The sequence below is a fragment of the Sinomicrobium weinanense genome (assembly GCF_018863395.1).
In the GTDB taxonomy this organism is placed as follows: domain Bacteria; phylum Bacteroidota; class Bacteroidia; order Flavobacteriales; family Flavobacteriaceae; genus Sinomicrobium; species Sinomicrobium weinanense.
In genome coordinates this window covers 99,069-156,554 of sequence record NZ_JAHKRR010000010.1, presented here as the reverse complement: position 1 = coordinate 156,554, position 57,486 = coordinate 99,069, and the positions used below count along the sequence as shown (strand labels likewise).

34 protein-coding genes (1 of these 34 cut by a window edge) are annotated in these 57,486 nt (G+C 44.3%); 22 read left to right on the top strand and 12 right to left on the bottom strand.

Translation table 11 applies throughout. The annotated features are described in order from the left end of the window. Nucleotides 1–586 precede the first annotated feature (586 nt). From KN811_RS19425 to KN811_RS19400, 6 genes are all read left to right on the top strand, one after another. Nucleotides 587–1,516 carry a hydroxypyruvate isomerase family protein gene (locus KN811_RS19425; protein ID WP_187967124.1) on the top strand — a complete coding sequence of 310 codons (930 nt, stop codon included), beginning with the start codon at nt 587–589 and terminating at the stop codon, nt 1,514–1,516. A gap of 619 nt (nt 1,517–2,135) precedes the next feature. After that, nucleotides 2,136–5,252 (top strand): SusC/RagA family TonB-linked outer membrane protein, encoded by a 3,117-nt coding sequence (locus KN811_RS19420; RefSeq protein WP_187967123.1) that lies wholly within the window; start codon nt 2,136–2,138, stop codon nt 5,250–5,252. Nucleotides 5,253–5,262: 10 nt separating this feature from the next. Next, entirely contained in the window at nt 5,263–6,771 is a 1,509-nt protein-coding gene (locus KN811_RS19415; RefSeq protein ID WP_187967122.1) for a RagB/SusD family nutrient uptake outer membrane protein, read from the top strand. A 100-nt stretch (nt 6,772–6,871) separates the two neighbouring features. Further along, the gene (locus KN811_RS19410) at nt 6,872–8,863 is read left to right on the top strand and encodes a glycoside hydrolase family 97 protein (protein WP_187967121.1); all 1,992 of its coding nucleotides are present in this window, start codon (nt 6,872–6,874) and stop codon (nt 8,861–8,863) included. Between the two features lie 147 nt (nt 8,864–9,010). Next, nucleotides 9,011–10,147, top strand: a complete 1,137-nt coding sequence (locus KN811_RS19405) for a glycoside hydrolase family 88/105 protein (RefSeq protein ID WP_187967120.1) — start codon at nt 9,011–9,013, stop codon at nt 10,145–10,147. Between the two features lie 67 nt (nt 10,148–10,214). Then, on the top strand, nt 10,215–11,399 hold the full coding sequence (locus KN811_RS19400; protein WP_216334962.1) for a PQQ-dependent sugar dehydrogenase: 1,185 nt from the start codon (nt 10,215–10,217) through the stop codon (nt 11,397–11,399). A gap of 64 nt (nt 11,400–11,463) precedes the next feature. Here KN811_RS19400 and KN811_RS19395 read toward each other — a convergent pair whose 3' ends face one another. After that, nucleotides 11,464–14,463, bottom strand: coding sequence for an endopygalactorunase (locus KN811_RS19395; protein WP_187967119.1), 3,000 nt, complete (start codon nt 14,461–14,463; stop codon nt 11,464–11,466). Nucleotides 14,464–14,482: 19 nt separating this feature from the next. Continuing rightward, nucleotides 14,483–16,090, bottom strand: a complete 1,608-nt coding sequence (locus KN811_RS19390; protein ID WP_187967118.1) for a glycoside hydrolase family 28 protein — start codon at nt 16,088–16,090, stop codon at nt 14,483–14,485. Between the two features lie 1,029 nt (nt 16,091–17,119). Between KN811_RS19390 and KN811_RS19385 the strand changes: the two genes are divergently transcribed. Continuing rightward, on the top strand, nt 17,120–19,177 hold the full coding sequence (locus KN811_RS19385) for a Kelch repeat-containing protein (protein ID WP_187967117.1): 2,058 nt from the start codon (nt 17,120–17,122) through the stop codon (nt 19,175–19,177). 56 nt (nt 19,178–19,233) lie between these two features. On the opposite strand, the gene KN811_RS19380 is transcribed toward KN811_RS19385, so the two are convergent. The 4 genes from KN811_RS19380 to KN811_RS19365 all read right to left on the bottom strand — a co-directional run bounded on the left by KN811_RS19380 (nt 19,234) and on the right by KN811_RS19365 (nt 26,813). Continuing rightward, nucleotides 19,234–21,126, bottom strand: coding sequence for a GxGYxYP domain-containing protein (locus KN811_RS19380; protein WP_216334960.1), 1,893 nt, complete (start codon nt 21,124–21,126; stop codon nt 19,234–19,236). A 72-nt stretch (nt 21,127–21,198) separates the two neighbouring features. After that, nucleotides 21,199–22,845 (bottom strand): RagB/SusD family nutrient uptake outer membrane protein, encoded by a 1,647-nt coding sequence (locus tag KN811_RS19375; RefSeq protein ID WP_187967115.1) that lies wholly within the window; start codon nt 22,843–22,845, stop codon nt 21,199–21,201. A gap of 11 nt (nt 22,846–22,856) precedes the next feature. Beyond that, complete coding sequence (locus KN811_RS19370; protein ID WP_216334958.1) at nt 22,857–25,859, bottom strand: SusC/RagA family TonB-linked outer membrane protein; 3,003 nt, start codon at nt 25,857–25,859, stop codon at nt 22,857–22,859. Nucleotides 25,860–25,877: 18 nt separating this feature from the next. Further along, nucleotides 25,878–26,813 carry a LamG domain-containing protein gene (locus KN811_RS19365; protein WP_223129432.1) on the bottom strand — a complete coding sequence of 312 codons (936 nt, stop codon included), beginning with the start codon at nt 26,811–26,813 and terminating at the stop codon, nt 25,878–25,880. Nucleotides 26,814–28,124: 1,311 nt separating this feature from the next. On the opposite strand from KN811_RS19365, the gene KN811_RS19360 reads away from it, so the two are divergent. Further along, on the top strand, nt 28,125–28,460 hold the full coding sequence (locus KN811_RS19360; protein ID WP_345725304.1) for a hypothetical protein: 336 nt from the start codon (nt 28,125–28,127) through the stop codon (nt 28,458–28,460). A 73-nt stretch (nt 28,461–28,533) separates the two neighbouring features. On the opposite strand, the gene KN811_RS19355 is transcribed toward KN811_RS19360, so the two are convergent. From KN811_RS19355 to KN811_RS19340, 4 genes are all read right to left on the bottom strand, one after another. Continuing rightward, entirely contained in the window at nt 28,534–29,892 is a 1,359-nt protein-coding gene (locus KN811_RS19355; RefSeq protein ID WP_187967449.1) for a glycoside hydrolase family 88/105 protein, read from the bottom strand. 151 nt (nt 29,893–30,043) lie between these two features. Continuing rightward, nucleotides 30,044–30,802: a DUF6250 domain-containing protein gene (locus KN811_RS19350; protein WP_187967448.1), complete on the bottom strand. Its 759-nt coding sequence runs from the start codon at nt 30,800–30,802 to the stop codon at nt 30,044–30,046. Beyond that, nucleotides 30,778–33,456, bottom strand: coding sequence for an exo-rhamnogalacturonan lyase family protein (locus tag KN811_RS19345; RefSeq protein ID WP_187967447.1), 2,679 nt, complete (start codon nt 33,454–33,456; stop codon nt 30,778–30,780). Before KN811_RS19345 ends, KN811_RS19350 begins: the two co-directional genes overlap by 25 nt. Before the next feature lie 226 nt (nt 33,457–33,682). Next, on the bottom strand, nt 33,683–34,738 hold the full coding sequence (locus KN811_RS19340) for a GntR family transcriptional regulator (protein WP_187967446.1): 1,056 nt from the start codon (nt 34,736–34,738) through the stop codon (nt 33,683–33,685). 635 nt (nt 34,739–35,373) lie between these two features. On the opposite strand from KN811_RS19340, the gene KN811_RS19335 reads away from it, so the two are divergent. Both KN811_RS19335 and KN811_RS19330 read left to right on the top strand, forming a co-directional pair. Continuing rightward, complete coding sequence (locus KN811_RS19335) at nt 35,374–36,846, top strand: tagaturonate reductase (RefSeq protein ID WP_187967445.1); 1,473 nt, start codon at nt 35,374–35,376, stop codon at nt 36,844–36,846. 76 nt (nt 36,847–36,922) lie between these two features. Further along, nucleotides 36,923–38,539, top strand: a complete 1,617-nt coding sequence (locus KN811_RS19330; RefSeq protein WP_216334955.1) for a UxaA family hydrolase — start codon at nt 36,923–36,925, stop codon at nt 38,537–38,539. A 77-nt stretch (nt 38,540–38,616) separates the two neighbouring features. Here KN811_RS19330 and KN811_RS19325 read toward each other — a convergent pair whose 3' ends face one another. Further along, a complete protein-coding gene (locus tag KN811_RS19325) occupies nt 38,617–39,642 on the bottom strand; it encodes a LacI family DNA-binding transcriptional regulator (RefSeq protein ID WP_187966354.1) in 1,026 nt (341 codons plus the stop codon). A gap of 221 nt (nt 39,643–39,863) precedes the next feature. Between KN811_RS19325 and KN811_RS21970 the strand changes: the two genes are divergently transcribed. The 12 genes from KN811_RS21970 to KN811_RS19270 all read left to right on the top strand — a co-directional run bounded on the left by KN811_RS21970 (nt 39,864) and on the right by KN811_RS19270 (nt 51,895). Further along, a complete protein-coding gene (locus tag KN811_RS21970; RefSeq protein WP_282097931.1) occupies nt 39,864–40,301 on the top strand; it encodes a pectinesterase family protein in 438 nt (145 codons plus the stop codon). Beyond that, nucleotides 40,253–40,846, top strand: coding sequence for a pectinesterase family protein (locus tag KN811_RS21965; protein ID WP_345725293.1), 594 nt, complete (start codon nt 40,253–40,255; stop codon nt 40,844–40,846). The genes KN811_RS21970 and KN811_RS21965 overlap by 49 nt, the downstream gene beginning before the upstream one ends. 34 nt (nt 40,847–40,880) lie before the next feature. Beyond that, nucleotides 40,881–42,569 carry a glycoside hydrolase family 28 protein gene (locus tag KN811_RS19315; protein ID WP_187966355.1) on the top strand — a complete coding sequence of 563 codons (1,689 nt, stop codon included), beginning with the start codon at nt 40,881–40,883 and terminating at the stop codon, nt 42,567–42,569. Between the two features lie 121 nt (nt 42,570–42,690). Continuing rightward, on the top strand, nt 42,691–43,461 hold the full coding sequence (locus KN811_RS19310) for a rhamnogalacturonan acetylesterase (protein ID WP_187966356.1): 771 nt from the start codon (nt 42,691–42,693) through the stop codon (nt 43,459–43,461). A gap of 595 nt (nt 43,462–44,056) precedes the next feature. Further along, a complete protein-coding gene (locus tag KN811_RS19305; protein WP_187966357.1) occupies nt 44,057–45,019 on the top strand; it encodes a DUF3829 domain-containing protein in 963 nt (320 codons plus the stop codon). A gap of 18 nt (nt 45,020–45,037) precedes the next feature. Next, the gene (locus KN811_RS19300; RefSeq protein ID WP_187966358.1) at nt 45,038–45,604 is read left to right on the top strand and encodes a hypothetical protein; all 567 of its coding nucleotides are present in this window, start codon (nt 45,038–45,040) and stop codon (nt 45,602–45,604) included. Then, on the top strand, nt 45,605–46,099 hold the full coding sequence (locus tag KN811_RS19295; RefSeq protein WP_187966359.1) for a hypothetical protein: 495 nt from the start codon (nt 45,605–45,607) through the stop codon (nt 46,097–46,099). Nucleotides 46,100–46,126: 27 nt separating this feature from the next. Then, on the top strand, nt 46,127–47,359 hold the full coding sequence (locus KN811_RS19290) for an ankyrin repeat domain-containing protein (protein ID WP_187966360.1): 1,233 nt from the start codon (nt 46,127–46,129) through the stop codon (nt 47,357–47,359). Nucleotides 47,360–47,378: 19 nt separating this feature from the next. Then, nucleotides 47,379–48,734, top strand: a complete 1,356-nt coding sequence (locus tag KN811_RS19285) for an ankyrin repeat domain-containing protein (protein WP_187966361.1) — start codon at nt 47,379–47,381, stop codon at nt 48,732–48,734. Nucleotides 48,735–48,751: 17 nt separating this feature from the next. Then, nucleotides 48,752–50,410, top strand: a complete 1,659-nt coding sequence (locus tag KN811_RS19280; RefSeq protein ID WP_187966362.1) for a WG repeat-containing protein — start codon at nt 48,752–48,754, stop codon at nt 50,408–50,410. Nucleotides 50,411–50,425: 15 nt separating this feature from the next. Further along, nucleotides 50,426–51,319 (top strand): DUF7738 domain-containing protein, encoded by an 894-nt coding sequence (locus KN811_RS19275; RefSeq protein ID WP_187966363.1) that lies wholly within the window; start codon nt 50,426–50,428, stop codon nt 51,317–51,319. Nucleotides 51,320–51,397: 78 nt separating this feature from the next. Further along, nucleotides 51,398–51,895, top strand: a complete 498-nt coding sequence (locus KN811_RS19270; protein ID WP_187966364.1) for a hypothetical protein — start codon at nt 51,398–51,400, stop codon at nt 51,893–51,895. A gap of 38 nt (nt 51,896–51,933) precedes the next feature. Here the strand turns inward: KN811_RS19270 and KN811_RS19265 are convergent, their stop codons facing one another. Further along, nucleotides 51,934–57,486: the 3' portion of a LamG-like jellyroll fold domain-containing protein gene (locus KN811_RS19265; protein WP_187966365.1), read on the bottom strand. It continues 1,776 nt past the right edge of the window; the window shows 5,553 of its 7,329 coding nt (coding positions 1,777–7,329); its start codon lies beyond the right edge, outside the window; its stop codon occupies nt 51,934–51,936.

The window sequence follows — 57,486 nt, the reverse complement described above, 5'->3', positions numbered from 1 at the left end:
TTGATGCCTGAATTCCAAATCGTCTGTCAGGATGTCAAAAGTCACCTTTGAAACATGGTCCACAAAAAATTTCACATCGTATAGGGTTTCTTTTTTCTCACCCGGCACCTGTTCTAAAACTTCTTGCACAAAAGCTTCGTTATCGGTAATGATCCTTCCGTATTTATAATTGGGGATCCATTTTGGGGTTAATTCGTTCCCTTCCCGATCATAAAACCTAAAAGATTGGTAATCAATATTTATAAATTTTGCACCTCTCTATGTTTCTATATTTGAGGTATGAAAGACAAAAACAAGAATATTACACCGTTAGAGGTTTTTCTTGTGGTAATGATCATTGTCCTGGGACTATTGATCATACATCTAAGTTATTAGAAAATTGTACTAACCAAAATACCGGATTTAAAGATTTGGAACATAGGATAAAACTGGCTACGAAAAGTTAGTGCCTGTCTGACGTTATAAGATCAAAAAATGTAGATGAGATCTTTGGGAGGCAGGGAGATCAAAAAAAAGAATAAGCATGGTTTTTTATCCTTTTGCAATTCCGGGTAAACCTAAAAAATTAGTGTAAAACAAGTATAAAATGGAAAGAAGAAAATTTATTAGAAATATAGGGCTAAGTGGTGCTTTGACAGGGTTTGGAGGTGTGGTATCAGTCAAGGGGTCCTCATTGTTTCGCAATCAGAACGATTCAATAAAAGGGACAACTTTTAATCTTAATTACGCTCCTCACTTCGGGATGTTTAAAAATCATGCGAAAGACCTTGAAGATCAGTTGCAGTTTATGTATGATCAGGGGTTTAGGTCGTTAGAGGATAATGGATTGATGAAAAGGCCAAAGGAAGACCAAAAGCGAATAGCACATAAAATGACTAAGTTAGGGATGGCCATGGGGGTATTTGTAATTGACGGCGGCGGGAATTGGAAAACGTCCCTTACTACAGGAAAAAAGGAATTCCGGGAAGCATTTGTAAATGAATGCAAAAAGGCAGTTGAAGTGGCCAGATTGGTTAATGCTAAATGGATGACCGTAGTCCCTGGTTTTTTTGAAAGGAAATTATCAATGGGGATTCAGACTGCCAATGTCATAGAAGCATTGCGAAGGGGCGCAGAAGTCTTGGAACCGCATGGTTTAACAATGGTGTTGGAACCTTTGAGTGATACTCCCGAACTTTTTCTCAGGCATGCCGACCAGACCTATATGATCTGCAAGGCTGTCAACAGCCCATCATGTAAAATATTATATGACATCTATCATATGCAAAAAAATGAAGGTCATTTGATTTCGAATATGGAAGCCTGCTGGAGTGAAATTGCCTATATACAAATCGGTGATAATCCGGGAAGAAAAGAGCCGGGCACAGGAGAAATCAATTATGAGAACATATTCAAATATATTCATGAAAAAGGGTATAAAGGGATTTTGGGAATGGAACATGGGAATATGCATCCCGGCAAGGACGGAGAGCTTGCACTTATCGAAGCATATAGGCAGGCGGACCCGCTTTTATAGTAATAAAAATAGATATAGTTTTATTTGTTGGGAACGATTTCCCAATATATTGCCCATCGTTTGCATGACAACTGGGTGCTATGAAAAACTTGCGCGTAAGATGAAGGATATATGGTTAACGGAGCCTTTTACCTTATAACGCCAAGTGAAATATCGACTTCCGGATCTTTGCATACCCATTTTTGAACTTTTATATCTTTTTTGATGATTAATTTTATTGAGTCAGAGTTGAATAGTTAGTTAGATGAACTTATTCGGGAGGCCTGAATATTTAAGTTTGGCAGAGACCTCCCGGTAAGTCATTTTTCCAGATCATCTAATAACAGTGCTTTTTACATAAGATTAGAGACCTCCCGATTCCTACCAAAAACAGCCCTTTATAGTTTTAAGATACATTAGAACAACGAAAACAGAAGGTTGTAACTATAGACGAAGTCATTTTATTGATGGGTAAAAATAACAGTTTTTTAATAATATTTCTGCTTTGTTGCAATATGATAAAAAAGCTTACCATGTAGTTAGAAATAGTTGACAAACATGCTCCCGGCCTATTTAAATTGCATTGCTTTCTTCTTTACGCGAAGAATGAAATTTTTTTAACCAATTAAAACCATACATTATGAAAAAAAAAGTGTGCAATCCTTCGAGGATGATTCCCGAATGTCTTTTATGTGGGCTTATACTGCTGCTTTTTTCTTTTTCCACAGCCTCGGCCCAGGGGATCAGCGGTAAGGTTATCGGGGAAGATGGCCAGCCAATACCCGGGGTTAATGTGATTGTCGAAGGGACTACAACAGGTACGATTACTGATTTTGACGGTAACTATGAAATAAGCCCGGGGACAAGTGACCCAGTGCTTACATTTTCCTATATTGGCTATGAAACCAAACGGGTTCCAGTAGGAGAGCAGAAGATTATAAACATAACATTGGTCTCGGATGTTGAGGCGCTCAAGGAAGTAGTGGTTATAGGGTACGGAACACAGACCCGGACCAATATGACCTCAGCCATCTCTACAATTAATCCGGAAGAGGTTATGGCCAGGCAAACCCCAAGCACGATTTCCTTGCTTCAGGGACGTTCCCCGGGGCTCCAGATCGTGCAGAATTCGTCATTACCGGGAGCAGAAAGTAATCAGATACGTATCCGCGGTCAGGGGACGTTCAGTTCAGCCGGGAGTAATCCCCTGATATTGATTGACGGAGTGGAAGGGAGATTGGAGCTCCTGAACCCAAATATGATAGAGGACATTTCCGTTCTTAAGGATGCTGCCTCAGCCGCAGTTTATGGTTCAAGGGCCGCCAACGGTGTGATCCTGGTCACCACCAAAAAGGGGAAAGGAGGCCGGTTGAACGTTGAATATTCCTATAATTATTCCGTTCAAAAACCTTCCATTAAAATAAAGCGTATCAGTGACCCGGTAGAATACATGGAATTGGTAAACAAAGCCATTGATTATTCCGGACAACAACCTCAGTGGCGTTATACCGATGAAGAGATTAACATGTACCGAAATGGTGAGATCCCCACTGCAGACTGGACAGAATGGCTGATACGCGATTCGCCCATACATAAGCATTTTCTCAACTTTAGCGGGGGCAAAGAAGGAACGACCTTTAATGCCGGTCTGGGTATATTGGACGAAGAAGGGTTGTTACTTGCAACAGATTACAAGCGTTATGATGCACAGGTAAACTTTAAAACCAATCTTGGCGGACGTGTAACTTTCGGGAGCAATATTTCCCTGGCCAAGGATAAAAGGCACGATACCGCATTTCAGACCGGTAGCAGGCCTTCGCAACTGCTTACCTCCAACGGTTCCGAAGACCAAATGCTGGCAGCTTATGCAGCCCCTCCTTTAAGTACCCCCGAATTGCCCGACGGCAGTGGAAGGTTCACCGGCCTTGTCCTGGAGAATAAAGGAGGGAACAAAAACCCTATTGCCATAGCCAAAGGTGGTGGCGGTAAGGAATGGGTCAGTACCTACCTGATGTTCAGCCCTTATATAAATGTGGAGATAATAGAAGGCCTGTCGGCGGAAATAAAAGGTGCCTTTCGTTTTGAAGAAGAAATGGGCAAGGCCTTTGTAGCAGTGGCAGAGACCTATGAATTTTTTGCTCCGCATAATTTCAGCGGTATAACAGCTTCCACCAATTCGCTGTTTCAGCGTAATACCCGGGAAAACCAATACACGTTGTTCGGGACAATAAATTATGAAAAGACCTTTAAAGAGGTTCATAACCTGACCGCCATGGTCGGGTACCAGCAGGAAAATTATCGCAATGACAGGTTGGAAGCATATCGAACCAATTTATCTTCCAAGGAATTATGGGAAATAGACGCCGGTCCTCCCGCAGTTCAAAACAATGGTGGTACCGCTTTTGAATGGGCATTGCAATCCTTTTTTGGAAGAGTCAATTACAATTACATGGACAAATATTTGTTTGAAGCCAGTTTTCGTAATGACGCTTCTTCCCGATTTCCCGAGGCAAACCGCTGGGCTTTCTTCCCTTCGGTATCTGTAGGGTGGCGTATGGCCGAAGAAGCCTTTTTTTCCAATGTGAACTGGGTGAGTGAATTGAAGCTGAGAGGTTCCTGGGGACAGCTCGGAAACCAGAACATAGGTAATTACCCTTATCAGAGTACATTATCTACAACAGAATACAATTTTGACGGTACCCTGGTGCAGGGGATAACACTACGGGACCTGATCAATTCCAATATCAAATGGGAAACCACTACCGTTACGGATATCGGGATAGACTTTTCCCTTTTTAATTCTGCATTGCACGGCTCGGTGGACTGGTATAAGAAGACCACAAAGGATATTTTAAGGGACCTGCAAGTGCCCTCTCATATCGGTGTGGGAGCCCCGGTCATCAATGATGGTATCCTGGAAAATACAGGATGGGAATTTACATTGGGATACAGGAACAGCATTGGAGATTTTAACTATAGTATCAATGCAAACCTGGAGACCTATAAAAACGAGTTGATAAAATTTGGCGCCAGGGAAATAAGCGGGGTCAATCTCCGGGAAGAAGGATTGCCATATAATCAGTACTACGTACTCATAAATGACGGGGTTTATCAAAATCAGGCAGAGATAGACAACGGACCTGTTCCGGACTATTCGGGAAGCACTCCTCCAAAACCCGGGGCATTGAAATACAGGGATATCAGCGGGCCGGATGGCGTGCCGGACGGCCGGATAGATTTGCAGTACGACCGTGTCCCGGTAGATGGTGTATTCCCCAAAATTAACTACGGGTTGAATTTTGATTTCAATTACAAATCTTTTGACCTGAGTGTTTTTGTACAAGGGGTACACGGAAGAAAGACCTATGTCAGGGAATGGGGGGTATCCCCGTTCCGGCAGGCTTCTGCACCTCCTGTATGGTGGAGAGGGGCCTGGGACGGTGAAGGAACGTCCAATACGATCCCTCATATCTATATAGACGGATGGTCCCCTAACAGTCCGAACTCGACTTTCTGGCTGGGGAACTCTTCTTACTGGAGGATTAAGAACCTGCAATTGGGATATACCCTTCCTGTAGATATGGCCGGTAAATTACTGATGAAAAATTTCCGGGTGTATGTATCTGCCGATAATTTGTACACACACACCAAGTTCTTCCAGGGATTGGACCCGGAGCGGGCCTCTTCCGGTTCATCAAGGGGAGCGATCTATCCGCAGGCAACGATATATTCATTTGGAGTTAGAGCAACTTTTTAAAATTCACGAGATGAAAGTAAATATAAAATTACTGATATATCCTGTTATTGCAACAGCCCTGTTTTCCGCATGCGATGACTTTCTGGATAAAGAACCTTTGTCACAGCCCAGTTCCGAGATCTTCTGGAAGACAGAGACCGATGTAAACGCCGCATTGGCCGCTACGTATTCCATATACCGTACCAATATAGCCGGGTCTGTAGCCGGATCCAATGGAGTTTCGATCAATATAGAATGTCTTTCAGACAATGCCATTTCCGAATCGGGTTTTTTCGGTATTCAGAATATTATGCATGGCGGGATCCATTCCGGTACCGGAGGTGCCGTTCAGGATTTCTGGCGATTGTGTTATGAAGGAATTGCCAACTGCAATTATTTTCTCGACAATATCGACCAGGCCAAAGATTTCCTGAGTGAAGAAAGCTATAACCAATATAAGGGAGAAGCCCTGTTCAACCGCTGTTATTTTTACAATGAATTGATACAATTATATGGAGATGTACCCTTGCTGTTGCACTCACAGAGTATTGACAGTATGGAGGTTTTTAAAAACAAACCCCGTGTTCCGAAACCTGAAGTAGTGGAACAATTGCTCAAGGATATTGACATAGCTATTTCAGGATTGCCCAATATTGCCTATACGGATGGTCATGCCGTAAAAGGAAGCGCTATCCTGTTAAAAGTACGCATTCTTATGAACAATGAACGATGGGCTGAAGCTGCTGAAGTAGCATGGAGCCTGATAGGTGATGCCGGTAACCCGTTTAGCCTGCACGATAATTATTCCGGTATTTTCTTTGATGAACAGGAAGATAACCCGGAGATCATGTTCTCCGTACAATACCAGTTGCCCAGTGACGGGCATCAACTGGATCAGTATATCGGCAGCAGGATGTCTTTTTACCCGACAACACAGTTAAGAGATGCCTATGAAATAAAAGACCCGGAGACCGGGGAGATGGACCCCCGTCTCGGTATGACCATTTTTCAGGAAGGAGATCCCTGGATAATGCATCCGTCAGGGAAATTTCCGGCATTTGAAAATGATGAAGGCCGTACCTCCGAAGGCAATGTAAACTTTACGGGAATGGCGTTTAAAAAATGGGTCAACCCGACCCTGATCCAGGCACGTGATAAAGTAAGTGACCAGGACATTGTAAAGATGCGCTATGCCGAATTGCTACTCTCCTATGCAGAAGCCATGTTCGAAAGCGGGCAGGGTACCGATCAGCGTGCTTTGGACGCTATCAATGCCGTGCGTCAGCGCCCGGGAGTTGAGATGCCTCCCCTGAGTGTCCTGACCAGGGAGAACATTCGAAATGAACGCAGGATAGAACTTGCATTTGAAGGGTTGAGGTTCAATGATCTGAAACGATGGCAGATAGCTCATGAGATCATTCCTGAAATCCCCGGAAACGGTGCGGATGTACAGCGCGTGTTTGATGGGTACTTGTGGCCGATTCCTCAATCCCAAATGGATATTATGGAAGGTATTTGGGAACAAAACCCCGGTTTCTGACAGCAGGTTTTTATCTGAAAAAGGCGATTCACTCAAATAAAATAATACGGCAGGACTCTCCGGAAAAATGGCTTGTCCTATCTTGTTAATCTCATCCGTAATGAACAAAAAGAGAATATTTGTAACTGTTTTTTTTCTGTACCCCGTTTTAATGCTGGCGGTATGCAATCTTTTATATGGAACAGAAATAACGGTACCCCCCGATCCCTTCCCTTTAAAGATCCCCGTTTTTAGTCCCGATGGAACTATTGAATTCCATGTGTTGTCCGACCAGGGACGATTGTCTTATTGGATCAGCATGCGGAATGATCCCGTTGTAGAAAAATCACCCCTCGGTATTACTTTGAACGGTACAGATCTCGGCAATGGTGTACTATTGGGGAAGGCCTTGACAGAGCAAGTGAACAGGACCTATCCGTGGCGGGGAAAACACGCCGTGGCAACAGACCTTTATACAGCAGTGCGGGTTCCGATTACCCATAATGCCAGTGGCACCGAGTATTTCCTTGAAGTGCGGGTTTATAATGATGGGGTGGCTTTCCGCTATGTAGTGCCGGGAGAAGGCATACGTAAGGTGTCCGGTGAAGGAACAGGGATTAAAATCCCTGCCGGGAGTACGGTCTGGTATCATGGTATTGTGGGGATGCATTATGAGGAAAAACATAAGGAAAAGGACATTTTACAAATAGAGGCAGGCGAGTGGGCGGGCCCTCCAATGACAGTAAAATTACCCGGAAAATCAGGATATATGGCCGTTACGGAATCGGGAGTTATAAAAAGTTCCGGTGATAACTTCCCGGGGATGGCGCTGGAAGCCGATGGCAAACGGGGTTTTCAAGTTCGTTTAGGGCATGAGCACCCCGAAAACTACCCTTATGTACTGCGATATGGAAAGGAAGACCACAAACGGTTGACAGCACCGCCGACCTTTACGGGAAGTATCGAAGGGCCCTGGAGGGTCATATTGATAGGCAGAGACCTGAATACACTATTCAATGCGGATATTGTCCATAATGTTGCCCCAAAACCCGACCCCGGGCTTTTTCCGAAAGGGTTCGATGAAGAATGGCTGGCCCCCGGACGGGCAGTTTGGGGCTACCTAACCGATGAACCCCGTACATTGGAAGGCATGAAAAACCTGTCCGGGCTGGCAGGAGAATTGGGATTTGAATACCATACGGTAGAAGGGCATTGGAGGCGGTGGTCCCTGCAGGAAGAAAAGGACTTTGTAGCGTATTCCAACAACTTAGGTGTTAAAGTGATCTATTGGGAGCATTCCAAAAACCTCAGGGACCCAAAAGCCCGTTCAGACTTTTTTAAACATCTGCATGAGGTAGGGGTCTCCGGGGCGAAGATCGATTTTCTGGACCACGAAGCCAAAGAGGTCATCGACCTCTATGCGGCCTGCCTGAAAGAAGCCGCACAATATAAATTAATACTTAACTTTCACGGTGCAAATAAACCTGCTGGGGAGGCGCGTACCTGGCCGAATGAAATGACCAGGGAAGGAGTTTTCGGAATGGAGTTTCGCGGACCCTGGGCAACACATAATACCACCATTCCGTTTACCCGGCTGCTGGCAGGCCATGTAGATTATACTCCTGTCGTCTTTGGCGAACGCAGGGCAGAAACTTCGGAAGCCCACCAGTTGGCCAGTGCAGCGATATTGCAGGCCCCTATGCTCAATTTTGCCGAACACCCGCAGAATTTACTGGCGCATAAAGCCGTGGAATATATCAGACAAATCCCTACAACATGGGATGAGACCATTGTACTCCCTGGTAGTGAGATCGGAAAGCTAGCCGCTTTTGCGCGTCGCAAGGGAGACCGATGGTTCATTGCCGTTATGAATGGGGAAAAGGGAAACACCATAAAAATGGACCTTTCTTTCCTGAAAAATGAAAAAGATTATGACATGATGATGATACGGGATAAAAAACCGGAGGAGGCCAGGGTGGTACTGGTCAGAAACAGGCAGCTGTTCGGAGGGGGAAAAGGGGTTGCGATTGACAGGGCAAAGGTAAACCGCAGGGAGTCCTTATGGATAGACCTGATTCCGGGAGGTGGTTTTGTCGCTGTTATTTCCGAATAGGACATCATGAAATTTTATTTGCCGATCACATATTTTAATCATAAGGAATAAATAAAATAAAACCGACACCTTTAAACATACGGGATAATAATTATTTTGAACATCAAAGGTCCCGTCTTACCGGGAAAAAACAATAAAAATAAGCAGATGAAATCAAAAAGTAATAAGAATCTATGGGCAATAACCGCTATTTCCGGGATGCTTTTGGCGAGTTGTGGAACACCCGATAAATATTTCCAGGATTTTCCCGAAGGGGCTGTTCCCGGGGAAGTGGGGAAGAAGGTAGCAGAACGTTTTATAGAAGTCCCTCATCAGAATTTCGGACGTCCCGGCATGCCCAAGCGCATTACCTATCCTGAAGTATGTACATGGTACGGAGCGCTTACCTACGCAGGGGAAAAGAGAGATAGGGATCTTACGGAACAGCTGGCGAAACGTTTTGAGCCTTTGTTCTCTTCAGAATCACATTTAGTACCCCTTCCGGATCATGTAGACCATACCGTATTCGGAGCGGTACCGCTTGAACTGTACATCCAGACCAGGGAAAATCGTTATCTGGCTATGGGACGGAATTTTGCAGACAAACAATGGGGGCCTCCGGAAGGCCCCAGGGTAAAACCCGAATCCCATAAATATTATGATAAGGGACTTACCTGGCAGACCCGAATGTGGATCGATGATATGTATATGATCACCGCTGTACAGTCACAGGCGTACAGGGCGACGGGAGATATAAAATACATGGAGCGTGCTGCCGGGGAAATGGTGGTATATCTCGATGCCCTGCAAAGACCCAACGGGTTATTCTATCACGCTCCGGATGTTCCTTTTTTCTGGGGGCGCGGCAATGGCTGGATGGCTGCGGGAATGAGCGAGCTACTTCGTTCGCTGCCCGAAGACAATCCCGATTATGACCGTATTATGAAAGGATATAGGACCATGATGGCGTCGTTGCTAAAATACCAGACCGAAAATGGGATGTGGAGACAATTGATCGATGACCCCGAATCCTGGCCCGAAACTTCCTCTACCGGGATGTTTACCTTTGCAATGATCACCGGGGTTAAGCAGGGATGGCTGGACGGGGACATTTATGGCCCGGCTGCACGTAAAGGGTGGATTGCCCTGACCGGTTATATCAACCCGAACGGAGATGTGAGTGAAGTCTGTCAAGGTACCAATAAAAAGAATGATCGCCAATATTATCTCGATCGTGAACGTATGGTAGGCGATATGCATGGCCAGGCCCCTGTATTGTGGTGTGCCACCGCTTTATTGCGTTGATGGGGAAAATACGGATTGGTCCCACTTTTAAAGATATTGTCCAAAAATCAAATAAATAAAATACAATATGAACCGAAACCATGTCTTGCAGGCTATTCTGGCATTAAGCATGTTTGCCGTTTCCTGTACGTTCAATAAAAATGGAGAATTACATAAAATAAAAGCCGTGGAAGGTACAAACCGGGTAGATATATCAGAGGCAAAAGCTGAGGTTTACCTGGGGTCCGTAAAACTTCCGGAACACTTTGAAATCGAGGTGTGGGCGGCAGATGTTCCCAATGCCCGGTCGCTGGCGCGGTCCGAAGACGGTATTGTCTTTGTTGGGAACAGGGGAAAGGGAAAGGTATATGCCATTATCGATGAAGATGCAGACGGAAAAGCGGATTACCGCTATACCCTGGCCGAAGGCTTAAGGCAACCCAACGGAGTGGCTTATAAGGATGGTGATCTCTATGTAGCGGAAATAAGCAGGATATTGAGATTTCCTGATATTAAGAACAGACTGGCCGATCCTCACTATGAAGTGGTTTTCGACGGTTATCCCGAAGAAGGGCATCATGGACATAAGTTCATTGCGTTTGGCCCGGACGGGTATCTCTATGTACCCGTGGGGGCCCCATGCAATATCTGTGACCCCGAGGAAGAGATCTTTGCAGCGATCAACAGGATAGACGTAAATGCAAAAGAAATAAAACCCGAAGTAGTGGCCCACGGGATAAGGAATACTGTAGGCTTTGACTGGCATCCGGACACGAAAAGGCTTTGGTTCACAGATAATAACCGGGACATGATGGGAGACGATATCCCGAGCTGCGAGTTGAATGAACTGACCGAAACAGGTCAGCATTTTGGTTATCCCTACTGGCATGCCGGAGATGTAAAGGACCCCGAATTTGGCGATAAAGACAGGGAAGCATCGGCTTATAGAAAACCGGCGGTTAATCTTGGAGCCCATGTCGCTCCTCTGGGGATGCGGTTTTACAATGGGGATATGTTTCCTGATATTTATAAGAAATCAATTTTTATCGCTGAACATGGCAGTTGGAACCGGACCAGAAAGGTCGGTTATAAAGTTTCCCTGGTGGAACCCGAAAAGAATAACAGCTTATCCGTATTTGCCGAAGGATGGCTGGACCAGGAAAGCCAGCAAATATGGGGCAGACCGGTGGATGTGCAGGAATTGCCCGACGGCAGTCTCCTGGTATCTGACGATTTTGCCGACTGTATTTACAGGATTACCTATGAAGATTAAGGGACTTGAAAATCATCCCTTTTGTGTATGGGTTTGCCAAAATATCACCGGCAAATGCCAAAATTTATTCCTGGTCCGGAATGGATATTGTCGTATCATTACCACCGGTGTAATGTGCCTGTGGTAATTTTACGGGTGAATTTCCCCAGGTATCTTCATAATATAAAATGTTTTCTAAGGTTATACCGGAGGAATTCCGTGATTGGATCACATGTCTGTTGTTTTTGGCCCGGACCATCTTCACATCCGATATCCGGGCATCTGCAACATCGTCCAGGAATAGGGCAAACCTGCCATCCTGCTTTTCGTAATTAAAACTGCTCTTTTTTATGGTAAGCCTTTCCGTGTGTCTGGCCCAGAGGCCGTAGGATGGCTGTATCCCGAGGTTGGAAATATTGTATTGCCCCACACCCAGTTCGGGCGGGATGTTTTTGATATCCGAAACCGGATTTCCTCCTTTTACGAGGAGGTGGATATCCGTGAATTCTATATTTTTGATATGGCCGGTATGTTTGCCGTCAGGCAGCTTAAAATCCAACCCTCCTTCAACAGTATCCGGGTCGGGGAGTTTATATCCTGCAACTATGGGGGTTGCCTTGTACTGTGACCCGTTATATGCCGGCCATCTGTCATTCCTGTTCCTGAATGAACTTCCACCATACACTTCACGAATGTCCACACCCCGCAGCACGATGTTCTCCACTTGTCCTATATTTACATTGGTGGCAAGTAATTCGTCATGCTGAATTCCGTTTTCATTAAACCTGTACCTGCCTACACGGGCCCCCAGTACACGTGCCCTGTTGGAGATGGATATGAAAAACGGTGCCCTGGTCCTGTACATTTTCGAGCGGGAATGTACCGTTCCGGTATGTCCGCAATTGAGATGTACGTCCTTAACATGCCCGCCATCGTTGGAGGAAATGGAAAATCCGGCTTTATTGGCCCCGAGTACATAAATATTATCCACATGGACATCTTTTATATCATCTGCGGTTTCCGAGCCTATCTGGAAAAGGTTACAATTGGTGTCCCCGATAATATTTCGCACCATAAATTGCGAAGAGGGTCTCGTAAAACCCAGAGAACAGTCAGAACCCAGCTTTACGATATCATCGGAACTTACCCTGGAGTAGATATTTTTGACCGTTACCCTGTTACATCCCATAAAATCATATATATCACGGGCATTTGCCCCGTTATTCTTGGCAAAATAGGTATTGTGTACATATATATTGTCTGTTCCCGTAGCCAGCAAAGCGAAATGCCCTGCCTGATCTATGTGTAACATGTTGTCTGTTCGGAACGATTTGGCGCCGTCTTTTCCGATATAATAAGGTTCATCTTTTTCTGCGTCATACCAGAGGTCTTCCGTTCGGTAAAGTCCGCCTATTTCCAGATTAGTACACAGCTTAAAGGTGAACATCTTATCGGCACGGTTGTCCGGGGACCTGTCCATGACCTTATCACTGGTCACCAGGTTGCCGTTTCCCGTAATTCTGCCTGTTCCAATAATCTTTACGTTGTCGAGCCTTTCTCCGAAAAACATGGTATTCCGGAAAAAGGTATGCCCTACATCCTGTTTGGTAAGCCAGTTTTCCGGGTTGATATACGGGCCTGTGTCAGTGGGGGACAGGCCCGAACGGTATTGTTTATCACTAAACCAGGTGTTTTCCGGGGCATCAGCACCTTTTATTGCTTTTATCGTTGCTCCTTTGTCCAGATAGAGCCATACATTGCTCTTCAGATGAACGGTACGTACATGGTAGGTTCCTTCACTGAACAAAAGTGTGCCTCCACCGATCCTGTTGAGATATGTAACGGCCTTGTTAATGGTTTCGGTATCATCCCGATCCCCGTTGCCCGAAGCCCCGAATTGCTTGATGTCCATTTTTCCGGAATAGAAGTAGACCGTGTTGGAAGATCCCCTGTTTTCTCCATTTTCAACGAATAATCTGAAGGCGTACAGTTTATTGGGTTTCAAGCCGGATACGGCAAAAGCGGAGTGTTGAACATCGGGCTTTATTTGGAACGGTGCCCAGGTTTTCCCTGTATCTACGGATTGCATGAGGGTGGTCCGGTCATGGCTGTTGCCAGGAGTCCATGTCAGGTTTACCGAAGTATATGCTTCCGGGGATTCCCGGTAAGGAGTGTTTTTGTTCAATACTTTCCGCAAGTCGGAAATGGTCTTAACGGCTTTGAGCTGTGTTATTTCCGGGCCGGTTCCGGGACTGGAAAGGATTTCAGGCAGGGAAGTAGTATAAGTTGCCCTGAATACATAACTCCCTGTTTTAGGTAAACTTACGTCCCTGATCACAATTTTGAGGTCCGTACCGTTGGATGGCCGGAGGTCCAGGTTCTCAATACTAAGGACAGATCCTTTGCTTTTCTCTTCCGTAATAGTGGCTTTCCCTACTTTTAAATAGGGGTAATCTGCTCCTACACGGCCGATGGATTGGCGTTCGAGGTCCCTTAATTTTATATCTCCCCGGCCAATTACATTAACAGTGGTATTGTCCATGCCGATCTTTATCCCCTCCGGAAAATATATTTTGACCGTCGCATTGGGACTTCTTTGCCCGACGCTGTAAAGCAGGGTCAAGTCTCTTGTAGTATTTACGGTTATTTCGTTTTGCTCAAGGCGCAACCTGCCACTGAGAGCTCTTTTTTCGACAGCGATATAATATGTTTTATCCGGGCCGGGTTTTCCTTCCGGGGTAACGACAAGCCGATCGCCTGTGGCAATATTTCCCCGGACCCTTGGCAGGCCATCCCCGCTAAGTACCTTATATTTCTGGAGAGAGCCGTCTTTAGACCGTATCTGCCTAAAGAGTTGTTCTGCTTCCATACCTGTTGATACCAGGCCTTTATCTTCAGGGGTATCTACAGTGAACGAATAGGTACTTCCACTGATAACTACAATGGTATCCTTTGTGATCCGGGCAATGTGGGTGGAATTGTCGGAAACATCTATTTCAGTGCCTGTTGTTGTTTGTGCGGTTACCCCCGGAGTGAAACAGGAAATTAAAATAGCAAAGACAACCGATAGCTTCCATTTGTTCATATCCTTTCCTGATTTGCGATTAGTTTATCGATACGGCCTTCGGATCTGCCCCGGAGGAGATTTTAACCATGTTTTCAATTCCCGGTGCTTTATTTGCCGAGAGGCGGATATTGCCGCTGTTTTTCCCTTCTATGCGTATAAAGGCATCGGCGCTGCCTTTGGTTTCTATTCTACGGATTAAGGCACCTTTTACCTCTTCCAGCCGAAGGATTTCCGGTGCTCCGGAAGTTTCCGGAATTTTCCAGTCGGTGAGCAGAATGTCTTTTCCGTCTTCGCAAACAAAGGCAGGGCGAAGATCATTGGAACCGAGAATAAATCGTATTTTATTCAGATTTAAACCTTTTACATGCCTGGCCCATATACCGTATGCGGGAACTCTTGGGCCAAATGTTTTTATCTCGGGATACTGATCAATGGCTTCGGGAACTATTTGTCTTGCATGTTCCTCTGTTCCTCCTCCCGCAAGGTCGATCTCAATATTTTCGAGGGTAAGATCGGTGATATCGTGGCCCGGGACCCCCGTAATAAGTATTCCGGATGGTGGGGTCAATTGGGCTTCTGCCGCCGCCTGTGCCGTGACATTGCGAATAACAACATTTTCCATGGTACCGGTCTGTTGCCGGGTATCTTCATTTTTACGGAACACACTGAGGCGTGATCCTAAGCGGAAAAGCATGGGAGTCCTTACGTTTACCATGGTAATGTCGGAGATTTCCACGTTTCGCAAATGGGCTCCGTCAACAGTGAGCAGTTTTATACCTCCGTTCCGGGTATCGTAAATATGGCAATCGGATATTTTGATGTTTTCAAAGGGAGCCATGGATTCCGTACCCATTTTAATCCCTGCCTGCCTGCTCTTTAGCCGCATACCCTTAACCACTACATTACGACATGCCATTTTGCTGGAAGTGGTCTTGAAAACGAGCGCATCATCACCGCTGTCTATGTCACAGTTCTTTATAAATACATCCTGGCAACCGTCTATGCCGATACCATCGTTGTGAGCTACTCCGTGACTGATTATGGTAACGTTCTCTATCCTGATGTTCTCGGATTGAAAATAATGCGATGTCCATGCCCCTGCATATTTCAGGGTGACATCTTTAACCTTTACACCGGCACACCGGACAATCCTGAGGAGGAAAGGACGACGGCCCCAGCGTTCGGATTCGGGGCGCTTGTCTGTTTTTATGTGTTCTTCCTTGAGTTTGCTTCCCTGTCCATTAATAATCCCTTCGCCTTCTATTCCTATGTTTTTTGCATCTGCAGCGACGAGCAGGGCAGAGCCTACATTGATCCCTAAGCCCTCCGTGAAAGGGTCGATATTTTTATAGTTCGCTATATGAGGGCTTCCCAGTAAAACCCCTCCTTTTTTCAAGTGAAAGGTAACGTTGTCCTTTAGTTCCAGGGTTCCCGATAAAAAAACACCTTCCGGGAGAACTACTACACCGCCACCTTGTTCATGGCAGTCGTCAATGGCCTTCTGAATGGAATCTGTATTGAGTTTTTCGCCATCTCCCACAGCCCCGTATGCAGTAATATCAAAAACAGCCTTGTCCGGTTGAGGTTGTGCATAACTAACAAAGGCGGAAAGAATAAAATAAAAGTAATACAGAGCTTTTTTCATAATCTAAATATTTGTGTTCAGACAATTGTTATGATCTACGGCTTTGTATTTTTATCCTGAGGAATTTATGAAATTTTCAGGAAATTAAGATACATCCGTCAAAACTGAAAATTAAAATTATTTGTGTCAAAGGCGTTGTGTGTATTTAACCATTGAATAAACGATTTTGGCAATTGAAGAAAATCATTCTGGGCATTGCCTTATTTGGTTTAAGGAATGACCCTGACAGAGAGGAAGCCATAGGTCCGAATCCGGTATGAATCTATATAGCCGGACAAAATCTGATTTTAAATGGGTTGTCTTGCTTTTTATTTTATGTATTCCTTATCGATGAGCAGTTAAATTACCCCTGAAATCCCTGATCAAAAGGTTAATCGGTGTCGCTTTTTCCGTAATTCAGACCTGATATTGCCTATTGATCGGGATAAAAAGAAGTAAACATAATCATAAAAAGTGTTAAATATTTGGTAATGTATTTAAATGACCAAGTCATTTATATTTATATATTTATCCGGACTAAGGTATTTTGTTTTGACCGGTAGCATTAGAATTATAGTATTTTTCTTTATTCTGATCCCTTTACTGTTAGAGGCACAGGGATTGCTTTTCAATTCAAATGATAAATTGATTGAGGAGCGGACCGCCTATAGTGTTTTTGAATATGAGAAACCGGTTTTTGAGGGAGATTTTGGTATTACATTCAGGCTTAAAATAAATAAGCGTAAGACCTTTGGGCATATTGTTACTTTGAAAGCTCAGGGAAGTTTAGACAGTTATTCCCTGACTTACGTGCACGGTAATGACCAACAATCCACACTGAAATTTAATCAGGTTGGTATCCGAAACCTGTTAACTATTCCGCTCACTGATCAAATATTCTACCCGGGGAAATGGATGACGGTGTCATTGCATTTTGATTCCGCGAAAAAGCAAACAGTCATAAAAATCAATGATCGGGAATACAGGAGCAGGTCCTATTTTTTTGACCGTAAAATACGGCCCGAATTATATTTTGGAAAACATGAAAGCGTGATTGATGTTCCTGATATGAGCATCGCCCAACTGGAAATTGTAAATGCTTCCAGATCTTATGTTTTTCAGTTTAAAGAGAATAACGGAGAAATTGTTCACAACCAAAAAGGGAATGAGTACGGAAAGGTAATCAACCCTAACTGGTTGATCCAGGAATCCTTTCATTGGAAACAGCGGTATTCCTTTTCTTCGGATCAGGTGATAGCCATTTCATTCAATGAACCGGGACAGGAATTTATAATGGTGAGCCAGGACTCTATATTTCGCTACAATTTTGAAAACGGCAGGACGCGGAAAAAAGGTTTTGAAAATAAATTGCCGGTGCCCATGCGATTGGGATGCAGTTTTGTAGACACCCTGTCTAACCGATTGTATGTGTATGAGGTAAATGATGTGGCCAACCATATGTCTACCGTGGCTTCCATGGACCTTGACAGTTTGGTCTGGAGTTCACATAGTACCGTTCAGTTGCCGCAGCAAAGGCATCATCATAATCTTTTTAATGATTTTAAAAATAAAAAGATACTGCTATTTGGCGGCTTCGGCAACCAAAGGTTAACAAACGAATTTAATTTGTTTGATATTGAATCCAATACCTGGGAAACACTATCCTTTGGCGGAGATACAATATCGCCCCGTTATTTCTCCGGAGGCCTTCAACTCAATAAAAATGAAATTGTTTTATTCGGAGGTATCGGAAATCGATCGGGAGATCAAAGTCTTGGAAAAATATATTATTACGATTGCTATAAAGTTAATCTGGAAACTAAAACGATCAATAAATCATGGGACCTCGATAAAAGGGGCAAGGACATGGTTTCGTGCAGAAATATGATCCTTTCTGAGGATGCGAAAAGGTTTTATACGCTTAATTACCCTGAATACATGCCATCTTCATTATTGCAGTTATATGCTTATGATCTGGAAAATGGTACTTCAACGGTTTTAGGCGATTCAATTCCTATTACTTCTGAACGAATAAGGACCAATGCTAATTTATATGCCAACACCATTACCGGTGAGATTTTTTGTGTGGTCCAGGAGTTTGAGTTAAGTGGTGCCAATGAGATAAAAATTTACGCTATTAATAGCCCTCCGGTATCCCGACAGATGATTTATAATTATAATGCAAAGAAAGCCCCTGTTTTTTGGTTTATACTGGTGGCAATCGTACTGATGGTCTCAGGACTTGTATTTATAATATTTGTTTGGAGGCGCAAAAGAAGAAATAACCGGGATATATGTTTTAAACAAGTTCAAAGGCTAAAGACCGATGCCGATAAAAATTATACGGAATCCAATGGCATTAATGCAGTGTGGCTGTTCGGGAACTTTAAGGTAAATTCGGATAAAGGCAAAGATATTTCCTATTTGTTTAGCCCCAATATCAAGCAACTTTTTATTTTGATCCTTATACATAGCGTCAGGGAGCATTCGGCAGGGGTATCTTCCGAGATCATTTATGACGTATTATGGCCCGATAAATCTGTAAAGCATGCCAAAAACCTTAAAAATGTCACATTAAATCAACTGAGAAAAATAATTTCGGAATTGAAAGGGGTAGAAATCATTTATGAACAGAAGAACTTTAAACTGATTTACGAACAGAACTTTCAATGTGACTATTTTGAATTTCTCGAAGCTGTAAAAGGGCTCGATATTTCCATGCCCGAGGAAGAAAATTTGTCCCAGATTATAAAGATCATTAAGCGTGGCAGATTTTTAAAATTTTTAGAGAATGAATATTTTGACAGGGAGAAAAAGGAGCTGGAACTCGAAATATTAAAAGTGATACCTTTAAAGATTAAGAGATCCTATCAATCGAAGAACTATTACAAAACCATCCGGTATTGCGAAGTTTTATTTTATGCGGACCCATTAAATGAACTGGCATTTTATCATAAAATACATTCTTATTGGCACTTAAACCTTAAAGAGGAGGCCAGAAAAAAATACAATGCTTTTATCGTGAAGTACAGGGAATTTCTGGACGATGATTTTCCCTATACTTTTAGCGAAGTTATCAGGGAAATCCCCGGGGATTTACTGTTATAAGGAAAGGGCCGGGGGAGGCCCTTCCCGTACAACTAACTCAGGTCAAAATTTCCGCACTAAAAATAAGTGTTGAGGAATTCTTTTGTCTGTTCCGAGCGGTAATGCATTCGAACCCTCCATATCAGCTCTTCCACATTAACCACTTTGGTGTTGCCCTTAAGTTTTCCGATACAAAGCTGAGCTGCTCCCGGGCCTTTGACATAATTACCGTTATTTTCGCCTACCTCATCCTGGGACTCACCAATATCGGCAAAGCTGCTCCAGGCATGGACAGCGACCAAATTAAACGGGTTTTCGCCAGAATCCGAATTGACCTTGTTGGCAATATAAGTTGGAGTACCTTCATTTTCGTTATTATGATCCCCAAAATTCCAGATCGAATATTTTACGGTGATTATGGGGATATCATATCCTCTGGCGTTGGTCATCCACATAATTTCTCCCTGTCCGCCTGCATAAGGGGTGTATTGCACCGCTATGACGCCTTCCAGCTGGTCATTGGCATCGATATAGGCCTGATAGGCTTCCCGGGCCGCTGCCGAACGGACATCTTTGGCTATCAGCCCCAAAACCTTTACTCGATGTTGACGCATATGGGCGGCAGTGGCCTCTGCTAAGTTTTGTAACTCCGAAGCCCTGCTGCTGTTCATCCCAAAGGTGTCCGCATAGTTGTATCCTCCGCCAAAAGTTTGTACTAAGGTGTTATTTTTACCCTGTCGGTCAAAAAATGCCTGGTTGATATCCGGTGCTATCATGGACAGATTGTCTATCGGAAGACCAAATGACATTTTGGTCCCATTAGCCAGGGGGTGGCTATAGTATTCGCTTCCTCCGAAATCGTTAAGCATCCATTGCACATTGTCGCCATCAGATAAATAGAACGATACATATTTGTCACTGCCATCTTCGAAGTCCATAAATTGAGGGTTTTGCACTTTGGCCAGTCCTGGCTGCCTTTCTTTGTACAAGATAGAGGTCAAACTGGTATTATAGGCCCAATCGTAAGGGACCATTATTTTACCATACTCAGATATTTTACCTACGAATACATCTTCATTGACTCCCTGTTCCCAGCCATAAACAGGGGCATTTGGAGCAAGCCACTCCAGTACTTCTTCAAAGAGCTGGCTGTTTTGTCCGGCGGAAGGGTTGCCATGCTCCTTGTTCAGGTTAATGACAAACAAGTTATTCCTGATGGCAAATTCCCTTAACTCCCCGGTTTGAACCGGCATTACTACCAGGGCCTTATTGTTGCATTTATCCTTAAATTCGTTCCAGGCATCCAAAGTAGTCTTCCGGGTAGCATCATAGGTCATAGTATATCCTGCTTCTTCATAATAATCCTTATCGCGAACATCCACGATGATGGAGTTATATACATGTGAAGCTACGGAGGCCACAATATTGCTTTCCGGGTTGTTTTCCACATCGGTAAGTACATATCCGTCAAAAAGCCCCTTGAGTTGGAGCTCCACACCATCGGTAGGGCCGTAATCATTTCTTGCCAGTTCCAGTCCGCTTTGCAGCCCCTGTTCGTAAATACCGAGTCGTTCCAAACCTGCTTTAGCCAGTTTATAGGATTCTTTTCCGCTGTGGTCGTGTAACCAAACCCCTATTTCACTCTTACCCTGTTCCACTGCACGATTAGCAAGGCCGGCAAGGGATTGGCACAGTAAGTGGTATTGTAGCCCCCGTATTTTTTCGGTCTCGCCTAACTCATTGATATTTCCGATGGGGATTATTTCTACACAACCCCAGTATTTTTTTGGTTTTACAGACATTTCAGGTAGCCAGTACTGTCCCTTGTCACTTACCGGATCATATTGTTCCAGGTATAACCCGGAAGTTGTTTCCTGGTCCGCATAGTCATTGGGGTTTGGGGAGTCGTAATTGTCACAGCCTTTTAGGGCCATTATAATTGCCAGCAGTGATATAAGTTTTGAGATCATTTTTATATGTTTTGATTTCATTGATTTTAAGTTTAATAGTTGCCATATATTAATGTTCAACCTGCGAATGTTTTAATAACCTTCATTTTGGGTGAGGCCATTAACTTTATTAATTTCATCCTGTGGAATTGGACGAACCAGGTGCATATGACTTATATTGTCGTACTTCTGCACAAAGATGTTATATGATCTGGCCCGTTCAATTAGCTTGCCGGTGCGTTTTAAATGAAACCACCTGTCGTGCTCTCCCAAAAGTTCCCTTGCCCGTTCATCCAGAATAAAGTCCAGATCAATAGAAGAGACTTCCATTTGATCTATAAATGAGGGGGTTGAGGCAGCCCTTTTTCTCAATGTGTTAATACGCTCAATGGCTGTAGCGGTATTACCTGCACCCAAATAGGCTTCGGCGCTGAGGAGGTAAGTACCGGATAGCCGGAATATCACATCTTCACGAGAGCCCGGGCCTCCCCATTCGATCCGGGTATCTTTAAATTTTTTTATGATAGGCATTCTATCCGATCCGGTATTGAGCACAGGTAAGGCAGTTGATTGCGGGTACCAGACATATTCATCCTCTTCCTCAAATGGATAATATTGAAGTGCTCCCATATCGTTGCCGGAGCTGTCGTTCCATCTCGGGAAGTATATTCCAAGTTCGCCCAGGTGATCGCTATCGGGATGATTTACGTAGAACTCCCTCTGAAAAGTAGCATCGTAACGTATATCGGCTAATGGATTGTCAAATAACTCGTGGACTTTGGGGTTTACCCAGTAAAACCTTGACATTGCCGAATAATCCTTTTGTACCTTGTCGAACAGATCAGGTTCCAGGGCCACAATATTAAATCCGAATTGTGCCTGCTGCGGGTTGCCTGACCCTGAAAAGTTCCGGTCCAAACCGTATTGAATCGCCCAGATCACTTCTGAATTGTTCTGATTGTTTTCGTCGTATACATCGGCATAGTTATCGAGAAGAGCATATGGGCTATCGGCTCCGTCTATGATTTTATCCAATGTTGCTGCAGCCATGGAAAAATCTCCAGGCTGGGCATAGGGTTTGTAGGCCCTTGTTAAATATACTTTTCCCAGGAGTTGAAGCGCTGCTCCTTTTTGGGCGATACCGGGCTGCGAAACATCCCAGGTAAGTAATTGTACGGTTGCTTCCAGTTCAGCTATAAGGAAGGTATAGATATCGCTTTCCAATGCCCTGTTGGTTGTGGTAATAATTTCGGATTGTTCTTCGGTATACAGGGGCACCGGCCCGAAAGTTTCTACCAGGTAATAATAGGCAAGCGCCCTTAAAAAGCGCCCTTGACCGGTAATTGAATTGAAGGTTTCTTCGGTCATTCCTTCGGTCTCGGGAGTTGTTCTGGTAAGTAAGATATTGGTTTCCTGAACTATTTTGTACAGGTTTCTCCAATAAGGACCGACCACACCGGCTGTGGAATTAAATGAAGCGTCGTAACCATTAAACATCCGTTCGTCCGGGCTTTCGGTTATGGCCAGGTATAGATCAGTCCCGTAGTACTGCAACTCTCCGGTATTAAATACGTTCCTGTATTTGGCATATATATCCGCCAGTAATTTCTCTTGTCCGTCTTTTGTATTATATAAATCGTCCGTAACGGCGGACGGATTGTCTATTTCCAGAAAATCTGAACATGCTGTCGTTACGGCCAGCAATGTCACAACAATTATATTTTTGATTGATCTTTTCATATCTCGGATGGTTAGAAGTTTAAATTAAGCCCCAGTGTAAAGATCATGGGATATAGTGATAATTGAGTATTTAAGTTCTCTCCGATAACCTCAGGGTCAGCGCCTTTGTAGTCCGTAAAAGTAAAGGGGTTTTGAACCATGCCATATATACGTGCTTTCTGAATGCCCAGGGCATTATTCAGTTTTTCATTGGTGGAATATCCCAGTACAATATTTTGGACCTTAACAAAGGTCCCGGACACCTTTCCCAGTACCTGCGTGTAATAGGACTGGGCTCCTATTTCCTGATAGTTGTTGCTGGCGTTTTCAGGATTCCAGTAATTAACATCCAGCTTGTTCCAGTGTTCATTATCCCAGGCAGTAAAAACATAGGTAAAGGGGTCGTCATACAAGCCGCCAACCCGGGCATAAATATCAAAACTGAAATCAAAGTTTTTGTATATCAAAGTATTAGATAGCCCTGCGGTCCAGTCCGGGTTTGGAGATCCCAATATCTGATAGTCCTGTTCGTCAAGATTAAAATCGCCATTGACGTCCTCAACTTTAATATGTCCAACACTCTGACCGTAATCTGCAGCCAGGCCTGTTTCAGATTCCTGCCAAATCCCCAAGTGTTTAAAATCGTAGATAACATTGATCGGTTCACCTATAAACCAGCGGTTTCCAAGATCATCTTGTTGATCTCCATACAGATCCTTGATTTTATTTCTATTCAATGAAAAATTCAAACTACTTTTCCATTGCAGGTTTTTGGAGTCTATATTGACGGTATTAAGACTGACCTCAATTCCTTTGTTGGTTGTGGTACCTATGTTCTCATAGACCGAATCGAAACCATTAACAGTACCCACAGCTCTACTGAAAATAAGGTCGTCAGTGGTCTTATAATACAGATCAACTGAACCGGTCAATCTATTATTAAAGAAACCAAAATCCAGCCCTGCATTGTGTTCAGAGGTCATTTCCCATCGTAGATCTTTGTTCCCTCTTACATTGCCGATACCAAAGCCATTGATCCCGTTGTCGCCATAGGTATACCTGGAGAGATCTAGCTTGGTCCAGGTGATATCATGGCCTAAGTTATTGTTTCCGGTGTTTCCGTAGCTTACCCGTAATTTTAGATCGGTAATAAAATCCACGTCCTTTAGAAACGGTTCGTTCTTTATTTGCCATCCTACTGCTATGGAGGGCATAAAACCCCAGCGATTGTCAGCACTCAATCGGGATGTGCCATCATAGCGACCGGATGCTGTTAGGATGTATTTATCCCACATAGTATAGTTAACCCTGAGCATATATGAGGTCAGGGCAGACTCCCAGTAATAACTCTGGACATCACTTATTTCATCGGCCGTCTGGATCGCATGCCAATCAGAATTGTACGGTAAGCCGTCTCCACGCATTGATGACCCTTTATGAGTGTCCTTTTGAAGGCTGAATAAACCTATTGCATCCAGTTGATGCCCGAAGGCAAACTTTTTCTTATAAGTAAGGATGTTATCCCAGACCCAATTGTTGTTTCTGTTTTCACTACGATAGGCTCCTGCGGGGTTAACACCTCCCTTTTGCTGGGTAAAGGTGCCTATCCATTCCCCGTTAACACGGGTGTCGAATTGATAGGCCAGTTGAGATTTGACCGACAAGCCTTCAAAGGGCTTAACTTCGATGAAAGCGGATAAATTGGCATAGATAGCCTCTGTCTCCCGAATATTGTTTTCATTCTGAATAAAAGGGTTGATTTTGCTAGAGGTGGGTTGAACATTAAAAGCATAGTCTCCATTTTCATCGTATGGACTGACAATAGGAGGAAGGAAGTAGGCGTTGATAAGGGTTTCTTCGGCACCGTGATTAGTGTTGTTCTTTGACAGATAGGTGGTCATTCCGGTTGAAACCTTGTCGGTCAGTCGATGCTCAAGGCCAATATTACCAGTAATACGTTCAAAGCCTTCTTTTCCAATCATCCCATTGTCCTTTACATAGCTCATACCGAACGAATATGATGTATTTTCAGAGCCTCCGGAAGAATACAGGCTGTGATTGGTAACCAGGCTGTTGTCGGAGATTTCCCGAAGCCAGTCATAATATTCCCCATTACGGATTCTGCGTTTTTCATCTTCGGTCAGAAAATCGGTGCGGTTCAGGGATGCATCGCCGTATTTTTTTCTCCATAATGCAATTCTGTAATCCACATATTCCAGGCCATTTCCCTTATTTCCGATCATATCCGGAATCCGGGTTGGGGTTTTAATCCCAACAGAACCGTTATATTCAATTGAGAACCCTTTCTTTTTGGTGGCGCCTTTGGTGGTAACAATAACCACCCCGTTGGCCCCCCGGGACCCATAGAGGGCGGTAGAAGCGGCATCTTTTAAGATGTCTATGGATTCTATGTCCGAAGCATTGATATGGGCAATCCCGCTATAAGAAGGAACCCCATCGATAACATACAACGGTTCATTCGAAGAGTTTATGGAATTTTGCCCTCGGATCTGAATAGACATCCCGGCTCCCGGACGGTTGGACGATTTGGTAACCAAAACCCCCGATACCCTGCCATTCAGAGATTCGGAAATGTTAACGTTATTGGCTTTGACCAATTTGTCGCCAGATATGGCGCCTATGGACCCGGTAACGTCTTTTTTCTCCACAGTACCATATCCGATTAAGACAATGTTGTCTAAAAGCTGTGCATCGTCTTCCAGGGTTACGGTGAGTGATTGGGAGGTAGTGATTGTATACCTTTTGGGTTTCATCCCCAAAAAACTTATAATTAACACTTTTCCCGGAGGGACCTCAATTACAAATTTACCGTCAAAATCAGTAACTACTCCGATAGATGAGTTTTCCACATAGACGTTGGCCTGGGGTATGGGCAAACCATCCTGGGCCAGTACGGTGCCGGTAACTTTAATATTGTTATCCGTTTCTTGAGACCAAATGGCATGCGGTCCCATATACCACAGTACGGTAAAAATGACTAAAAGCCTGTATATGTTATCATATGATGTTTTCATGTCTGGAGGAGATTTAATTTAGTTTTCGATTGGTTTCCATTTGTATTCCCCGACGATTTTGGCAATATGCTTCCCGGTTTTATCCGTAATGTTTTCATCATCTTCCGGAACCATCGTAAAATCCCAGGCACATTCCAGGTCAGCTTCATTACCTGAAACATCGGAATGCATCAGGGAATTGATTTGCTGAACCGACATAGCCGAATTCCAAAAACGAAACTTTTTGATATGGCCGGTCATACACCTGCTTTGATCGGTCGGTTCCTGAAAAGCCCACATGTTGTAATTTCTGGTATTGGGTTGGTAAAGCTGCAGTTCACCACCATCATTATAAATGTCATTGGTTTTACTAAAAAATAATTCTCCGTTGACATACATTCTCAATTGTCCTTCGCTAAGGCTCTGGTCATAGACCATAGCAATATGATTCCATTGTCCGTAAGTTTTCGGATACGGGTTGCCGAATTCAAGGACACGGGACTCCTGTGGCCCCATTCCTAAAGTAGCCCTGAGGTTATCACCCAAAAAATTGATCATCCAACCTTCCTGGGGTTGTCCGCTGTTATCGAAAGTGGCTATAAAATCACCTATACCACTTTCAAAAAAGTTTTCATCATATTTTAGCCAGGCCTCTACAGTAAAGGCATCATCTCCTCCAAAGACGGGGTTGGATCCAAACTCTATCCTGCCTTTTTGATCAATGCCGTAAACGATCAATTCTGCGGGTGTTCCGGGAGGTAGTGTAAGTTGTAATGAGTTTCTGAATTCGGCAATGGCTTTGTTTGCGGTATTGCAATAATTGTCAGCTTCGTATTGCAGGGTAAAATGTCCGGCAAGCCCTTGTGAAATGCCCAATTCCAATTCATCAACAGATTGCAGAAGGGCATCGGCATTTTCCTGTGGATACATACCATCTTCTTCACCTATGGCAGCCGTATCCAGGGTTGAAGTCATAATGTCCAGTTTTTGATAAAGACAATCGAGGTTAACTTCCCTTTTTTCAATTTTGTCATCTTCACTACAGGAGTAATAAATAAGCAGTAAGCAAAAAAACAATGGAAAGCAATTTGTTTTTCGACACATATTAGGTTGGTTTAAAATTAAAATCGCAGTAAATGTATTTTTGGGCAGTTAACTCGGGAATTAATTAGTGATTAATAATCGATTAATTTTCGATTAAATTTATTAACTGCCTTGTATAGGAGGGTGTTTTTTGGGATTTTGATAATGTTTGAAGAGTTTTTTTGGTAGAATCAAAAAATAGTCCTGAGGATAATCGGGATACCCGGATTTCTTCTTTCTAAAATGGAAATAGACAGGGGCTAACGGATGCTTGCATCCATAATAAAATTCCAAAAACGTGTTTGGCATTACCATTTTTGGTTTTTAGCTAATTTTATGATAATACCCAGGGATTTTTAAGGTAGATGCTTCTTCTTATGTTTTTTATCCGGAAGGTATGGAAACATGAATTCGAATTTCTCCGATGGGCTTATAACACTAATTCCGGGAACTATTGCCGGTAAAAATATTCAGACCAAAATACGACTGTAATATAGGGTATATACGCTCAGTTTATCCTGTAAAAAACTTTAATACGAAATTTAATGCGATATCCCTGTTGAACTGTGAAGTATTGAAAAAAGCAGGGGTAATTTTTTATGTTCAACAGGAATACCGTTTTAATTATGGTGTCAAATTGAGGTTAAGACACCTCCCTCTGCTCTTAAGACTGCTCCATTGGTTATAACCGACAGCGGGCTGGAAAGATAGACCGCGAGATTGGCAATCTCTTCCGGTGCAATGAATCGCTGTAGTAAGGAAGTTGGGGTTACACTACTTATCCTTAATCATTAAGATTTTAATTAGTCCTTTTATAGGATTATATTGTATTTGAATTCAAATGATTAAATTTGATGTATAGAAAGCCGAAACAGCCGTTATAGGTGCCCTAATCGGTGTCTTTTTTGAAAGATGAAATATGAACTTCTGATTTTTAACGGGGTGTAAAATGAATTTGAATCCTGTCACCCCGACCAGTATTTACAAGGGTTCAGAGAGTTTTTCCTTGGACCCTTTGTGTTTGTTTGCATACAATTTGCTAATAATTACTTTCAACCCTTAAAGAAGTAAAGAAGGACACCTAAATACCCTACGGAAAGTGCGACGGATTCCTATACCAATCCACGATACAAAACAGACCACCCTTCGGTATTCGGGACTTACGGCATGTTGCCCGGAACTTCCGGCCTGGACACTACAGTCATGCGCCGTACATTTGATCTGATCTGGGAGAACTGGGCCTGGGAAGACCCCTGGGGTTGGGATTTCCCCATGACCGCCATGACCGCAGCGAGACTGGGGATGCCGGAAAAAGCCGTGGATGCCCTGCTCATGGATATACAGACCAATACCTATCTCCCGAACGGTCATAATTACCAGGACGAACGGCTACGCCTTTACCTTCCCGGAAACGGCGGAGTACTGGCGGCCGTAGCGATGATGTGTGCCGGATGGGACAATAGTGAAGATGAAAATCCCGGTTTCCCGAAGAACGGTAAATGGAATGTACGTTGGGAGGGGCTATCCAAAATGCCGTAAAATATATGCAGGTTATTTATCGCAATTTTTACGATTGCGATAAATAACCTGTTGTATATAAAACTATTCCGAATTATTCGTCATGGCCAAGCAATTGTAACGAGCTGTCATTAATTTCAAATTGATGTTTTTTCAGCATATTCAGGACTTCCGCTCCTGCGAGTAGCACGGGGCCATATCCGTGGGCGGCATAGACGTTGACGGGCCTGTAATAATAAAATGCGGGGTCAAAGCCCATTCCCGTTCCCACGCAGGTACCTTCCACCTGGCCTTTTTCGTTCACTTTGGTGGCCACGGCATTCCACCCCAGTAGCACAGCTGGGGCATAAGCGAGTTTATCCACGTATCCCTTATTGATGGCCCGGGCAATCGAATAGGTGTAAATGGCGGTAGCGGAGGTTTCCAGATAAGTGTCAGGGCAGTCCAGGAGCTGGTGCCAGAAACCGGTGCCGTCCTGATAGGATATCAACCCTTTTATATGTGCCCGTAGTATTGTCAACACTTTGTTATATCCCTTGTGTTCCGGAGGCAGTACATCGAGCAGTTCCACCAGGGTCATTACAGCCCAGCCGTTTGCACGGCCCCAGTGAAATTCGGGGTGTACTTTCATGGCCTGGACCCAGCCATGCATGTACAGCCCCTTTTCTTTGTTGAACATACGCTCCGAAAACTGTAATACCTGTTTTACGGCATCGTCAAAATATTTTTTCTCCCCGGTAAGTTTTCCCATTTGTGCCAGGGCAGGAACGCTCATAAAAAGGTCGTCGAGCCAGATGGTGTTGGGCTGAGGGCGGTTGCGGGCCAGGGTACCGTCTTTCAGGCGGAATTCCCTGGTGCTGATATAATCGATATAATGGTCAATAATGGAAGTAAGGCCGAATTTGGCTCCCTGTTTTTTGGCTTTTATCATGGCAGCGCATATCGCCCCGGCATCGTCCAGGGCATGGGGGTCCAGGACGGAGCGTATGGGAGAAGGACTGTCCGGGTCTTTTTTTAACTGCTCCCTGTAGTAAGGGGCGATGTCGGCAATGAGTTTTAAACGTTTGTAAGTATAGTCGGTGTATTTTTGGTCGCCGGTGACTTCTCCTGCGAGGAGCATGCCGGCGTATGTCACTCCCCATTCATAGCTCGTAAGGCGGAAATCTCCAGGGGCGAAAACGGTGTTTTCATTCAGTTGTTTCAGGTCGGTTATTTCCTTTTGTGTTTTCCCGTTCATCAATCTGGCGGGAGTTGTAGCATCCAGGTAGGAATATACGCGGTCGAGTACTTTCAGGACTTCTTTGGCTTCCGGTTTGCCATAGGGTGTCGGGTAGTCCGGTTGCAACAGGTGAAGCGGTGTGTTGGTATCTGTTACCGGTTCCTGCTGTGCGGTTACGGATAAGCCCGAAGCGAGCAGGGATATACATAGAAATGATCTTTTGATAATGGTCATGACAATTGTTTAGTTGGGTTATTTTTTGTTGAATGAGATTGATAAAGATGGATAATGGTTGACGGAAATTCTCCACCTTTTTTCAATCTACCTCAATCTCATTCAATCTTTAAAAAAATGTTCATCTGTTTTTATATTGATCCGGAATCGTTTATTCCGGCAGCTGATATACTTTAAAATCGCTGATCTCCTGCCTGGATTTTACGGTTCTGAAACCGAAATAGCCTTCGCGGAGAAGCCTCGGGTCTTTATAGGATACGATCTCCCTGTTGTTGACAAAGACCCTTGTGGTTCCTTCATAAACCGTGATCTTTATACGATATACCTTGTTGGGCCTTAGCAGGTTTTTTTCATTTTCAAAGTGAGTGAGCAGTTTCCTTTCCCCATCACCTGTATATTTTCGAAACCGGGTGGTGGTATTGTAATTCCCGCCCATACCGAAATAATAAAGGGAGAGGGAGTCGTATTCACTGAAAACACCTGTTCGCGTAAACAGGTCGGGATTTCGGGGATCGGAGGCCATCCAGAACTGGTTGAGGTCAGACAGGCGGTCGTTCCTGCCGTCGTTCACGATTACTTTTCTCCTGTATTCGATGCGTACATTTCCCGACAACTTTTTATTGAACCATACCGTAGCACCATGATCCACGTCTATGACCAGTTTATCCCGCTGGATAGTTACTATCGAGTTTGGCGATGCAGGGGTTTCCACGACCCAGTTTTCCAGGCCGGATCCAAAATTGTCACTATACAGAAGCTGTCCTTTTTTGGTCTGGGAATAAATCGGGAAGGAGAACATTATCAGCAAAAGGACAAGGACGGCTGCGGTTGTTGTAACGGTACTATATGTCTTTCCGGGATTGTTCATGGAATACGCAGTGATCTTTATTCTTTTGTTGCCGGTGTCCACAAGGGATGTTCTTCCGGGATCTTATCCCCGGCCAGTTCCAGTAGCTGAATGGCATTAAGGCTCCATTGAGCTGCTTCATTAGTGCTTATTCCGGGAGTTTCTTCTATGGGTTTGGGAATATGTACACCATCTGCCACCCGGGAATCAAATAATTTTGCACTTTTCTCGTTGAGGAACCAGTCCCAGGCACGTGTTGCAAATTCCTGTTTCCGGGTAATATGGTACATATAGGCGGGAAGCCTGGCATACCATATCCCTGTATGGCCAACTTTTACGGTTTTACCCAGGGCCTTCTGCACTTCTTTCTCAGAAGCTCCCCAAAGTGTACAATACTGTTGCCATAGGACATCCCAGTCCTTGTTGTCCAGAAGTTCCGTAAGTTCAAAGGCCACCTCCGGTCCTCCCATAAGGGCACTCAGGTGGGAATGCCCGATCTTATTGTTCAGCATGTGCATTTGGTTCGTGGCCGGGTCATAACCGAAAGCACCGAGCTCGCCGGAAAAGAACCCGTAGGGCATTTTGGCGAGGCTGTGTATCCCGGAGGTGATCTTATTTCGCCATTTGTTGTCGCCTGTGCGTTCCCATGCGGTCATCCAGTTGCCTGCAAGTGCCAGCCAGTCGGGGCCTATACGGGCGTGGGTGGGATATTCCGTTTTCGGGTATATAAGACGTAACGGGTCGAGTTCTGTCATGGCTCTGTCAGCCTTTTCCGCGACTTCCTGCATGATGTCCCCGGTGCGTTCGTCCGTAGTGAGATAGTAATAAAACCTGCGGGATGCCGCCTGACTTTCCCTTACTTCCTTGGAACCGCACCCCCAGTGGCGGACATTGTGCCGGGAGCCCAGGCCGGCAAGTTTACCGATGTGGTATACATCTACTTCGCTGGTATGACGGGTCATAGCTTCAGCCATCCTGAAAATATCTTTTCTGCCCGTACGGATATAGTTGTACCACAGCCAGAATTCGGAGGCCAGCTCGGTGTTGTCCCAGGCAAAACCACCAATATCGTATCGCCAGGTGTGGCGTACGGGGTCGTAAGAATGCATTACATCCCCGTAATCCCAGAAACCGTACCAGTTGCGCTGGTCGATCTCTTTTTGGTAAAAGCGGATGGCCTGGTTCAGCCTGTTTTCTATCCAGGCCTTTCCCGGGGATGAACGGTCCGGGAGGCTCCAGATACCGAAAACACCGGTGCTGTGCAGGTATTCCGGGGAAATTGTAAGTAGGGGAGGATCACTGCCGATCTCTGCCTGCCGGCTCAATGTTTCGGTGGGAGGCGTTTCACTGTGGGCAAACAGGGTAAGCTCGCTGGTACGGGCAATGCCATAAGGAGTACTCAATCCTTTCTGTACATCTTCATAAGTGGCTTCCAGTCCGTGAGGAATGGTATCGTAATGACGCATGTCCATGGCTTCTGCATAAGGAGACCACAACCAGGCTTTCAGGTGTGCATGGTCTGATGTGGTGTGGCTGATCTCCATGGCCGCGGGATAGGACTGCCAGAAATCTTTGATCCCAATGCCCAGTCCTCCCCCGGTATCTCCGGCAAAGGCATATCCGGCAGATCGTTTCCCTGCGTGTGCGGTGATCCAGGCACTTTGGGGATTGGTACGCTTTTGGACAAGGAACCCGTTGGCCGTGTTTTGTATTAACCGGTAATCGCTCCAGGCCGGCAGGTCTTTTATGAGGGCCTGTTTGTCCCCGGTAAATTGTTTTGTGTTGGCTATTGCCTTTCCCTTAACCTGGTCGGGGAAAACATCTTTGTCATCGATGGAGATCACCCGTCTTCCGGTTAAAGGTCTCACCGGCTCGGCCCACATCCCCCTGTTTTCTCCTGCAAAACGGACGTGGCGGTTGTGTAGTTGTTCCCGCATGGGGATGGAAAATGTCCAGGCCAGGCCCTTGATAAAATCCTTGTGTTCATCACCGTCGTAGGTCATAGTATTGACCAGTCTCACGGCATTGGACCCCGCGTAGAAATACATGCGGATATCCAGTGGAAGCCAGGAGTGATCTCCTGCTTCAGATTTCAGCCTGCCACGAATTCGGACCATGGCTTTTACCGGACCTTTTTGTTCGACGGTAACCTCGTTTATGATACTATTGTATAGTTTTCTTTGCAGTGTGGTTTGGTTTTCATCCAGGCCATCCTGTACAATACATTCTATGCTTCCTTTACCGGCTATCATCCGTCCGTTTATCCGGAGTGAATCGAGCAGAATTGTACCTGTTTTTGGTATTATACAATCCAGTGTCCCGGTGCTTATGCGGATTTTCCGTGTATTTTCAATAAGGTGCACTTCGTTTTCAAAAGCCGTACTTTTTTCACTGATTTTTAATTTCAGAAGTGAGTTGTTCACAGGGGCTACGGTAGCGAAACCACTCCATTTCAGGGAGCCGTCGGGCCAATAGGCGAGAGGCCAGTTTTGCAGGGGCAGGGAAGTTCCGTTTTTGGTTTCCAGGATAAAATGTTGTCCCTTTTGTACCTTTCCCTCAGGCCAGGGAACGCCCCAACTTATGCCTACGGGATTGTCAGGACGATGCTCCTGCAGCCATCGAAGCTCAACAGGGGCTTGTGCAAAGGAGGGAGGGACAGGCCCGAAATTCAGAAGGACGCATAGGGTACAGAAAAATATATGTACATTTAGTTTCATAATACAAGGAAGACGATCAAAAAGAAATTTGTTTCCATGACAAGGTTACGTAAACCGGAATAAAACAGCATCCTGTACTTTCCTGTGTGCCGGATATACATAGAAAAAGAAACGCAGGTTAAGCAAGAATTAAGGATAAATAAACAGGATGCCCTGCGAAGTCCGGCAGTATTTCCGGGTTCTTTCTGTTATGGGGGACAAGTTCTGAAGACAAAAATTAAAAAGCCTACACCGAATTCCTGTCGAGGAAACGGAATGCGTTCTTCACTTTTTCTCTCCGGTTGTTGAGCAGCATATCTGCGGCGGTTTCTCCCATGAGCCTGAAATCCGTACTGATCACTGTAATCCCCAGCAATTCTTTAAGGGGGGTATCGTTATAGGAGATGATACCGATATCTTTTCCCAGTCTTAGTCCCTGTTCCCTTACCTGTTTGACAATATTCACCAGGTCGTTTTCCTCTATGATAATATAAGCGTCATGTGATTGCAGTCCCATATCGTCATAAATTTCATTGAGAACCTCAAAATCAAAGGAATGTTCCACACAGAATTTCCGGAACCCGTGTAATATCCGGAGCGGGTAAGGGTACACGGCCTTTTGCGGATACACCAGTATGAGTTTGTTATAGCTTCGCAGTTTTTCGAGTCCCTTGGTAAGTGCGTAGTAGATGTCGTTTTCAAAATCCTGGTACACGGAAGCGTATTCTCCGGTAATTTCCGGTTTGTCATTGTCCATAAGCAGGAGCTTGTCCTTGGGAATTTTTTCCAGTGCCCGGAGCACTTCGTTCGTATTGCTGATATGCATAAGTTTTTCATTCTTAAAATGGGGCATGATCACATAATAGTCATAGGCACTGATGTTCTTTTCAAGTGTTTTTACAAAAAGCGATTGTTCACAGTGATAAATAAAGAGGTTTGCATGGCCATTTACACCGATACGGTTCACAAACGAATTGTATATCTGCATTTTATAGGAACTCAGTTTATTGATCATAAAAAAGATATTGATCTTTGAAATAAGATCGGTCCTTGCGGTATAATAACCTTTTCCCTTTACGGAAACGATGATCTTTTTCTCTTTCAGCAAACGGTATGCCTTCTCCACAGTATCCCGTGAAAGGTAACATTCTTCGCTCAAACCGTTTATGGACGGGATTTTTTGTCCAATCTTGAGATCGCCCCGGGCAATGCCTTCTATGATAGAATCGACAACCTGCTTGTATTTCGGAACTCTGGATTCTTCATTGATCTTAATGTCAACTAAAGGGGGTGAAATGTTCATAGTTGGTATTTTTTGTGTTAATATATGGAGATCTTATTAAATGATCACGACTAATTTTATGGAATGGTAAAAATAAACATTTTTGTGTGTATTATACACTATACTTAGAGATCTAACAATAAAGTACCGGATCAGTACAGCATAGCATAGGATAGTTGTTTTGTGTATAACGCATATTTTCGTCCATGTCCTGAACAGTAATTTCCATCCATTGAAGAAGTCCTTTTCAGGACGGAGTAATTCAGAGATCTCCACTTCACAGTAGTATTGGTATATCCACTGTCCATAGTGATGAGACGGGTTTCTTTGTATCGGGAATGCACTCCGTGATAAGAGTACAATATTATATGACCATCAACAAAAATGTTTGGATTTCCATGATGTGGTATCTTTTGATCTGCTATCATGCGGACAAAGATAGAATGGGAGAATCCTGACATTTTCAGGGGTCGAAGAGTGACTGCATCCATTGTATGAGCGTCTGTAAAGTGCCTGCAAAATACTGTGTTTTGTGAAGGGGTCCGGTGCTAAAAAAAGTTTTCAATATTGAAAAAGACAGAAATAAAAGAGCATAATTTAATTTTTGTTTTATATTTGTGTAATCGATTGCATTAATTAAGGTATTTTTAAAGAAGATGAAAAATTTGGAGAGAAATAGCCAGGGGCTTAAAGAAAAGCTCCCCGTAAAGATAATTCAGTTTGGTGAAGGGAACTTTTTAAGGGCTTTTGTAGATTATATCATAGATAAACTCAACACCGATGCACAGTTCAAGGCCGGGGTCGCCGTGGTACAGCCGTTGGAAAACGGGCTTGTGGACCTGCTCAATGAACAGGAAGGGTTGTATACCCTGTTTATGAAAGGTGTAAAAAAGGGAGAAGAAATACAGGAGCAGCGCTTAATATCCTGCATACAACAGGGAGTCGATCCCTATGCCGATTTTAATGCGTATATTGAATTGGCTAAAGAAGAAGAATTGCAATTTATAATCTCCAATACTACCGAAGCGGGAATTGCATTCGATGAAAAGGACACACCCGATATGCAGCCACCTTCTTCCTTTCCGGGAAAACTCACCGTTTTGCTGTACGAAAGGTTTAAATATTTCAACGGCGATCCGTCAAAAGGACTTACCCTGATCCCCTGTGAGCTCATCAATAACAATGCCGATGCCCTGAAAGAGGTGATATTGAAATATGTAGACCTGTGGGAGCTTGGTGCCGGATTCAGGAACTGGATAGAACAGCACAACAGTTTCCACAACACCCTGGTAGACCGGATCGTTCCCGGTTATCCCAAAGACCAACTCAAGGAATACCAAAGCGAGTTGTCTTATGAAGACAAACTTATGGTCTCTGCCGAAACCTTCCTGCTGTGGGTTATCGAAGGCGGGGAGGAACTGAAGGCAAAGATTCCTTTGGACAAGGCAGGCCTGGACATCAAAATAGTAGACAGCATACAGCCCTACCGGACCCGGAAAGTGCGTATCCTCAATGGCGCGCACACTGCGATGGTGCCCTTTTCTCTCCTGTACGGCCATGAAACCGTAAAGGAGACCATAGATGATGAATTTACAGGGCAGTTTGTTAAAAACACGGTATTTGATGAGATCATTCCGACACTCCATATGGAAAGGGGAGAGCTTGTGAGTTTTGCGGAAGAAATAATGGACCGTTTCCGGAATCCTTTCATAAAGCATTACCTGTCCAGTATTGCGTTGAACTCAATCTCCAAGTTCAGGGTAAGGGTGCTTCCCAGCCTCACGGAATATTACCGGAGGGAGGGCAAATTACCCGGTCATCTGATCTTTGCCCTGGCATGCCTTATACGTTTTTATAAGGGACAGTGGAAAGGAAAACAGCTCCCCGTGCAGGACAGTGCAGCTATAATAAAGGCCTTTGAAGAAGCCTGGGCACTTTCCTCTTTCCGCGAAACCACAAGCCGTGTATTGGCAGACAACCAATTCTGGGGTGAGAACCTTACGCAAACCGTACCCGGACTGGAAGATGCGGTGGTGATTGCCCTGGAACAGATAGAAAAATACGGGGTCGAAGAAGGATTGAAAAATTATATGAGGTCGCTCGGCATCACGAACAACCTCGTAGGTTAAGGAGTATTAAAGGCATAGGGTCGCAAATGCGGGATTTCCGCTCTCCGGGCCTTACAGCAACTAAAATCGAAAGAAGATGAAGAAGAAATTGATAAAAGTACATCCGGATGACAATGTAGCTGTGGCCCTGTCTGATCTAAGGGCAGGTGAAACGGTGACTTTTGAAGAGCAGGACATTGAGGTGGTTTCTGACACAAAGGCAAAACATAAGATAGCACTGGGAGACCTTGCAGAAGGCGATCGTATACTGATGTATGGCGTGCTGGTCGGTAAGGCCAGTGAAGCTATACCGGAAGGAGGGTTGTTGACCACGGAAAACGTCAGGCACCAGAGCAGTAAGGTTTCTGAAAAGACCGGGACCACTCCCTGGAAAGTACCGGATATAAGCAGGTGGAAAGAGAGGACGTTCATGGGGTATCCTCGTGAAGACGGACAGGCAGGTACGGCCAATATATGGCTTTTCTTTCCGCTGGTGTTCTGTGAAAACCGCAATATAGAATTATTGAAAGATGTCTTTGAAAAGGAATTGTCTTATTACAGGACCGATAGTCACCGTCTCCTGCTTCGCGCCCTGATCAGTGGCAAAGAGGCGGAAACTTCTGTTGTTGAAGAAGAGCAGGGCGCAGGTGTTTTTAAAAATATTGAGGTAAAGTTTATTACCCACCAGGGTGGCTGCGGAGGTATCCGGCAGGATTCCGTAACTCTGTCCAGGTTGCTGGCAGGTTATGTAAACAACCCCAATGTGGCCGGGGCTACCGTACTTAGCCTCGGATGCCAGAACCTGCAGGTCGATATTTTTAAGGAAGCCGTAAAAAAGATCAACCCGGAACTGAAAAAGCCCATTCTCATCTACGAACAGCAGAAAATGGGAACAGTGGAAGAAATGATGAACGTCATTATCCGGGAATCCTTTGAGGCGATAAAAGAAGCAGATAAGATAGAAAGGGTCCCCACTCCTTTGTCCAAACTAAAAGTGGGACTGGAATGCGGCGGTTCCGACGGTTTTTCCGGAATATCGGCCAATCCGGCATTGGGCTATGCCTCGGATTTGCTGGCTGCATTGGGAGGATCCCCTATTCTTTCCGAATTTCCTGAATTATGCGGGGTAGAACAGGAACTGGTAAACCGCTGCGTGGAACAGGAAGATGCAGACAAGTTCCTGTCGTTGATGAAAGCCTATGAGAGATCGGCAGTGGATGCCGGTTCGGGATTTGACATGAACCCTTCTCCCGGGAATATCAAGGACGGACTGATCACCGATGCCATGAAATCGGCCGGAGCAGCTAAAAAAGGAGGAACTTCACCGGTGACTGCCGTACTGGATTATGGCGAATATGTGTCCAAACCAGGGCTTAATCTTCTGTGTACTCCGGGTAATGATGTGGAGAGTACCACAGCCCTTGCCGGATCGGGAGCAAACATTATTGTGTTCACCACCGGACTGGGTACGCCTACCGGAAACCCGGTGACCCCGGTGATAAAAGTGTCTTCCAATTCCGAACTCGTAGAGAAAATGCCGGATATCATAGATGTGGATACAGGCGGTATTATAAAAGGAGAAAAGTCTATTGAAGAAATGGGGGAGGAAATACTGGATTATATCATACGTGTGGCCGGTGGAGAGGAGAAGACCAGTGCCGTGAAACTCAACCAGAATGATTTTATCCCCTGGAAACGGGGAGTGTCTTTATAAAGAGAATTGACCCTGGGCAAAAACGGCGGTGTGATTTAATGTCTCCTTTTTATGGTGATGTTTAGCGAACAATTGAATTATTTCTTCTTAAGGCGGTCTGATGAATCCCGGATAACCAATTGTGGTGAAAGTACAACCTTCTTTTCTATGGTCACCGAGATCTCTTCATCGATCTGTTCCAGAAATACACGGGCTGACATTTTCCCCATTTTTATGGGGGTCTGATCCACGGTAGTCATGGTAGGCTCGGTGTATTGTGTAAAAGATTCATTACTGAAACCGGAAATACAGATGTCATCCGGAACCCTTATCCCGGTTTTTTTCAGTTCCTGTACCGCCCCCAGGGCTGTAAAGTCACTCGACGAGAATATTGCATCGGGGGGAGAGGGAAGCTGCATAAGTTTTTTCACTGCGGCAGTGCCGGACTCCACTTTACTGTTGGTCCGGATGATGTAATTCTTGTCAATCGGTAGGTTATAATCAGTCATTGCCCTTAAATACCCATTGTAACGGTCTTTGTATATTTCCAGGTTGATGTCACCCAAAAAATGGGCTATTCGCTTACATCCCTGTTTGATGAGATGCTCTACGGACATATAGGCCCCGTTGAAGTCGTCTATGGTCACGGAACTTACGCCGGGGATGTTCTTTTTCCGGTCAAAGAACACCAGGGGTATTCCCTTTTGCAGTACCCGGTCGATATGGCCCGTATCCTTGGTGTTTTTGGAAACCGACATAAAAATACCGTCCACCTGGGCATTGAGAAGGGTATTTATGTTCTGGACCTCGCTCTTGGCATCGTCACGCGTCTGGCAGATGATAACGTGATATCCGTGAGGATAAAGCTCTTCTTCGATCCCCCGGATCACCGAAGAGAAAAAACTCCGGTTCATATAGGGGACCAGTATACCCACAGTATTGCTTTTTCCACTCTTCAGGGCCAGGGCCAGGGTGTTCTGTTCATAGTTCATCTCCTCAGCGGTCTTCATGACCAGTTCCCGGGTTTTAAGGCTGATCTTGGGATTGTTGTTCAGTGCCCGGGAGACCGTAGCTGCACTAATATTCAGTTTTTTGGAAATATCATATATGGTAACCTTGCTCATCGTATATACTTTATTCAGTAACCTTGGTTCCGGATGGATCTTCAGGGCAAATATCCGTAAAAAAGTTAATTATCATGCCCTAATCCCTGAACCTCCTACATTTATATATCATGATTTTGGGATCGCACTCACTATTTTTTTAAAATTCCAGATAAAAAAATGGTATGTTTTGTAAAAAAGCATAATTTAGTGCAATCGATTACATAAATTTCATAAATATAATGAATTCTTTCAAGACAAAGTATGGTTTAGCTGCGGTTTTATTACTGTGGTGCATTTTTTTCGTGCAGGGTGCTTCCGGGAATAAGGTATATGACTTTGTGGTGGACCAGAGTGGGAAGGGGGATTTCACAACGGTACAGGAGGCTATCAATGCTGTACCGGATTTTAGAAAAAAGGAGACAAAAATATTTATAAAGAACGGAAAGTATAAGGAAAAACTGGTGCTGCCGGTTTCCAAGACCAACGTCACTTTCATTGGAGAGAGTATGACCTACACCATACTCACCTTTGACGATTATGCTTCCAAAAAAAACATTTTCGGTGAAGAAATGGGACTACGGGGTCTTCATCCTTTTTTGTTTTTGCAGACAATTTCAAGGCTAGGAATATTACCTTTCAGAACAGTGCCGGGCCTGTTGGTCAGGCGGTGGCCATAAGAATAGAGGGGGACAGGGCTGTTTTTGAGAACTGTAAGTTCCTCGGCAACCAGGACACCTTGTATCTTCACGGAAAGAAGAGCAGGCAGTACTATAAGAACTGCTACATAGAAGGTACGGTAGATTTTATCTTCGGATGGTCTACGGCGGTTTTTGAGAATTGTGTTATCAACTGTAAGGGAAAAAGCTATATCACTGCGGCCTCGACCCTGGAAGAGACTCCCTACGGATTTGTGTTCCTCAACTGCAGGATCACAGGAAGAGGGAATAGACAATTTTATCTCGGCAGGCCATGGCGCCCGCATGCCAAAACCGTGTTCATTAATTGTTATATGAGCAGGCATGTAAAACCCGAAGGATGGCACAATTGGAACAAACCCGAAGCCGAACACACAGCTTTTTATGCGGAATACAATTCCAAGGGACCGGGAGCCAACACTGGGGAAAGGGTACCCTGGTCCTATCAGTTAACCGACCAGCAGGCAGAAACCTATACCGTGGAGAATATACTGAAAGGAGAAGATGACTGGAATCCAGTAAAATAAATTATACCGTAAAACCAAAACTTCGATATATATAATGTTTACAATAAAAAAAAGACAGTTATTGGCCGTATCATTTGCCTTGATTATGGCTTTTGCAGCAGAGAACAAGGCATTTGCCCAGCAGGCAGGCATCTACGATGAATTGGAATTTAAAATGCCTGAGGTGAAGGAACCCCGTTTTTCCGATTATAAAGTCAATATTGAGTTTTTCGGGGCCGAAAGCGGCGGGGTGGTGAAGAACACCAGGGCCTTTGCCAATGCCATTGACCATGTGTCCGAAAAAGGAGGGGGGACGGTAGTGATACCCCGGGGAATGTGGCTTACAGGGCCCATTACCCTGAAGAGTAATGTAGAATTGCACGCCGAAGAAGGCGCATTGGTGATCTTCAGCGATGATTTTAGCGATTATCCCCTTGTAAAGACCAGTTTCGAAGGCCTGAACACCTATCGCTGCATGTCTCCGATAAATGGAAGGAACCTGGAGAATATCGCTATTACCGGAAAGGGTATATTCGACGGGAACGGCGATGCCTGGAGGCCGGTGAAGAAAGGTAAAATGACAGAAAGCCAATGGAAACGGAAAGTACAATCGGGCGGAATGCTCAGTGATGACGGCAAGGTTTGGTACCCCTCCGGGAAATCTAAAAAGAGAGATAATAAAGGCAATTTTAATGTTCCCGATTTCAAGAGCAGAGAGGAGTTCGAAACGGTCAAAGATTACCTTCGTCCCGTAATGCTCAGCCTGGTAGGTTGTAAAAAAGTATTACTGGACGGCCCTACTTTCCAGAATTCCCCGGCGTGGAACCTGCATCCGTTGATGTGTGAAGACCTCACCGTGCGCAATCTTACTGTTCGGAATCCCTGGTATTCACAGAACGGGGACGGGTTGGACCTGGAATCCTGCAAAAATGTGGTTATCTATAACAATTCTTTCGACGTGGGAGACGATGCCATCTGCTTTAAATCGGGCAAGAACAAGGATGGCCGGGATCGCGGAATACCCACGGAAAATATGATTGTAACTAACAATACAGTATATCACGGGCACGGGGGTTTTGTTATCGGGAGTGAAATGTCCGGAGGAGTAAAAAATGTTCACGTGAGCAACTGTACTTTTATCGGCACAGATGTGGGGCTCCGCTTTAAGAGCACGCGTGGCCGCGGGGGTGTGGTGGAGAATATCTATATTTCCGATATCGATATGAAAGATATTCCTACCGAGGCCATCCGGTTCAATATGTTCTATGGTGGCAATTCCCCCCTGCTGGAAGAAGATCAGGAAGCGGAGACCGAATCCAGGGATGAAAACCCGGTACCTGTTACCGAAGAGACTCCGGCCTTTCGGAATATCTACATGAAGAATATTACCGTGGTGAATTCCGAAACGGCAGCATTTTTTATGGGGCTTCCCGAAATGAAGCTGAAAAACGTACACCTCGAAAATGCGTACCTGGAAACAAAAAAAGGCATTACCGCTATTGACACCGATGGGTTGTCTCTCAAAAATGTGACCATTGCCAATGAGGACGGTGTGCCGTTAAGCATATATAACGGAAGGAATATAGAACTGAAATCGCTGAAGACCGCAAAAACGCATAAACCCTTACTCAAAATAGCCGGCAGGGAAAACGCTGTGATCTCCATTGAGGCCAGCGATATTACTGCAGACCGGATATCCTATGGCAATGATGAAGCCAAAAAGGCAGTGAGATTTAAAAAATAATGACGGCGGATAACAGAGAGGAGGATACCAACCCGACTTTACCTTTCGGCACATAGCGGTTTAGTTCATTTAATCATCGATTGCCGGACGAGATCGGAGTACCGGCCTATAAAACAATATTATGAAACCAACCATAACCTTATTAATGGCCGTATTACTCTTTTCCTGTGAAAGAACGGCGGTGACAAAAGAACAAAGCAGGGAAAAGAAATCCTTCACCACCGTTTATCTCATAGGCGATTCCACCATGGCCGATAAACCTCTGGAAGGCGGAAACCCCGAACGCGGATGGTGCCAGTTAATGCCGGAATTTATGACCGGGAATGTGACACTGGAAAACCATGCTGTCAACGGCAGGAGCTCCCGGAGTTTTATCTCCGAAGGCTGCTGGGACAAGGTGCTGTCACGTCTCAAACAAGGGGATTATGTCTTTATCCAGTTCGGGCATAACGATCAGAAATTCAAGGACCCTTCGCGTTATACCAATCCGTATACGGGCTATAGGCAAAACCTGGAAAAATTTGTACAGGAAACCCGGGAAAAAGGGGCCACGCCCATATTGTTTACTTCCATTGTACGGAGAAATTTTAACGAATACGGCACCCTGATGGACACACACGGCGATTATCCCCTTGTTGTCCGTCTGGTCGCAGACGATATGGACGTACCGTTCATAGACCTGCAACGGCTTACCGAAAACCTGGAGATCTCCTATGGCCCGGAGAGGTCCGAAGAGTTGCATCTGTGGTATACTCCCGGGGAGATCCCTTTTTATCCGGAAGGAAAACAGGACAATACCCATTTGTCTGTAAAAGGAGCGAGAGAAGTAGCGGGGCTGGCTGTTGAAACTTTGAAGAATATGATCCCCGAACTGGCCCGATATCTGAAATAATGAAGAAGCTCTGAATACACCCCGCTTTTTATAACTGTTTATCAGCTTCTTCAAATCTCCAAAAAATAGCTCGAAAATTGTTCAGACAGCCTCTTTTTTTACGCCAATAAAATCTGTCCCCCAGATTGTTACTGCCTGGGTCATTACTCGCCTTGCCGTCGTCCACCCGGATGCCGTGATGTGCGGATATCGCAATCGCCTGTTTGGTTGAAACCTTTTTTGCAAGAAAGCCGGGTAACGATTTCAGGGAGGTCGGCTTTAATTACCCGATCGGGATAAACTTCAGCACTGTTTTTATAAGTTACTGGATAGATGCATGGTTATATTCGCCAAATTCGGGCTTTGAAATCCCCTCATGGCCTAATACATTATGCAGTAAAAGTATAACAATTACAACTCCTGCCCCGGATATGAATTTCGTAGACGCTTTGTAGACGTTTATCTGACGGCTTGTAGTCGCTGTATATGCGGCTGAAAATTGTTTTGGTATTTCCGACGCTGTAAATTTGTTCCTGGAGCTTTAGCCGAAATAATCATCAAGGCATTCCATCTGACCCATGAAAGGCAAATAAAAATGGTGAAAACACAAACAACAATGAAAAACGCGATTTATTTTTTATTGCTGATCTGGGCTGTAACAGGCTGCAAGACTAATAATGAACAGGAAGGTGAAACAACTGAAGCAAACCACACCGGTTTTATGTCTCCTGAATTTATTAAGAAGTACAATCAATACGTCTATTTTGATACCTTTCATAAATGGGTGAACTTTAATTATGACAACTATTTTGATTTGGTAGATCCGGATACAGGGCCACAGGGAATTGAAGTATATGGATTATACCCTTTAGACGCCGAAAATATTGACTGGCTTGATACGGCCATTGAAAGCAAGCCCGTTATAGACGAAGTAGACCGGGAAATGGAAATGGTAAGCAAGGCTGCACGGCAATTAGCCAAAGTGGTAAATGAAGCAAAGGACTATTATTACCGGGAAAATTACAAAGATGATCATTTTGCAAAAGCCAAAGAGCTACATCCCAGGCTACTGGAGTCGTTTAAGGCTTACTACATTGCTTATGATGCGATGCAGGGAACTTTTATGAAACTTCAATATAAAATGCTTGAAGCTGATTTGAAAGGGCTGAAAAAAGGTGATGGGCCCATCCGGTACTACCTGTTAAAGAACCTTGATCAGGCCAGGAAAATTATCACTTTCATTCAGGAAACACCGGACATAAGTACACTCAGCCTTTCAGAGTTGAATACATTGTTCAACGTGTTCAAAACCAGTTTGTCAGACCTGGAGGAAAGTATGGAACACGAAGATCGGATAAAGGAATTTGGAATGTACCATGGATATCTGGAAAGTTACAGGTCCTTTGCCGATAATTTTATTGTGGTCTTCCGAAATTTAAAGGAGCGTGTGGAGAAGAACGATTTCAGCTATTTGCCAACATACCCTAATATTCCGGATAGGGGAACTCCCGAAAAAATAATGAAGGTATATAAAGAGATGTTCCAGGCTTACAACAATCTGGTCGGAAGACTTTATTAAAAATGAAACAAAAAAAATATGAAAACAATAAACACAACAAGCATTGCAATCATTTTGCTGTCTGTACTATCCGTCAGCCTCACTTCCTGTAACCAGGCTACACCCGATAAGGTAGTGCAGAGAACCTGGTTAAATACCAATAATGTAACAGCCCGTTATTCTCCCAAATTTTTCGGAGAGCTTCGTGCGCTCAAAGCAAAAGGGAATATTATCGTATTTAAAGAGAATGAAGCCATAAAAGGAACAGCCGTTGAATATGTAAACCAAATGGTCATTGACCCATTGAATGAAAGTATCAATAAAGTAGAAGGCTTGCCCGAAAAAGAAGATACCAAAGAACTAATCGCTGCGTCCTTAGATGTATTTAACTATGGTAAAGAAATTTTTGAAAACGAATATCTGGATATTGCAACAATGATCGATGAAGGACAGCCGGAAAAAGCCATTGATGCCGCCATTGAAAAACTGTTTGTAACACACGATGAAAATATGCAGGTCCGGCTTCTCTACCTGGACGAACTGGCTATTTCCTATGCGGAAAAACACAATATTCCCATTCAGAAAGTGAACAATCAACCGAGATAAATGAAATTTCAAATTCCCATACCATTACCTTCTTCCCTTAACAGGAAAGAACTCGAAATTTTTCATTCCTTAAACCAGGAAACTTATGGGCTTGAACTTGCCCGGAAAGTAGCCGGAAAATTAAAACAACACCCCACAAGATTGAATGAGAACGGATATTATGTGGGCGGAGGGGGGCTTTACCATTCACACCGTGATTATTGCGGTATTGGGTTGTATTTTTTTGAAGGAAAATTTACGCTGGGCGAAGTGAATGACGCAATGGGTCCCTGTCCTGTATTGATTACTTTTGATGAGGAAGAGGAATTTGTAGAGTGGTTGGCCAACCAAAGCGACCAAAGTATGTCGTTGATGGTTAGAAATGATCACCTCCCATTTAATTTCAATAATCAAACCATCACTAAAATTAGACTGGAATATTTTCTGGAAGAAGAATATGACCCGGTTTGGAATTCGTATGGCGCTTATGTGAAAAAAAGAAAAATAAATGAATAATGTAAAGTTATAATAGGAACATTGCTGATGAACGAAACAACATTAAAAGAAGCCATCAGGCAAAAGGATTTTGCGAATGTGGAAAGATGCATCAAAGCAGATGCTGATAGCTTTAACAGTTTAAAGAGTTACGAAAAGGAATCCCTGATAAGCGGGGCACTCAGGCACAAGTCCTTTTCATTAATACTGGCCCTGGCCGATTCCGGTTTGCTCACCACCGATGTGTTTGAGCTGGATAACTGGACAGGCAGTGATATCTGGAACGTACTTTTATATACGCCATTTGAAAAAAACAACCATGTCATCGGGAATAGCAGGGCAAGTAAAACCATAGACAGTGCCGATGAACTGGATGAAGAAAGCCTGGCATTTTTCCAAACCTTTGCAACCCGTATTGAAAACATCGACGAAGCCGTAGAACGGCAGACACTGTTGCAACTGGCCATTTCAAAAAACCTGCCCGTTCCGGTATTGCAGGCCATAGTCGATAACGGATGCCCGGCCGACAGTTACGATCATTCCGAAAATACCTTGTTGTTCCAAAAGCTGACACCGGAAGTAGGCAGGTGGCTCATTGATCAAGGCCTGGACGTGAACCATAAAAATAAAGGAAATGAAACCCCTTTGGAAAAAGCCATCGAAAACAACAACAACGAACTGGTAAAAGCCCTGTTGGATAACGGAGCCGACCTTCATCACACCAATAAAGAAGGTAATTCAATGTTTTACTTCGCCCTGGTAGATAAAGTTAATTATGATCTCTTTGATACATTGTGCGAATATGACAGCCCGAATTTTGACGAGACCAACCACACCGGAAGTTCACTGTTGTTTAACTACATCGACCGGTTGACTTCCGCAGGCGAAAATCAATTGAAATATCTCGAAAAACTCCTGGAAATGGGCGCCGATGTACAACAGGTAAGCACTGATATTTACGGCCGGACAAAAACACCGCTGGATGCTGCTATGGGTAAAGATGCCGTGGTTTTTGAAACGGTATTGAAGTTTTATCGGGATGGGATTAACCAGACCGGTAATGACGGAAACACATTGCTGCACAAAGTATGCGGACTGGACCTGAACTTTGACCAGGCAAAAGCAAAAGACCTTTACAGAAAAGTAAAACTGCTACTCAATAAGGGAGCCGATCCGTCGATACGGAATGCCGAAGACAAAACGGCCACCGACCTGGCGGCAAACGATAATTTAAAGGAAAAAACCGTGGCATTATTGTTAAAATATCAGGCATCTGCCTAATAAAAAAACCGGAAGAAATATGAGCCAATCGTTTTTAATAGCCTGCGAAAAAGGTAACCGGAAAATAGCCGAACTGCTACTGGAGCAGGAAGTCACCGATGTTAACTACACCGACGAAAAGGGCAGGACGGCCCTGCATTATGCCGCACACCGCGGGTATAAGGAAATCTGCGAACGCCTGATTGCCAAAGGAGCAGAACTGAACTATGAAGACCACAATGGTGAGACTCCTTTGTATTTTGCCACACTGCAAAACCAGGTGCAGGTCATTAAACTGCTGTTGGGCCATCATGCCCGGACCGATATTGCGGACGAACAGGGGAACAATTTGTTGCACCTGGCCGCCAAAAACGGGCAAAAGCCTTTGTGTGAATTGTTTTTAGACCACGGTATCGATATCGAAAGCACTAACAACACCGGCGAAACGCCACTGATGCTTGCCATTGTGTACCGTAAAAAAATACTGGTCGACTTTTTTATCGGTCAAGGTGCCGATGTATCCGTAAAGACTAAAAAAGGGAATAACCTGCTTCACCTGGCCCTTCCGTCCGGTAATCTGCCCATTATCGAAACCCTGTTGGAAAATGGCATCCCGGTAGATGAGCCGGACAGCAATGCCGCCACACCCTTGCTTCACGCTTGTTACAACAACAACATCCGGCTTGTGCGCTTACTGGTAGAAAAAGGTGCCGATGTGTTCCAGACAAGTGCCGATGGGATTTCCCCCGTTTACTACGCCTGTGCCTATAACCAGAAACAGGCAGTACAGCTCTTTCTCGACCGGGGGCTGGACGTAAACTATCAGACCCCTTCGCAGGGAGCGGTTACGCTGGGAAGTTACCTCGATTTTGTAGAACAGGCGCAGAACCTTTCCTCAGACAGTTTGTACAACCTGAGCAGCAGCTACACCTCCGGCGGGGAAAGCCTGTTGCACCTCGCCGTAAAAAATAAACATTTGTATATGGTAGAATTGCTTCTCAGGAAAGGAGCCAACATAAACATTCAGGACGAATCGGAAAACACCCCTTTGCATTACGCCGCATCTAACGGAAGCAAGGATATTGTAGCATTATTACTTGAAAAAGGCGCCGATGCCAACCTGACTAACATAAGGGAACAAAAACCTCTTGATTATGCAAATATCAGGGGCTTTAATGAAATTACCGCATTGATCCTGGGTGAGAAAACAGGCACAAATTCGGAACACAAAGACCATCCGATAAGTCAAAGCAGTGTCACCCAAAATACCAACCTGGCTCCATTGAAAGAAGACATCAAGGCTAAGCTAATAGAATTAAAAGAACTGTTTGACGCTTCGCTAATTTCGGAGGAAGAATACAACGAGGAAAAGAAGGAGTTATTGAAAGCCTTTTGAATAATAGACTTTTAAAAATGACAACACAAAAACCTATCATCATCTTTCTCTTATGGATGGCCGCTATACCAGTACAGGCCCAGGGGCTTTTTTCAACCTATGGCAACTGTTCCCAAAACACCTATGGCTATATTAATATAAAAGACACCGCACAAAGCATCGCCCCGGTCTTTTGTGATGCCAGCACCTTTTCTGAAGGACTAGCAGCCGTGAAAAAAGACGGAAAATGGGGCTTTATCGATGCAGGCAACAAGGAAGTCATTGCTTTTCAATTTGATTATGCCCGTAGTTTTATGGAAGGGCAATCTATTGTTAAGTCAGGTGATTTTTACGGGGTAATCGATAAAAAGGGAAAGTTTGCAATACCACCCTGTTATTACGACCTGATACCCTGCGAGTTGGAAGGACAACGGTATTATATTTCCCGGGACAGCACTTTTTTTGCGGGAATTATCGATGCCAGGGGTAATGAAATACTCCCGCATCGATATACGTATATTATCCCTTACGAGGCCAGCCTGAGCAAACGGAGAACCTATAAAAATGTTCCTTTTTTTACCATGTATCGGGAAGTAGACACAACCGAAGGCAGCTTTTATGAACAATTCAAAAAAAATCCCTATCATTTCTCTCCGGACAAAGGCCGGAAAGATATCTACGATACTGCATTTAATAAAATAACTTCCCGGAATGTCACTTCCTATGAAGATGAATATACCCACAAGGAATTGACAAGTATCGACAACTACCTCGAAAACCATCGTGAAAGGGAGATTCATCTGAAAAGAGAGGGAATCCGTCAATTGCTCGATTCAAAAAAAGAGTACGAGTCAAAAACCGGAAATCCGGCTACAAAAGATCTCCCGGCCACCGATGAGGAGTTAGATCAATATATGGGCCGAATGGGCTATGAAAAATTCACAGGCGAAGATGGAAAAACAGGTGTAAAAAAAGATGGTAGCATCATCCTTTTGCCCAAGTTCGAAATCGTAAAATGGTGGGGCGGCGCACTTTTTTCACCTCCAAAGGAAAGTATTTCTTATTTGGAAGAACATTATTCCGGTGAGTTCGATGTTAATGTAAAGAACCTTTTCAAACTCTTTTGTATTGCAGCGGGCGACAAGGAAAAAGGAATGGTATACACGATGAAAGGTGAAAAAGTATTGGAGCTTGGAAAGAATAGTTTTTTTGAAGCTACTCCCGCAGGCTTTGTCCACCAGACAGCGGAACGGGATACCGTTCGACAGCTCACCCGGTACAAAACCGACCTTACGGGCTGGAAAGGGCAGGTTATAGTACCTTCTGCTGAACATGTTATTAAGGTACTGAACGAAAAACACATTTTAACAAAAAGGGAAAAGGAGACCGAACGGGGAAAGGAAGAACATTCCGGACTGTACAACACCTCGGGAGAGGCCGTTATCCCCGAGGGGACCTTCTCAGCTATCGAGCCTTTTCAGGAAGTTCCCGGGTTCTATTTGGCCGGACAACACGTCATTTACCCTACCGTAGAAGAACAAAAGAACAGGGAGGGCAAAAACAAACGCTTTGTACTGCTTAAAGTAGAGGGGAGTGCCTATACCATTATCCGTGAATTTACCGCAAGCAAAGTTTATCCCCGCTCTTTAGGCCCTGAAACCGGAATGTTGAAGTACAGAAAAGAGAAGGAAGATTAAAAATTTCCGAAAAAAATGAGATTGAGTTCAAATGCCATAGCGATAAACATAAAACCGGATGCCATATACATAAACGGTATACGTATTGGTTTCCCTTCCTCGGCTGGTGACATCCAAAAAGCATTGGGAAAACCTTCGAGAAGCGTGTCCTCCGAATTCGTTAAACTCACCTACGACATCTGGGATCATTTGGGGATTTATACCTATTATATCTCTGACGAGCATATTTGGGGACTAAATCTCCTGACTACGGGGACGGCACTTCGTAAAGAACACCCCAAATCAAACTTTAAGGGAAATATCTTCATTGACGGAAAAGCTCCGGGGGAATGCAAAGAACGTATTGTGATAGGGGAAATGTCTCTCAACCCCTTCAGGCAAACCGGAATGCCGGCAGGCTATACAATAGGGCAAAAACAATATGAAGATGTGGTGGAGACCCATCCCTCAGAAATGTTGCCCAATCCGGAAACAGTAACGGTTCATTTAACCCGTGAAACGTTGTTCGTCAATGACGTCCGGGTGCTGTTTCCCGCAAAGCCCGAAACGTTGTTCAAAGCATTGGGCGGCCCTTCAAGAAGAGGTAAAATGCAGTATTCCAATGCTACTTATTACACCTGGGACAAGCTGGGAGTGCATGCCATTCCCGACGAAGAGGGAATGATAAACGGCTTTATGTTGATTGCAAAATACCCGGACAGGCTCAAAGACCTCCCCAAAAGCAACTTTAAAGGAAATATTTGTATTAACGGAGCGCTCCTGAAAAATAACGAACTACTACCGGTAACAACGGCAAACACTATTATAGAATACAAGAAAGACCACATTATAGGAAGCAGCTCAGGGAGCCCACGTTACATGGAAATTTATTTTGTAAAAAGAAACCCATATATCACCCAGACCTTTTGATTGAAAACAGATTATGTTAATATTCTTCGGGACAAGAGCTTCAAAAATAAAGGTTATGTGTATAAACGGCAATACCGAATGAACAGGTCACTAAAAATAATGCTTGCTGTCGGAGTAATTGTTCTATTCGTTATCGGATGGAATGTATATACATTTCTGGGAAACCCTTATTGGAAGATAGGCTTGTTGGGAACAAAATACATTAAAGAAACCGATTACCCGGATAAATGGGAAGCAGACATATCCGTCCTGAATGAAGTGTATGAAGAGGATTTTTATGTAGTCAGAAAATACAAGTACTCAAAATATGTATGGGGAATTGGTTATGGCGGCAGTTCATCCCACACAGATGATTACTTTGCTTACGGACTTGCCGATGCCGGAAAAAACATAATTATTCCGGTAAAATATGAATATCTTCAGGTGGGGAAAGATGATAAAACCAACAAATTGTATGCTTTGTGTAAGCCTTACCGGAAAAAAGGGAATGGGGAAGCTAAGAAGGAAATTTATGATTTTGTAAAGCGGGGAAATAGCATTCGGGTCCTAAAGCGGAATGTGTTAAACAATGAATAAAAAACTATGTTGCAACGAGAATTTTTAAAGATCAACGGCTAAGCCGAACTGTCATCTTCAACGGCTGTTAGCCCAACGCTTTCCGCAAAACAACTTTCTGCCGGAGGGGCTTCGGTAATTCTCCACCACTCAAAGTTCCATGCGCCTGTTTCTGAATTGATACGAAAATCATGCATCCCCTCTTCGATGTACATGGAATTTTCTATTGTTATATAATGTGACCAATCATGAGTATTGGGAATATCCAAAGAATTTTTTTGTCCGCCATCAACCTGTAGTGAAAGCCGAATATTATCACAATCCGTAGAAACCCTGTATTCTATAGTGTAATTTCCTGATTTTGGAATATTGATATTATTATATTCCATCCACCCATCCCGGCTCATATAGCCAACATCTATTCCATTCTCTGTTTGTGCATGGCTATCAAGAGCTACACCATATGAATCAGTATAATATTCCGCCTGTATTTTTAAACTAAAAATATCCGTTTCCTGATCTGGCGCTATATAAGATATCATGTATTTATGTAGTTGATTCGCCAATTTTTCGGCCTGTAGTTTCGGTAAATTCATTGATTCTACCACCAATGCAATATTTTTATCAATGATCTGGATGTTTGGTGGATATCCGGAATGTTGAATATTGGGAAAGCTGTCGGTAATTTGCGGGTTATACCCCAGCAATATAGGGGTCAGCAGGCTGTTTCGTGCTGTGCTGATATCGTCTGGTCGCTTGGTTTTGTTAGGTATGGTCACATGCTTGATATCCCCGGCATTTTCTGAACTTTCATCAGGCGGTACACGATTTACATAAGTGACCCTGTGAAACACTCTCCACACTTCGTTACGCCTGGTCAGGGCATCTTTCAGCGCAACCGCATTGGGATCTTTGGAGTTATTAAGCCAGTCCTGGTCGATGATCTGTTCATCAGGTCGTTTTGTATTGGCCAGTGCATCAAAATTTTTCTTGTCGGGATCCAGGTAAAAACTCATAAAGCGATATCCCAAAACTTTGCCCGGACAGGGGGCCGCCTGGTAATTGATAGGGTATTGCCCTGTCTGTACATACGGAGTAAAAGATGCCTTCGTTGGATCAGTATCATTATCTAAAGCCACCTTGAAAATACCTGCCACATCTTCTAAAATACAATTTCCGTCTTTATCTTCGTATATCGTATAATTGGTAGTATATGTTTCGGGTTCGTACCTGACACGGATCTTAGAGACTACCCCGGCGTCAATCAATGCCTTGGTCAGTGCATTTGCCGATGGGTCGAGGTAACTGAAATCGCCCGGTGTCTGGGGACGGTATCCCCAATCGAGCCCGGTAACATTTACATTTGGGACGGGGATGGCCTGTTTTCCCAAAAAACCTTCGCCACCTACCTTTGATTCCAGTGAGAAAGTGGAGATTTCACCATTTACTTTAGTGTGAAAACCTTGAAAGTCTCCAACGGCATAGAAATCCAAGTTGTAAGAACGTCCCATTAATGCATTCACTCCAAACAAAAATTCCACTCCCATGTTAAGACCCGCCTGAGCCTTTATCTCCCAGGAGGGGCCATGGGCCTCTCTACGCGCCGCTTCACCAGACATTTCCTCGGAGGAGAGGCCACCGTCTGCAGCCCATACATAGGTGTTGACCATACTGAAGTTCACATCGTCTTTTTTTAATTTTCCCGATCGTAAAGATTTTGAGAAGTTTTTATATTCTGCCCGCTGTCTTTCAATTTTACCTTTAATTGTATAAGCCTCCTGTACCTTATAGTAACTCCCTTTTTCATCGGGCCCCAAGTCTTTATAATGCACATCTTTGTCAAAACCTACATATCCATCTAAAGTGCCGTTTTTTACATAGCCGGGATTGAGTTTAAACATAATGATATTGGTATCGGGCGGAATATTAGGATCCGGAACAATCCGGTAGCCCATAGTGGCACCGGTGCGCTTGGACCGTAACGCATAAAAGTCGGCAACCAATGACTTTACTATAGCAGACCCCATATTGTTGGGTCTGTATATCCGTTTGGGCTGTACCCCGACCTCCTCCTTGGAAAAACAACCAATGTTATATAAATTTTGCTCAAAAGCACCATCCACGATTATTGAACTGGTTTTATTCCTGCTGTCGGCTATTCTGCCGGAGGTAACCTTACGCCTTTGACCGATACCGTCAAATTTCAAGTTAAACATAAAATGTCCGCTACCGCCCGCTATATGTGATATAGTACCAATACCAAAAGGAGAAACCACCGCGTCTGCTTGATAGTTTTCCTTATATCCGATTGAAAGGTCCAGAGACCCTCCTCCTCCAGACGAAGCCTCTTTTATATTACTGAACCGCACATGATCTCCTTCTTCTAAAGTCACGCTTGATGTTCCCAGATATTTATCCGGCGTACTGGATTGCTCTATGCCCAGATTTTCACTTGGCAAAGGTGGAGCTCCTTCAATAAAACCAACGATTTGTGCGTTTGTTTGTATTTGCCCGATATAAACCAGGTCTGTGGCGTCCGGTTCTTCATCGGTATCCAGTAGCCAGGTTATACTACCAGATTTAATACCGATGTGCACCTTTCCCTCACCTGCTTCCAGTTCTGTAATGGCAGGAGAAGAGCTTAACTCCAGGGCTTCTGCTTCCCGTGTCATTACTTTATTGCTGATATTAATGGCATATTGGACGTCATCCGCTACCGGTACAGGATATGGCAGGTCTGTGCCTGGTTGGGCCCATACCTGTGAAGGGATATTTGGCGAGGAGGATGAAAACAGGGCATCGCAAGGATTAATGACCTTATCAGATAATCCCACCTCACCATCCGTTCCTGAACCCTGATTATCATTACAGGGCCAATAAGCTACCAGGCCTGTTTCATCACCTCTGAGCGTACGATTCAGGGTTGATTGTATAGCACTTTGTTTGCGTCGAATATCCCATACCCTTACCTCCGCCAAATAACCGCTATATCCTCTTGGTAAACCCAGCCATGCACCGACACTCGGATCGGGATGATCAGGATTGTTTCCGGGATCTGTATCGATGCCTATTTTAACTCCGTCAACAAACAGCGTCCAGTAAGATGTGATAGGAGTCGGTATCCAAAAAGGATTGTCCTCATCGGTTTTATCGATATTCCGTACACCCATAATTTTACCAGGGTTACCGCCTGTTTCATCACGAACCTCCTGGCCTTTACCCTCATCAAAGTTCCAGTAAGCGGCCAGATCCGTATGTTTTTCCGGATCGTCAATCGCCCGTTTTCTATAATAATCGATTTGAGCGGAAAGCCGTGCGGTTGTCCAGATACGAATGTCATCGACAATGGCAGCAAGTATTTCTGAAGTTTTACTATCTTCCTTGCCTATGTAAAGAGTGGCATCACCGGTATTTAATTTAGCAGGTAACTGGTTTTCCTCAAAATTATTTATGGCAGGCTGGCTGTTGTTGACATACAACGTAAGTGAAGATTTAACAGGTGCGGCATAAAAATAAGCGTCTCCACATACCTTTACACTTACGGTATTAACCGCATTGGTAATTCGGGGATGTATAGTGATTTTATTTCCGCTATTATCTCCACTATCATCCCCATTACTATCTCCAAAATCATTCTTGTTGTCGTTTGGTGGGGCGTTCAAACTCCAATAACCTTCCAATCCCGCTTCAGATGTAGAGACCGGTACGTTCAAATGGTCAATGATCTGCTGTTGGGTACGGACCGTAGACCAGAGACGTACCTCTCGCATACCTCCTATGTAGTGTTTTTCTGTATCATTTATATTTCCATCCTCGTTTAAATCTTTCAACGCAGCTCCGATGATCCACCCAAAGGCTGGCAAACTATCGGTGAAATCATAATCAGGTTTTGGTTTATCAGAGTTCAACTGCTGGGGAACTCCATTGATGTAAACAATGATGCTGCTGGCTATCCAATCGAATACAACGGCCAGGTGCATATCGGCAGAATCGTCATTTTTGTCAGAGGCAAAAGGAATATTCACCCCGGTAGAATAAGGTCCCATTCTCCGATTCCCGTCTTTTTTGGTTATATAGTATAATTTGAGTTCCCCTTTTGTATCAATGGACAATTCGAAAAGGGAATTTGCCTTATCATTTCTCGCACAAGAGATAAGAGTAGAACGATCATTGTCCTTTTTTTCAGGCCTGATCCACATTTCAATGGTCACTGTACTTGATGGTATCCCCCTGTTTTCAAGTACTGCGGCATAAGAATTGTGAGATTCCGGAAAATACAGCATGTTCTTTGTCCCGGTGGCCTGATATACACCACTGAGATGGGTCCACGCCCCCTTGGTTAAGGATTTTTCGCCGGAAACAATATATTCGTTGTCATTATTGTCTTGGATTGAGAATACAGGCTTACCGGAATCCAGGGCCAACTTAAATCTTTTGTCTTTCATCTCGGGGGCCCACTGCGATATGATGGGAACTACCTTGCCGCTGTTAATACTTTCCGTATCAGGACATACCCAGGCTTCTACCGTGATCGCCTCTCCGGGTTCCCTTTGCAGTTTACCGCATCGAATATAGGCCTCATCATGCAAGTGCAGGCCCCAGCTTGAACGATAGGCCGCGGCGAGGTGTGTCCATTGCATACTATCGGGGACCGGGTCCTTACCAATGGCAAATACGATATCGCTCCCCTTGTTCTTGGCAGCATACAGATGGTTGTCTTTGGTTAAGCCAAAAACATAAGGTGTATTGCCATATCCCTGAAATAAAATAGTATTAGTACCGGTAAGGTGATCAGAACTGATTGCCCAGGCCTCCAGGGTTACATCTCCGTCTAATTGAAGTTTATCCGCGGCACTATCTTCAAACCAGAATACTGGGTTTTTAACGGCTGCCGGGACAGGGTCCAATACCCATTGCGGATCTGAAGCGGCTAGGAAAGCATATTGTACAGAATTAGGAGGGGAAGGGTTATCGGGCACGAACTGATCGAGGTCTTCGCCCAGTTGATGAATACCGGTTGCGCCAAATAAGAGAGAAGCGTACGGATGTAAACGTTCAGGTAATTGATCTTCTGTCAGGACTGTTCCGTTAAGCATTCTCGTGACGTTCTCTGTATAATTGTAACCCGGTTCTTTAACCGAATTTGGCATCCGGCCATTGATTATATCAACAATCGAGGAAAGTTTTCGTGGGACGGCTGTCCAACATTCGTATAGCCCAAATTTATCATTTTTTAAGACATTCTCACTCATAGTAATGGTTATCATACCATCGTGTTCAGTATCATTCTTAATGAATACACCGCCTAGATTGAATAACGTGCCCGGAGCCAGTGCTACAAACCTTAATTTCACAGACATTTGGTTATCCTGGCTTCCTTGCCACGATAATATCACCTGGTTGCGCTGGGTACGTGTATCGTAATGAATTGAACCCCAATGATCGTCCGTTCTTCGGTAGGCCATTCGGATCAAACCATCCGCGCTGGGAAGCAGGGCGGCGGCACCCCGGGTTTGAACGTCGGGAAGTACAGCCCCGTAAATAGCAAGCAAACCCTTGTCGCGATTACCGACAAGGGGCATACTAATACGGCTGGCAGAGGCGGCGCCTAT

What these genes read in the sequence shown, in the direction of transcription:
- KN811_RS19390 (WP_187967118.1), bottom strand. Translation starts at nt 16,090, where the DNA reads ATGAAAAAAGCTCTGTATTACTTTTATTTTATTCTTTCCGCCTTTGTT.
- KN811_RS19330 (WP_216334955.1), top strand. Translation starts at nt 36,923, where the DNA reads ATGAAGAAGAAATTGATAAAAGTACATCCGGATGACAATGTAGCTGTG.
- KN811_RS19305 (WP_187966357.1), top strand. Translation starts at nt 44,057, where the DNA reads ATGAAAAACGCGATTTATTTTTTATTGCTGATCTGGGCTGTAACAGGC.
- KN811_RS19335 (WP_187967445.1), top strand. Translation starts at nt 35,374, where the DNA reads ATGAAAAATTTGGAGAGAAATAGCCAGGGGCTTAAAGAAAAGCTCCCC.
- KN811_RS19345 (WP_187967447.1), bottom strand. Translation starts at nt 33,456, where the DNA reads ATGAAACTAAATGTACATATATTTTTCTGTACCCTATGCGTCCTTCTG.
- KN811_RS19410 (WP_187967121.1), top strand. Translation starts at nt 6,872, where the DNA reads ATGAACAAAAAGAGAATATTTGTAACTGTTTTTTTTCTGTACCCCGTT.
- KN811_RS19310 (WP_187966356.1), top strand. Translation starts at nt 42,691, where the DNA reads ATGAAACCAACCATAACCTTATTAATGGCCGTATTACTCTTTTCCTGT.
- KN811_RS19355 (WP_187967449.1), bottom strand. Translation starts at nt 29,892, where the DNA reads ATGACCATTATCAAAAGATCATTTCTATGTATATCCCTGCTCGCTTCG.
- KN811_RS19375 (WP_187967115.1), bottom strand. Translation starts at nt 22,845, where the DNA reads ATGAAAAGATCAATCAAAAATATAATTGTTGTGACATTGCTGGCCGTA.
- KN811_RS19295 (WP_187966359.1), top strand. Translation starts at nt 45,605, where the DNA reads ATGAAATTTCAAATTCCCATACCATTACCTTCTTCCCTTAACAGGAAA.
- KN811_RS19300 (WP_187966358.1), top strand. Translation starts at nt 45,038, where the DNA reads ATGAAAACAATAAACACAACAAGCATTGCAATCATTTTGCTGTCTGTA.
- KN811_RS19340 (WP_187967446.1), bottom strand. Translation starts at nt 34,738, where the DNA reads ATGAACATTTCACCCCCTTTAGTTGACATTAAGATCAATGAAGAATCC.
- KN811_RS19400 (WP_216334962.1), top strand. Translation starts at nt 10,215, where the DNA reads ATGAACCGAAACCATGTCTTGCAGGCTATTCTGGCATTAAGCATGTTT.
- KN811_RS19290 (WP_187966360.1), top strand. Translation starts at nt 46,127, where the DNA reads ATGAACGAAACAACATTAAAAGAAGCCATCAGGCAAAAGGATTTTGCG.
- KN811_RS19380 (WP_216334960.1), bottom strand. Translation starts at nt 21,126, where the DNA reads ATGATCTCAAAACTTATATCACTGCTGGCAATTATAATGGCCCTAAAA.
- KN811_RS19280 (WP_187966362.1), top strand. Translation starts at nt 48,752, where the DNA reads ATGACAACACAAAAACCTATCATCATCTTTCTCTTATGGATGGCCGCT.
- KN811_RS19420 (WP_187967123.1), top strand. Translation starts at nt 2,136, where the DNA reads ATGAAAAAAAAAGTGTGCAATCCTTCGAGGATGATTCCCGAATGTCTT.
- KN811_RS21970 (WP_282097931.1), top strand. Translation starts at nt 39,864, where the DNA reads ATGAATTCTTTCAAGACAAAGTATGGTTTAGCTGCGGTTTTATTACTG.
- KN811_RS19285 (WP_187966361.1), top strand. Translation starts at nt 47,379, where the DNA reads ATGAGCCAATCGTTTTTAATAGCCTGCGAAAAAGGTAACCGGAAAATA.
- KN811_RS19370 (WP_216334958.1), bottom strand. Translation starts at nt 25,859, where the DNA reads ATGAAAACATCATATGATAACATATACAGGCTTTTAGTCATTTTTACC.
- KN811_RS19415 (WP_187967122.1), top strand. Translation starts at nt 5,263, where the DNA reads ATGAAAGTAAATATAAAATTACTGATATATCCTGTTATTGCAACAGCC.
- KN811_RS19425 (WP_187967124.1), top strand. Translation starts at nt 587, where the DNA reads ATGGAAAGAAGAAAATTTATTAGAAATATAGGGCTAAGTGGTGCTTTG.
- KN811_RS19315 (WP_187966355.1), top strand. Translation starts at nt 40,881, where the DNA reads ATGTTTACAATAAAAAAAAGACAGTTATTGGCCGTATCATTTGCCTTG.
- KN811_RS19270 (WP_187966364.1), top strand. Translation starts at nt 51,398, where the DNA reads ATGAACAGGTCACTAAAAATAATGCTTGCTGTCGGAGTAATTGTTCTA.
- KN811_RS19325 (WP_187966354.1), bottom strand. Translation starts at nt 39,642, where the DNA reads ATGAGCAAGGTTACCATATATGATATTTCCAAAAAACTGAATATTAGT.
- KN811_RS19365 (WP_223129432.1), bottom strand. Translation starts at nt 26,813, where the DNA reads ATGACTTCAACCCTGGATACGGCTGCCATAGGTGAAGAAGATGGTATG.
- KN811_RS19360 (WP_345725304.1), top strand. Translation starts at nt 28,125, where the DNA reads ATGCGCCGTACATTTGATCTGATCTGGGAGAACTGGGCCTGGGAAGAC.
- KN811_RS19405 (WP_187967120.1), top strand. Translation starts at nt 9,011, where the DNA reads ATGAAATCAAAAAGTAATAAGAATCTATGGGCAATAACCGCTATTTCC.
- KN811_RS19275 (WP_187966363.1), top strand. Translation starts at nt 50,426, where the DNA reads ATGAGATTGAGTTCAAATGCCATAGCGATAAACATAAAACCGGATGCC.
- KN811_RS19395 (WP_187967119.1), bottom strand. Translation starts at nt 14,463, where the DNA reads ATGAACAAATGGAAGCTATCGGTTGTCTTTGCTATTTTAATTTCCTGT.